We start from the raw sequence: 56399 nt of genomic DNA on the forward strand, positions 1-56399 counted from the left end.
GCCCAGCGGGCAGCTCCCCTTCACCGAACAGGCTGGGCTGGCCTTGTTCACTCCCTGCTGCGGACGGCGCTTGACTCATGCGCCCATTGTCCCGGCGGCCGGGAGATTCATTCACACCTTCTGAGCGGTTGAGGCCTCACCGGCCTTGCACCGGTGATGTTTGCCGAAGGAGGCGGCCGGTGGCCGCCTCTTATTGCCGGCCTTGCCGTTGCGGGAAAGCTCTGTCCAGCAAGAAGTGGGGACAGCGCTGCGCGTATCGGATGTATCGATCGCTCGCGTGTTTACCGGGCGATGAAACGACCGGTTGCCTGGTGCTCATCGATCAAGCAACTCGCAACAAGCGCGGTCCGGTTCAGCGGGCCTACTGCGCCGCTTGTTCCACGATGCCGAAGGATCGATGCAAGCCGTGCTGAGCCATCCCCTGGTCCTTGCCGCCGACCGTTATGCCGAACAGGTGCAGCCAGCCCGCCGCGCGCGGCGGGCCCATGCCGTGTCGAAGCTGGTGGCCGCCTATGTGACCCGGCCCGAGGTGGTGGCCGCGGCTGCGCTTCAGGAAGTCGCCCCGTATTGCGCCTTTGACGAGCTGCGTGCCCGCTTCGGCGAGCCGACGGCCCGGCTGGTGGCGGAAATCCAGCCCGGTGGCTGCGGTAGCCGGAAGGGCGAGGGAAATTCCACCCGCGCGGCGCTGAAGACTCGGCGCCTGCAGCGCCTGAGCCCGGAGGCGCAATCCATCCGCCTGGCCACGCTGATCCAGCGCACCATGCGGCTGCTGGAGCGGCCCCTGACCCTGGCGCGCGTGGGGCTGGCGCAGACCTGCGCGGAGCTGGCGGCGCTGGAGCGCGCGCACCCGGTGCTGCAGAGCATCGCCCGCAAGTTGTGCGGCGCGGCGTCGCGGCGCCTGGGGGCCGTGCAGGGCGCCTGACTTACATCCGGCCGCCGCGCAGCCGCAAGGCATTGCCGACCACCGATGCCGAGCTCAGGCTCATCGCCAGCGCGGCGATCATGGGCGACAGCAGCCAGCCCGTGAACGGGTACAGCAGCCCTGCGGCCAGCGGTACGCCCAGCGCGTTGTAGACGAACGCGAAGCCGAGGTTCTGCTTCATGTTGGCAATCGTCGCCTGCGAGATCGCGCGCGCCTGCGCGATGCCGCGCAGGTCGCCCTTGACCAGCGTGACGGCGGCGCTGTTCATGGCCACGTCGGTACCGGTGCCCATGGCCAGTCCGACGTCGGCCTTGGCCAGCGCCGGGGCGTCGTTGATGCCGTCACCGGCCATGGCCACCACCTTGCCCTGACGCTGCAGCTCGTCCACCAGCGCCAGCTTGTCGGCGGGCTTGACCTCGCCGTGCACCTCGTCGATGCCCAGCCGCGTGCCCACGGCGCGCGCGGTGGTTTCCCCGTCGCCGGTGGCCATCACCACGCGCAAGCCCGCCTCGCGCAGCGTCTTCAGGGCTTCGGGGGTGCTGGCCTTGACCGGGTCGGCCACGGCCAGCAGCCCGGCGAGCTTTCCGTCCACGGCCAGCTGCATGACGCTGGCGCCTTCGGCGCGCAGCGCCTCGGCCTGCGGCACCAGCGCGTCCACCGCCACGCCCAGTTGCGACATCAACGCGGTATTGCCCAGCGCGAGCTCCCGCCCGGCCGCGCGGCCCCGCACGCCGATGCCGCTGCTCGATTCGAAGTCTTCGGGCTTGTCCAACGCCAGGCTGCGTTCGCGCGCGGCGCGCACGATGGCGTCGGCCAGCGGGTGCTCGCTGCCCTGGTCCAGGCTGGCGGCCAGACGCAGCACCTCGTCGGAGTGCCATCCCGGCGCCGGCACGGCGCTGTGGAAGGCGGGATGCCCTTCGGTGAGCGTGCCGGTCTTGTCCACGATCAGCGTGTTCACGTCGCGCAGCCGCTCGATGGCCGCGGCGTCCCGGAACAGCACGCCGTGCGTGGCGGCCTTGCCGGTGGCGACCATGATCGACATCGGCGTGGCCAGCCCCAGCGCGCAGGGGCAGGCGATGATCAGCACCGCCACCGCGTTGATGAACCCGAAGACCCAGCCCGGCTCGGGGCCGAACAGGCCCCAGGCGAAGAAGGTCAGCAGCGCGATGCCCACGACCACCACGACGAACCAGCCCGCCACCTGGTCGGCCATGCGCTGCATCGGCGCCTTGGAGCGCTGCGCCTGCGCCACCATCTGCACGATCTGCGACAGCATGGTCTGCGCGCCCACGCGCTCGGAGCGCATCACGAGGGCCCCGCTGGTGTTGAGCGTGGCGCCGATGAGCTTGTCGCCTTCGCGCTTGCTCACGGGCAAGGGTTCGCCGGTGAGCATGGACTCGTCCACCGCGCTGGCGCCTTCCACCACCACGCCGTCCACCGGCACCTTCTCGCCCGGGCGCACGCGCAGCAGGTCGCCCACGTGCACGTGCGTGAGCGGCACGTCCTCCTCGCCGCCGTCGGCTCGGATGCGCCGCGCCATCTTGGGCGCCAGGCCAAGCAGCGACTTGATGGCCGCCGAGGTCTGCGAGCGCGCCCGCAGCTCCAGCATCTGGCCCAGCAGCGTGAGCGAGATGATCACGGCGGCGGCTTCGTAGTACACCGCCACGCGGCCCACGGCGAAGAAGGACTCGGGAAAGACCTGCGGCGCCACAGTCGCCACCACGCTGTAGAGGAACGCGGCGCCGGTGCCCGTGCCGATGAGCGTCCACATGTTGGGGCTGCGGTTCACCAAGGACTGCGCCCAGCGCACGAAGAAGGGCCAACCCGCCCAGAGCACCACCGGAGCGGCCAGCACCAGCTCGACCCAGCTCTGCGTGGCCATGTCGAACCGGCCCAGCCGGTGCCCGGCCATGGCCAGCACGGCGACGGCCAGGGTCAGTGGCAGCGACCACCAGAAGCGGCGGGTGAAGTCCTGCAACTCGGGATTGCGCTCCTCGGCATCGAGGTCGGGCAGCAGCGGCTCCAGCGCCATGCCGCACTTGGGACAGTTGCCCGGATGGTCCTGCCGAATCTCCGGGTGCATGGGGCAGGTGTAGATCGTGCCTTCGGGCGGCGGGGCAGTCGTCCCGGCATCGGGTTCGGACGCATCGATGGCGTAGCGCGCCGGGGCCGCCGCGAATTTCGCCTGGCAGCGCGCGCTGCAGAACCAGTAGGGCCGGCCGGCATGCTCCAGGCGGTGCGGCGACTGCTCGGTGACCGCCATGCCGCACACCGGATCTTTCAACGGTGCCTGGGCCTCGTGGTGATGCCCATGGTGATGCCCATGGTGATGCCCATGCCCATGACCATGACCATGCTCGTGCCCATGGCCCTGCCTGGCCTGGGCCGGCTGCGGGGCGTGCCTGTCCATGGCCTTAGCCCCTCGTGTCCGATGTGGAGTCATTCCCGCCGTGCGGCCTGCCGTGATGGCGATGGCCATGCCCATGTCCGCCATGGCCATGGAACAGGTGCATCAGCGGGCAGGCCAGCAGCAGCAGGTAGGGCCAGAAGCCCAGGACATGGCCCCAGTGCTCGCGCAGCAGGTAGAAGCCGCCGATCAGCCCCAGCATGACGAGGACCGCGGTCCAGGGGCTGCGCCGCGTGCCGCCTTCCGGGCCGGCGACCGGCGTCTCGTGATGGTGAGAACTGTCCATGCCAGGGTCCTCCTTCAAGGCGCCGCCTCGTGACTGGCCGCATCGGAAGCATTGGGTTTCCCATCATGGGAAGGTCAAGCCCGCGCAGGCGACGGGGTGGCTGCGCGGGAGCCGGGCTCAGGGCTTGGCGGGAGACGGGGCAGGCGTGGCCGGCAGGCGGTCCATCATCATCTGCATCATGGACTGCATCATGTCCATGCGCTGCTCCAGCATCTGCATGCGCGCAGCGGGCGTGGCGGGTGCCGAAGCCGCACCGCGCGGGGCGTTCATGCCGCCCATGCCGCCGCTCGGCCCCATGCCGCCCATCATGGCCATGCCGTCCTGCATCAGCTTCATGTGCTCGGCCATCAGCGCCTCGCGCTCCTGTGGCGTGCGCGCCCGCGCCATCTTCTCGTGCATCTCGCGCATGGCTTTCATGTGCTGTTCCATGTTGCCCATTGGGACCGCGCTGGCCGCGGGTGGCGGCATGGGTGTGGCGGCCGGTGTGGTGGCTGCCGGCGCTGAAGCACCCTCGGGATGGTGCTCGGCGTGCTCATCCGGCTTGAGCTGCGCGCAGGCGCCGAGGGACAAGGCGGCCATGATGGTCGTGAAGGCAAGGGGGCGAAGTGCCATGGTGCAGGTCCTCCAGAAGTATCGAGGTGTGGAAGCAGGCGCCCCCGCGGCGGCGGATGCCACGCGGGGATGGGACGCGCAGCCCGCCCGGCACGGGCCATGACGGCGTGCCGGGCGAGGCTGGCCAGGGCGGCTCTAGATCGTGAGCCTCAGGAACGCGATGGCGATGGGGGGCGGTGCCGGCAGGGTGGCGGCATCGGGACGCAGCACGCGCACCGGCGCGAGAGCGGGAAGAACCAGGCAGGACGCGGCCGTGGCCGACGCGATGCAGTCCAGCCAGGGCAGTTCACCGGTGCCGGCCTTGACCACGGCGTGCCGCTCGCCGTCGCACAGGTGCTTGCACGCCTGCTGGCCGGGTAAGCCGTCATGGCTATGGCCGTCATCGGTGGCGGCCAGGCCCGCTTCGCCATGCTCATGCGAGTGCGCCAACACGCCGGGCTCATGCTCATGCTCATGCGTCGCCATGAGTTGAGGCGCTTGCTGCCCCCGCTCCAGCAGCACGCAGGCATTGGCGGCGCCCGCGAACCACCCGAGCAGCAGCACCCAGGCCATCAGCCGGGCGATGCAGCGGGTGAAAGCGCGGTGGAACAGGAAGCGCATGGACGGCGAATGCCTGACAACGGCTCTCAGCTTAGGCCCCCGGCCTGTTCCTGGATTGATCCGCATCAACACAGGCAGGAGGGCCTTGACCTTGCTACCGTGGGAAGCTTGAGACTGCGTCCGTCATCCACTCGCCAGGACGCGCCATGATCGAATTCACGCTCCCCACCATGACCTGCGGCCACTGCGTCCGCGCCGTCACGCAGGCCGTCAAGGACGCCGCGCCGCAGGCCCGTGTCGAGATCGACCTGCCCAGCCACAAGCTGCAGGTGGAGAACGCGCCGGACCGCGAGGCACTGGTGAAAGCCTTGGCCGAGGCGGGCTACGACCCGGCCTGAGGCTCGATGGCGGCAACGGCCTGACACGCCTCGGGCTGGCGCCGCCGTCACAGCGCCTAGAATTTCGCCTGTTCACCCCGCTCGCAGTCTTTCCCCCGTGCGCCGCCTCATCGCCATCGTCCTGATGCTCCTGCTGCCGATCCAGTCGGCGTGGGCGCTCGTGGCCATGCCGTGCCGAGGCCATGTGAGCCCGGTGCAGCCGCTGCAGGCGGCGGCCGGGATGGTCCATGGCGGCCATGCGGCCCAGCAGGGTGGCATGGCGGGCGTCGAGGATGCGCTCCACGACCACGCGCATCACGACGCGGCGACGGCGGGGCACCAGCACCATGGCGATCACGCTGCCGCGCCGGGTGAACAGCTTTCCGACCATGACGGCCTGGCCCCTGGCGACGATCCCTGCAGCGGCTCGGCCGCGTGCATGAGCCTGCACTCGCCGCCGCTGGCGCAGGCCACCGCCGGCCTGCCCGTGCTCAAGCTGCCCAACCTGCAGCCTCCCGGTAAAGGGGCGGACTTCAGCTCCGTGCCGTCCGCGCGCCTGCAGCGTCCGCCCATAGGCCTGCCCGCCTGAAGCGGCGGGCTGGTCCTCCATCCCTGGCTCGTTGACGAGGCAGCTGCCCATGCGGGCAGCCCGGCCGCGTCGCCCGCCGCTTCCGCAAGCCATGCATTCGCATCGTTGCCGAGGAAGCCTTGATGAAACGACTCATCGTGTCGGCGGGACTCGCGGTTGCCCTGACCGCGCTCGCCGCCGACGCGCCACCGCCGCCCGGGCCGCTGCCCGGGGACACCACGCTGCCGGCCGCCGCGCGGCAGACACCGCAGACGCTGCAGGCCGCGCTGGAGCTGGCTTGGTCGCGCTCGCCCGCCGGCCGGGCGCTGGGCGCCCGTGGCGAGCAGGCCCTGGCCGCTGCCGAGGTGGCGCGCTCGCCCGTGGCCGGGCCGCCCACGCTCAGCCTGAGCGCGCTCGATGACCGGCTGAACCGCCGCGCCGGGCGCCGCGAGTGGGAGGCCGAGATCGGCGTGCCGCTGTGGCTGCCGGGCCAGCGCGGCGCGCAGCAGGCGCTGGCGCAGGCGCAGCTCCAGGGCCTGGCCGATGACGCGCTGGCGCGCCGGCTGCAGCTCGCCGGCGAGCTGCGCGAAGCCTGGTGGGCGCTGGCCGCCGCGCGCGAGGAAGCGGCGCTGCAGCGTGCCCGGCTCGACGCGGCCCGCGTGCTGCAGGCCGACGTGGAGCGCCGCCTGCGCGCGGGCGACCTGGCACGCACCGATGCCAACGCCGCCGCCATCGAGACACAGGCGGCTGAAGCCGCGTGGGCCGACGCCCTGCTGCAGGAGCGCGTGGCCGCGGACCGGCTGCGCGCGCTCACCGGCGGGCCCGTGCCGGACGCGCTGCCGGCCGAGCGGGCCGTGGCGGCGGAGGGCGACGCGGCCACGCATCCCCGGCTGGCCGCCGCGACGGCCGCCGTGCGCCTGGCGCAGGCGCGGCTGGCGTTGGCCGCTCGCAGCACGCGCGAGGCGCCCGAGGTGTCGCTGCGGCTGCTGCGCGAACGCTCGGACGTGAACGAGGCTTACGCCAACGCCGTCGGCGTGCGCCTGTCCGTGCCGCTGGGCTCCAGCGCGCGGCAGTTGCGCGACACGGCCGAGGTGCGCGCCGAACTGCTCGAAGCCCAGGCCGAGGAGGCTCGGTTGCAGGAGCAACTGGCGCTGGAGCTGGAGACCGCGCAGCGCGAGCGCGATGCCGTCGAAACGAAGGCGTCCCTGGCCGCCAAGCGCGCCGCGCTGGCCGGGGACACGCTGCAACTCATCCACAAATCCTTTTCCCTGGGCGAGAGCGACCTGCCCACGCTGCTGCGCGCCCGTGCCGCCGCCTTCGAGGCGCAGGCCGAGCTGCGCCGGCTGGAGGTGGCTCGCGCCGCGGCCGTCTCGCGCCAGCGCCAAGCCCTGGGAGTGCTGCCATGAACCGATTCCTCATCTTCATCCTGGGCCTGCTGCTGGGCCTGTTCACGCAGGCCCTGTGGGCCCATGAGGGCGAAGACCACGGCCCGCCGGCGCTGGTCAACGCCCGGCCGCTGCTGCCGCGCGTCACGGCGCATTCGGAGCTGTTCGAGCTGGTGGGCGTGCTGGAGCCGGGACGCTTGCTGATCTGGCTGGATGCCACGCCCAGCAATGCGCCGGTCACCGGCGCGAGCGTGGAGGTCGAGGGCGCCGGCGCCAACGGCAAGGCCGCCGAGGTCGCGCCGGGCGTGTACGAGCTGAAGCTGCCCAAGGCCCCCGCGCCGGGCCAGCACCCGCTGACCTTCACCGTGCAGAGCGCCGATGACGCCGACCTGTTGGGCGCGCCGCTGGTGGTGCCGCAGGCCGATGCCGCCGCCGCGGCGACCGCCGACGCCCTGCCCCGCGCCGCGTGGACCGGCCCGGCCGTCTGGGCCGGGGCTGGCGCGGCCGCAGCGGCGGTCGTCATGGCTGCCCTTGGTGCGCTGCGTCGGCGCCGCCCCGCGGCAACCGGCCATTGAACGACGAGGACAGGTGCCATGACATCGACTTTTTCCGTATCCCTCGTTGCCCGATGCGGCCTGGCGCTGTGGCTGAGCCTGCCGCTGCTCGCCCTGGCCCACGGCGGCGAGGACCATTCCCACGACGAGCCCAAGACGGCCGCCCCCGCGGCCAAGGCCGCGCCAGCCGCCCCGGCCGGCGCCGCCAGCCTGGAGGCCTCGGCGCGCCTGCCCGACGGCAGCCTGTTCGTGCCCAAGCATGTGCAGCGGCTGCTGGCGCTGCGCACGCAGCCCGCCAGCCTGGCCGCGCTGGGCGCCAGCGCCGAGCTCAACGGCCGCGTCGTGGTCGAGCCCGGCAGTGGCGGGCGCATCCAGGCCACGCAGCCGGGCACGGTCGTGCCGGCGGGCAAGGCCTTCCCCGTGCTGGGCCAGAAGGTGCGCAAGGGCGAGGTGGTGGCCTGGCTGCGGCCCAGCGCCGGCGCGCTGGAGCGCGGCGACCGGTTGGCGCAGCAGGCCGAGGTCGGCGCCCAGGTGGCGCTGGCCGAGCGCCGCGCCGCGCGGCTGGAACAGCTCGAAGGGTCCATCCCGGCCAAGGAGATCGAGGCGGCGCGGCTGGAGCTGCAGGCGCTCAGGAAGCGCCAGGCCGTGCTCGCGGCCAGCCTGGACGCGCCCCAGGCGCTCGCCGCGCCGGTGGACGGCGTGATCAGCGCCGTCGAGGTCGTCGCCGGCCAGGTGGTGGACGCGCAGGCGCTGCTGTTCGAGGTGGTCGATCCCACGCGGCTGGCGGTGGAGGCGCCGGTCTATGACCTGACGCTGCCCGCCCGCATGGTTTCTGCCGAGGGCTCCGCCGGCGGGGCCACGCTGAAGCTGCAGCCCGCCGGCGCGGGCCGGCTGCTGCGCGAGCAGGCGCTGCCCATGCGCTTCCGGGTGCTGGACGCCACGGCGCCGCTGGCCGTGGGCCAGCCCGTGAAAGTCGTGCTGCGCACGCGCGGCGAGGCGCCGGGCGCGGCGCTGCCCGCGGCGGCGCTGGTGCGCGACGGCAATGGTCAACCCATCGTCTGGGTGCACAGCGATCCCGAGCGCTTCGAACCGCGCCGCGTGCGCCACGAGGCGCTGGGCGCGGACAGCGTGGCGGTGCGCGAGGGCCTGAAGGCGGGCGAGCGCGTGGTGACCTCGGGCGCGGCGCTGCTGTCGCAGGTGCGCTGAAGGGACGGCCGCGATGTTCGATCGCCTGATTCACTTCAGCCTGCGCCAGCGCCTGTTCGTGCTGGGCGCGGCGCTGGCCCTGGCCGCCTACGGGCTGCTGAGCCTGCAGCGCATGCCGGTGGACGTGTTCCCCGACCTCAACAAGCCCACCGTCACGCTGATGACCGAGGCCGGCGGCATGGCGCCGGAGGAGGTGGAGCAGCTCGTCACCTTCCCCATCGAGGCCAGCCTCAACGGCATGCCCGGTGTCACGCGCGTGCGCTCGACCTCGGGCATCGGCCTGTCCGTGGTCTACGTCGAGTTCGAGTGGGGCAGCGACATCCACCGCAACCGGCAGCAGGTCAACGAGCGGCTGAACCTGGTGCGCGAGCAGCTGCCGCCGGGCATCGTGCCGCAGCTCGGGCCCATCGCCTCGATCATGGGCGAGGTGCTGCTGCTGGCGCTGCCGGCCGACCCCGACAAGGTCAGCCCGATGGCGGTGCGCGACTACGCCGACGCCGTGGTGCGCCCGCGGCTGCTGACGCTGCCCGGCGTGGCGCAGGTGGTGACCATCGGCGGCCAGGTGCGGCAGTTCCGCGTCGAGGTCGATCCGGCCCAGCTGCGCGCGCTCGGCGTGGAGCGCGAGCAGCTGGCGCGCTCGCTGCAGGACTTCGGCGCCAACACCAGCGGCGGCTTCCTGGAGGCGCAGGGCCGCGAGCTGCTGATCCGCCAGCTCGGCCGCAGCACCGACGTGGAGGACCTGCGCAACCTGGTGGTGACGGTCAGGGACGGCCAGCCCGTGCTGCTGCGCCAGCTCGCCGACGTGCAGGTCGCGCCGGCCGTGAAGCGCGGCGACGGCAGCTACGGCGCCAAGCCGGCGGTGATCCTGTCGGTGCAGAAGCAGCCCAGCGCCGACAGCGTGCAGCTCACGCGCGCGGTGGAAAGCGCGATGGACGAGCTCGCGCGCAGCCGCCCGGCGGGCGTGGCGGCGCCGGAGTTCCTGTTCCGGCAGGCGGATTTCATCGAGCGCTCCATAGCCAACGTGGCCGAGGCGCTGCGCGACGGCGCGCTGATGGTGGCGATCGTGCTGTTCGTGTTCCTGCTCAATGTGCGCACCACGCTGATCTCGCTCACCGCCATCCCGCTGTCGCTGCTGATCACGGCGGTGGTGTTCCGCTGGTTCGGGCTGTCGATCAACACCATGACGCTGGGCGGCCTGGCCATCGCCATCGGCGAGCTGGTCGATGACGCGGTGGTGGACGTGGAGAACGTGCTGCGCCGCCTGCGCGAGAACCGCGCGCTGGCGCAGCCGCGCCCGGTGCTGGAGGTGGTCGCCTCCGCCTCCAAGGAGGTGCGCTCCGGCGTGGTCTACGCCACCGCCATCGTGGTGCTGGTGTTCCTGCCGCTGTTCGCGTTGCCGGGCATCGAAGGAAGGCTGTTCGCGCCGCTGGGCGTGGCCTACATCGTCTCGATCCTGGGCAGCATGCTGGTGGCCACCACCGTCACGCCGGTGCTGTGTTCTTACCTGCTGCCGCGCATGAAGCGGCTCGACCATGGTGACAGCCCGCTGGTGCGCAAATTGAAAGCCTGGGACGCGCGGCTGCTGGCCTGGTCTTTCGATCGCGACAAGGCCTTGCTGGGCGCCGCGGTGCTGGCGGTGGTGCTGGCCGCGGCGGCGGCAACGAAATTCCCGCGCACCTTCCTGCCGCCCTTCAACGAGGGCACGCTGACCGTGAACGTGCTGCTCAATCCCGGCACCTCGCTGGCGGCGTCGAATCGCATCGGCACGCTGGCGGAGCAGGCGGCGCTGCAGGTGCCCGAGGTGGTGCGCGTGGGCCGGCGCACCGGGCGCGCCGAGCTGGACGAGCATGCCGAGGGCGTGCACTACACCGAGATGGACGTGGACCTGCACGCCTCGGCGCGCCCGCGCGAGGCGGTGGTGGAGGAGCTGCGTGCGCGGCTGGCGGTGCTGCCGGCGGCGGTGAGCATCGGGCAGCCGATCTCGCACCGGCTGGACCACCTGCTCTCCGGCGTGCGCGCGCAGATCGCGCTCAAGGTCTACGGCGACGACCTTGACACGCTGCGCGGCCTGGCCGAGGGCCTGCGCACGCGCTTGGCCGCCATCCCCGGCGTGGCCGACCTGCAGGTCGAGAAGCAGGTGCTCATCCCGCAGCTGAAGATCCGGCTCGACTACGACGCCGCGGCGCGCCACGGCGTGGCGCCGGGCGCGGTGCTGCGCGAGCTGGAGCAGCTCATCGAGGGCGAGCGCATCACGCAGCTCATCGAGGGACCGCGCCGCATCGACCTGGTGGTGCGCCTGCCGGAACACCTGCGCGGGCCGCAGGCGCTGCGGGATCTGCCCATCGCCACGCCCACGGGCCACGTGCCGCTGGCCAGCATCGCGCAGGTCGAGGAGGGCGAAGGCCCCAACCAGATCGGGCGCGAGAACGCGCGGCGGCGCATCGTGGTCTCGGCCAACAGCGAGGGCCGCGAGCTCTCCGAGGTAATCGCCGATATCCGCACCGCGGTGGCGGCCACGCCCTTGCCGGCGGGCTACTTCACGGCGCTGGAAGGCCAGTTCCAGGCGCAGGAGGAGGCCTCGCGGCTGATCGCGGTGCTGGCGCTGGTGTCGCTGACGCTGGTGTTCGGCGTGCTGTACGCGCGCTACCGCTCGGCCGTGCTGGCGCTGATCGTGATGGGCAACATCCCGCTGGCGCTGGTGGGCAGCGTGATCGCGCTGTGGCTGTCGGGCCAGCCGCTGTCGGTGGCGGCGCTGGTGGGCTTCATCACGCTGGCGGGCATCGCCACGCGCAACGGCATCCTCAAGATCAGCCACTACATCAACCTGTGCGCCTTCGAGGGCGAGCGTTTTGGTGATGCGCTGATCGTGCGCGGCTCGCTGGAGCGCCTGACGCCGGTGCTGATGACGGCACTGGTGGCCGCCTTCGCGCTGATTCCCTTGCTGCTGGCCGCAGACGCGCCGGGCAAGGAGGTGCTGCACCCGGTGGCGGTGGTCATCTTCGGCGGCCTGGTCAGCTCCACGCTGCTGGACACGCTGCTCACGCCTCTCATGTACCGACGGTGGGGTGAAGGCCCCACCCGGCGCCTGCTCCAAACCCGGGCCACCCAGAGCTTCTGATTTCTTCCTTCCTGAAAGGACTCTTGCCATGAAGACCATTTCCACCCTGTTCGCCGTCCTGATGCTGTCCCTGGGCGGCGCCGCTGTCGCGCACGACGATGCGATGCTGGACGCGATGAAGACGGCCAACGGCGGGCAACTGCGCGCCGCCGGCATCCACCACTACGAGCTGGTGGTGGCCAAGCCGGGTACCAAGGGCGACGCGCTGCCGGTGGTGGTCTACGTGACCGACCATGCCGGCACCAAGGTGCCCACGCAGGGCGCCACCGGCACGGTGACGCTGCTGGCCGGCGGCCAGAAGAGCACCGTGCAGCTCCAGCCCGCGGGCGAGAACGTGCTCAAGGGCAGTGGTGTCTACATGCCGCAGGCGGGGCTCAAGGCCATCGTGTCGGTAAGCTTGAACGGGCAGCCGGCGGCGCAGGCGCGGTTCGAGCCGTTTGCGGCGGTGGGGGGGCATAACCACTGAGCGAGATGGAAAGCGGGCCTTGACGGCCCGCGCTTTGGTCTTTTGTTACGGACCCGCGAAACGCTCCCAAATACCCGGGCCGCCTCCATCCCCTCGCCCGCGAAGCGGGAGAGGGGCAGGGGTGAGGGTTGGGGCGGAAAGTGCGGCTGCTTTTGCGCTGAGAATATTTGGACCTGATAGAAGCCCAGTGTGAGCCGAATCCGCCGTGAATGAAGAATATGGTGTAGTCAGGCCAGTGGTGGATTGCGTGGGATGCGCGGTATTGCATCGCTCATCTGCAGCCAGGGTTGTGCGGAGTCGCACCAGATGTTGACTTGCGGCTGCAGCCACGAGGTGTCGTCCAGCGTCCCGGCCTTGATCCAGTCCATCGTCGGCGTCGCGGCGAGTTCAGAAAGTATTGGAGACCCGCACTTGGAACAAAATCTGCGCAATACGGGCAGGCCGCTTTCCCCAATGTCTTGATATGTGTTCGGCTGCGCACCCTCCATGACGAGTGCGCCCTTTGGTATTGCGACGAGGATTGAGAACGCAGTGCCGGTTTGGCGCTGGCAATGCTTGCAATTGCAGATTGCGGTCATCAGCGGCGCGGCATCCGCTCTGTAGCGGACGGCCCCGCAAAGGCACCCACCTTGAATGGTTGGCATGGCAGTCTCCATAGAGAAAGGTCAATAGCGCCGAAAAAGCCTCCTTTCCCGTGGCGTGAGCGGCTTCGGCGGGCACGCTTCACGGCCGCAGGTAAAAGCTCAGTTTTGTGTGCGCTTGAAGATGGCGGCCTTTGGGTTTGCTGCTGTGGGCAATATAAGCGTCGAACTTTCGCATTGCCAGGTTAATGATCGCGCCAGTATCCGAAACTGGAGCTGCATGAGCGGCTAAATTCATCGGCTCTCCAGACAGGGAAGTCCGTATTTATCTGGCGGCTGCCGAACCATTAACCCACAGCCCCAGCCCCGTGCATTCCTCCCGCCTCCGCCCCCACCTTACCGCCCCCAGTACCGCCAGCCCCGCCAGCATCCCCACCACCACCGGCGCCTCCGGCACCGGCGTGGCAAGGAACGCCCGCCCGCTGCCATCGGAAAGCGTCCCTCCGCCCAGGATCTGGCCGCGGTCGTTGAGGGCGTTGGCGAAGTCCAGCCGGTCCCAGCGCGCGTCGGAGCCGGGCGTCATCAGTCGGTTCAGCTCGAACGCCTGGCCGTCGCGGAACAGCAGGGCCGTGAACTGCCGCCGGTCCTCGTCCACCAGCGTCAGGCGGTAGCCGGTGGCCCAGTCGCGGTCGTTGAGGTCCTGCGCAAAGGTCTCGGCGCCCAGGTTGAGGTAGCCGCCATCGAGGTAGAGCGCCGTGCCGAGCAAGTCCTGGCCGGCGTCGCGCCAGAGCGTGATGGCGTGGCCGGCGTTGTTCAGCGCCGTGGCCCGGTACGAGCCGCCGTGCGCCATGTCGACCGGCTCGGGCAGCGTCCGCACCGTGCCATCGCGCAGCAGGTAGGCGCGCAGGTGCACCTCGTCGCCGGGGCGGCCGAGGCCGCCGGCAATCACGCCCGCGTCGTTGAGGGCGGCGACGGTGAAGAAGTCGGTGCCCGGAATGTCGAGGTAGCGCGCCCGCCGGCCGTCCCACACGAAGGCGCGGCCGTCGGCCTGGCCCAGCACCTGGCCCGACTCGTTGATGTCGTAGGCCTCGCCGGTGTCGGCGCCCAGCGCGCTGGCCAGGTTGATGGAGCGGCCGTTGCGCCACAGGAAGGGCACGCGGCTGCCGTCGCCCAGGCGCCGCGTGCCGACCACGGCGCCGCGCTCGTTGAGCGCCAGCCTGCCGCCGCCCCAGGCGCCCAGGTCGTGCAGCCGGCCGCCGCGCCACAGGAAGGCCTGCTGCGAGTGGTTCTCGATGAGGGTGACGTCGCCCCGGTTGTTGAGCGAGGACACCGAGATGCTGTCCAGCCCGGTGAGGGCGTTGAGGTCCCGCACGCGGTAGCGCGGTGCTTCCTGGGCGAATGCGCCGCTTGCGGCACAGGCGGCCAGCACCGCCAGCGCCGCGCGATGAATGAATCGCGCCATTCACAGCCTCCATCCACACCGGACCCCACGGCCCGCGAAGGCGTCATTGGCGCAAACGTCGCCGCCCCGGAGGCTTGTGCGAAGGTAGGGAGTGCAACCGGAGGTTCCAGCTTCGGGGCCAGTGTTGCGGGTGATGAAGCACCCTCACCCCTGCTCCTCTCGCGCGAGCGGGCGAGGGGAGGGCGGCGCCCGTGCTTCGGCCGGTAGACCTGCCTGTATTCAGGCCGCCCGCTGCGCCCGCCCCCCGTGCAGTTCCTGCACCGGCGCCAGCGCCGCCTCGGCCAGCGAGGAAGACGTGGTCACCAGCGGCTTGGAGATGTGCCAGGCCTCGGCGATGGCTTCCATCACGGCGGGCGTCGCGGTGTGATGGACCATGTGGCCTTCGCCGGGCACCACGTGCAGCCGGCTCTGTGGCAGCCGGTCGGCCAGGCGCTGCGATTGCCAGCGCGTGATGACCAGCAGGTCCGCCTCGCCGGCGACGATGACGGTGGGCACGCTCAGCTTGCTCTCGTGGCGGCGCTGCTTGATGCCTTCCCAGATCATCATTCCCGACTCGGCCGCGCTCGCCTGCAGCGTGCCCGGGCGCAGCGACATCCAGGTCGGATAGCGCTTCTTGAAGTTCTCCGTGACCGGCCTGGGCGCGAAGATGCGCCGCGTCATCAGTGGCCAGATCGCGCGGCTGAGCAGCGGCGAGATGGTGTGGCGCAGCAGCGGGCCCAGCACTGGCAGCGCGGGCAGGCCCATCAGTGGCGAGTCCAGGCGCAGGCTCGGCGTGTAGTAGCCCGACACCAGCACCAGCGCGCGCAGCGCCTCGGGCTCGGCCAGCCCCATGGCGAAGGCCACCATCGAGCCCCAGGAATGACCCAGCACGATGGGCCGCTCCACGCCCAGCGTGCGCAGTGCCTCCAGGAACAGCCGCGCCTGCGCCTCGGGCGTGTAGCTGTGGCCATGGGTCGGCCGCTCGCTGTGGCCGTAGCCGGGACGGTCGAACGCGTAGACGCGGAAATGGCGCGCGGCCAGGTCCACCAGGCCGCTGATCTCCATCTCGGTGGCCGAGGCGCCGTTGCCGTGCAGCAGCACCAGCGGCGGGTGGGCCGCGTCGCCGTGCACCGTGTAGTGCAGGCGCACGCCCCCGGCCGTGACGAACTGGCCCTGCGGCGGGTTTTCCGCCTCGGCCTTGCGCGTCATGGCGCGGGTCACGAGGAACGAGGTGCCGAGCACCGTGGCGGCGGCGATCAGGCCGGGCACCAGCTTCGAGGTCGAGCGGGCGGTCATGCCGATGGTCATGGGGTGGGTCCTTTTCATGGTCGTTCCCGGCCCTCGGGGCAACCGTCGTTCCCGTCTTGCTGCGGCGCACCAAAAGACGACTACCGGCCCGGGCCAGCCTCAGGCAACGGGTGTTGTCAAGCCGGCCGCGCCGCGGGCTGCGCCATTGCGCGGTGCCGGCGGGTACCGGTCTACAGTGGCCGCGGACCCGGCCCGATTGGCGCGGCACGCTCATGCGCGCGCCGCGGGCCGGGGCGTTCGGCGGCTGCGGGCGTTCCCCGCGAGCTGGCCGCTCACCGCATTGCATGCCATCTGGAGGGGACGCCATGCACCGCCATTCCCGTTACGCCCCAGGAGCCGGCACAGCCTGCGCCGCTGTGCTTTCCCTGTCCGTCCTGGTACTGAGCGCCTGCGGTGGCGGCAGCGGCGACAGCGCCGACGCCCCGCCAGCCCAGGCCACGGCCGCCGCCGGCGAGCGACCCGCCGCGGCCACGAGTTGCCCGCCGCTGCAGGGCACGCCCGTGTTCCAGGGGCGCGTTCCCAAGCCCGAGACCGTGCTCGGTTTCGCCCTGGGCAGCCAGGAAGTGAGCAGCGAGCAGGCGTACCAGTACATGCAGGCCGTGGACCAGGCCAGCGCGCGCGTGGTCACCGGGGAGGCGGCCAGGTCCGCCGAGGGCCGGCCGCTCAACTACGCCATCGTTGGCCGCGAAGCCAACGTTTCCGCCATGGGCCTGCAGCGCGTGCGCGACGCGGTGCGCAAGCTGCGCGACCCTGCCACTTCGGTCGCAGAGGCGGCATCCCTGGCCGCCAGCACGCCGGGCATCCTGTGGGTCAGCGCCAACGTGCACGGCAACGAGGAAAGCGGCACCGACGCGGCGCTGCGCGTGCTCTACGAGCTGGCCGACCGCGAGGACTGCGACGCCGCGCGCATCCTGGACAACAGCATCGTCGTCATCCTGCCGATCCAGAACCCCGACGGGCGCGAGGCCGACACCCGGCGCAACGCTTACGGCTTCGACATGAACCGCGACTGGTTCGCGCGCACGCAGTCCGAAACCGACGGCAAGCTGGAGCTGCTGCGCCAGTACCCGCCGTTGCTGTTCATCGACTCGCACGAGATGGGCCAGAAGAAATTCTTCTTTCCACCCAACGCCGACCCGGTCTACCACGAGGTGCCGGACCGGGCGCTCTCCTGGATCAACAACCTGTACGGGCCGGCCATGGCCGCGGAGTTCAACCGCCTGAAGATTGCGTTCTTCACCGGCGCGACCTACGACCTCTACGCCGCCGAGTATGGCGACAGCGTGCCCACCATCGGCTTCCACGCCGCGGGCATGACCTTCGAGAAGCACAACGGCGACCCCATCGCCACCCGGCTGCGCGAGCAGTACGTGGCGATGTGGGCTTCGCTCTCCGCCGGCGCCGGCGAGCGCCAGCGCCTGCTGGGCGAATGGCGGGCGTCGCAGTTGGAGGCCCAGGACCAGGGCCAGCGCGGTTTCCTGGAGCCCAACGCCATCCAGTTCGACCCCAAGACGCCGCTGTACCAGGAGGTGCCGGCGCTGCAGGTGCGGCATTACTTCTTCCCCGACGATCCGGCGCGCCAGCGCGAGCTGGCGCAGCTGGTGCGGCGGCTGCAGCGCATGGACGTGCAGGTCTACCGGCTGACTGCGCCGCTGCAGGTGCCCGGCTACCGGCCCTACGGCGGCTCGCCCGATACGGCCATGCTGCCTGCGGGCACCTACTGGGTGCCGATGGCGCAGCGCCAGAAGCACTGGGTCCAGGCCCTGCTGCACGAGGACCCCTACATCCCGACCTCGTACAGCTACGACGTGTCGGGCTGGAGCAACCCGCTGCTGCTCAACCTCCCGGGTGGCTCCTCGGGCGCCGTGCTGAGCCCGCAGGCCAGCCTGGTGGGCGCCCAGGCCGTGCCGGCCTGGCCGGCACCGGCCGCCACGCCGCGCATCGGCCTGCTGGAGCTGCCCGGCACGGCCGGCTTCGAGTCCGCCGGCTCGATGCGCTACGTGTTCGAGAAGGTCTGGAAGCTGCCCTACACCTTCCTCACGCCCGACAAGCTGCAGGCCAGCCTGGGCCGCATCGACGTGCTGCTGGTGCCTGACGGCAGCGCCAAGGAGGCGCTGCAGACGCTGGGCTCGCGCGGGCAGCAGGCGCTGGCGGACTGGGTCAAGGCCGGGGGACGCTACGTCGGCTACCAGCGCGGCGCCGAGCTGGCCGTGGGCGTGGGCATCTCCACCGTGGTGCTCAAGGCCTCCGGCACGGCCACGTCCGGGGCGCTGGTGCGGGTGCGGCTGCAGAACGGCAGCCCGTTGGCCGCCGGCGTGGCGACCACGGGCTCCAGCGTCTCCAGGGCCTGGGTCATGTACGACGACGATGCCCGGATGAGCCCGGGCCTGGGTGTGGCGGTTGCCACCTTCCCCCCCGTCGGCACGCCGGACTTCCACGCCTCCGGCCTGCAGACCGGCCTGGAGGAGCTGGACGGCTCGGCCGCCATCGCCGACGAAACGGTGGGCAGCGGACGCAGCATCGTGTTCTCCTTCGACCCCAACTTCCGCGCCTGGACCGAGGGCACGCAGCGCATTCTCTGGAACGCGCTGCTGGGCCCGAACCCGGCGTTGGCCTCCGCGGCAGCGGCCGCCGCGCCGGAGTCCGCGCGCCAGGGCGCCGTGCAGGGGGCCCAGCGCGCCGCCCAGGCCCTGCCCGAGCTGGACAAGCCCATCCGCATCGTGGTGCGGGCGGCCGATGCGGACGCCACCCGTGCGCTGCTGCAGCGCTACGGCACCGAGTTCCAGGAGTCGCGCCGAGGCGAGCGCGTGGTGTTCCTGATCGCCAACCGCGAGGAGCTGTCCGGCGAGGAGCATCCCTTCGCGCAAGACCTCGCCGCGGAGCTGCGGCGGCTGGTCACGCCGCTGTCGGTGCGCATGCCGTGACGCCGGGTTGAAGTGACGGAAGCCGGCCGCCCACGGGCGGCCGGCTTCGCTTCGGGGCGACGAGCCCGCGCACCAGGCCACGCGCCGCGCGCAGCCTGAAGGCGGGCCGGGCTGTCAAGCGCGACCCGCGCCGCCGGCAGCGCCATTGCGCGCCGGCCGCCGGGCCAGGCTTACAGTGCTCGCCCCGGTCCGGACCCCGTCGCACGCCCTGGTGCGACGCGCCGGCCGGTGCCGTCGGCAGCCTTTGCCGGGAGCCTGTCCCGCCAGCGCGCTGCGCCCTGCATGCCTCGAAGGAGACGCCATGCACCCTCACCCCCGCCACAAGAGAGCCGGCACTGCCTTGCAGGCCGGTCTGTTCTCGCTGTCCGCCCTGGTGCTGAGCGCCTGCGGCGGCGGCGACAGCCCCGGGCCCGCGGCGGCTCCGATGGCCGCGACCTCGGCCGCGGTCGAGCGCCCGGCGGCGGTGGACGCGAGCTGTCCGCCGCTGCAGGTGACCCCCGTGTTCGAGGCGCGCGTGCCCACCCCCAAGGACGTGCTGGGCTTTGCCCTGGGCACCCGGGAAGTGACGAGTGCGGAGTCGGACGCCTACCTGCAGGCCGTGGACCGGGCCAGCGCGCGCGTGGTCACGGGTATCGCCGGCCGCTCGGTGGAGGGCCGGCCGCTGCGCTATGCCATCGTGGGCCGCGAGAACAACGTGTCGCCCATGGGCCTGCACCGCGTGCGCGACGCGGTGCGCAAGCTGCGCGATCCCGCCACCTCGGCCATCGAGGCGGCGGCGCTGGCGGCCACCACGCCGGCCATCCTGTGGGTCGCCGGCAATGTGCACGGCAACGAGGAAAGCGGCGCCGACGCCGCGCTGCGCGTGCTCTACCACCTGGCCGACCGCAAGGACTGCGACGCCGCACGCATCCTGGACAACAGCATCGTCGTCATCCTGCCGATCCAGAACCCCGACGGCCGCGAGGCCGACACGCGGCGCAACGCCTACGGCTTCGACATGAACCGCGACTGGTTCGCGCGCACCCAGCCCGAGACCGACGGCAAGCTGGAGCTGCTGCGCCAGTACCCGCCGCTGCTGTTCATCGACGCCCACGAGATGGGCTCCGAGGACTTCTTCTTCCCGCCCAACTCCGATCCCGTCTACCACGAGGTGCCGGACCGGGCGCTCTCCTGGATCAACTACCTGTACGGGACGGCGATCTCCGCCGAGTTCAACCGCCAGAAGATTCCCTACTTCAACGGCCCGCCCTACGACCTCTACGCCGCCGAGTACGGCGACACCGTGCCCACCATCGGCTTCCACGCCGCGGGCATGACCTTCGAAAAGCACAGCGACGACCCCCTCAACCGGCGGCTGCGCGAGCACTACGTGGCGATGTGGACCTCGCTGTCCGTGGCCACCAGCGAGCGCGTGCGGCTGCTGGGCGACTGGCGGCTGTCGCACCTGGAAGCCGTGGACGAGGGCCGGCGCGGCCTGCTGGAGCCCAACGTCATCCAGTACGACGCCCCGTCGCTGTACCAGCCGGTGCCGAACCTGCGGGTGCGGCACTACTTCTTCCCCGACGACCCGGCGCGCCAGCGCGAGCTGGCGCAGCTGGTGCGGCGGCTGCAGCGCATGGACGTGCAGGTCTACCGGCTGCAGGCGCCGCTGCAGGTGCCGGACTTCCGCCCCTACGGCGCGGCCACGCGCAGCGTCACGCTGCCCGCGGGCACCTACTGGGTGCCGATGGCGCAGCGCCAGAAGCACTGGGTCCAGGCCATGCTGCACGAGGACCCGTACATTCCCACCGACTACAGCTACGACATCACGGCCTGGAGCAACCCGCTGCTGCTCAACCTCCCGGGCGGGTCCTCGGGCGCCGTGCTGCGCCCGCAGGCCAGCCGCCTGGACCTGCAGACCGTGCCGGCCTGGCCGAAGCCGGCCGTCACGCCGCGCATCGGGTTGCTGGAACTGCCCGGCACGCTCGGCTTCGTGTGCGCCGGCTCGATGCGCTACGTGTTCGACCGCGTCTGGCGCCTGCCCTACACCCCTCTCACGCCCGACACCCTGCAGGCCAGCCTCGCCAAGCTCGACGTGCTGCTGGTGCCCGACGGCGACGCCGAGGAGGGGCTGAAGGCGCTGGGCACCCGTGGGCAGCGCGCCCTGGCGGACTGGGTCAAGGCCGGCGGGCGCTTCGTAGGCTACGTGGGTGGTGCCGAGTTCGCCGTGGGCGCGGGCGTTTCGACCGTGGTGCTGGAGCCTTCCGACACCGCCACCTCCGGCGCGCTGGTGCGGGTGCGGCTGGATCGCGGCAGCCCGCTGGCGGAAGGCATCGCCACCTCCGGCACGGGCCGGCCCACCGCCTGGGTCATGTACTACGATGATGCCAAGATGAGCCAGGGCCTGGGACAGGCGGCCGCCACCTTCCCCGGCCTCAACGAGCCGGACTTCCATGCCTCCGGGCTGAAGACCGGGCTGGAGGAGCTGTCCGGCTCGACGGCCATTGCCGACGAGGCGGTGGGCCGCGGGCGCAGCGTGGTCTTCTCCATCGACCCGAACTTCCGCGCCTGGACCGAGGGCACGCAGCGCATCCTGTGGAACGCGCTGGTTGGCCCGAACCCATCGCTGGCTTCCGCGGCGGCGGCGGCCCAGCCCGAGGCCGAGCGCCAGGCGGCCGTGGAGGCGGCGCAGCGCGCCGCCCAGGCCCTGCCCAAGCTGGACATGCCCATCCGCATCGTGGTGCGCGCGGGCGACGCCGACGCCACGCGCGCGCTGGTGCAGCGCCACGGCGCCGAGTTCCAGGAGCTGCGCCGGGGCGAGCGCGTGGTGTTCCTGATCGCCAATCCCGAAGGCCTGTCCGGTGAGGAGCATCCCTTCGCGCACCAGCTCGCACGCGAGCTGCGGCAGCAGGTCACGCCGCTGTCGGTGCGCATGCCGTGACGATGGCTTGAGTTGAGCGCGAAACCGGCTGCCTGCGGGCGGCCGGTGTGGTTGCGGCGGGCAATGGGCCTCGGGGGGACTTCACGGTTTTCTCAGGCTGCCTGCCCGCCGGCCCCGGCCTTGTCCTCCAGCAGCTTCACCAGCGCATGCAGCGCCCGGTTCACCGGCGTGGCGAGGCCCAGGGTCTGGCCGCGGCGCAGCACGTAGCCGTTGAGGTGGTCGATCTCGCTGCGCTTGCCGCGCGCCACGTCCTGCGCGGTGGAGGACAGCTGCGTCGGCATGGTCTGGGCGATGAGCCGTACCGCGGCGTGCGGGTCGCCGGTCACTTCGACGCCGTCGGCCCGGGCCACGGCCAGGCACTCGTCCACCACGTCGTCCAGCATGTCGGGCACACCCTCGCCCTGGGCCAGGCGGCCGTAGGGCAGCTGGGTGATGGCCGACAGCGCGTTGTAGGCGCAGTTGACGATGAGCTTGGCCCACAGCGCGCCGCGCACGTTGCCGGAGATCGTGGTGGGCACGCCGGCGGCGTTGAGCAGCCGCGCCACGGCCTCGCCGTTGTGCGAGGGCTCCATGACCAGCTCGTTGCGGCCGTGGTGGCGCACATGGCCCGGGCCGGCCATGCCGGTGGCGACGTACACCACGGTGGCCGCCACCTCGTGATCCGGCAGCACGGCGCGCAGCCGCTCGGCGTTGTCCACGCCGTTCTGCATGGACAGCAGCAGCGCGCCCGGGGCCAGGTGCGCTCGCAACTGCGCCGCAGCCGTCTCGGTGTCGGTGGACTTGACGCAGAAGAGCACCAGGTTCGCGCCCTGGGCGGCGGACGCCTCGGTGCTGGCGGCCAGGCGCAGCCGCTGGTCGAAGCCCTGCATCTCCAGCCGCAGCCCGTCGCGCTCGATGGCCTGCACGTGCAGCGGGCGGCCGATCAGCACCACCTCGTGCCCGGCGCGCGCCAGCAGCGCGCCGTAGAAGCAGCCCACGGCACCGGCGCCCATGACGGCGACCTTCATGCGGGCAACGGGCTGCGCCGGCGCGGCGTCGGGCTGGGATGGAGCGGAGGCGGGGGGCGGCGTGGGCATGGCGTCGGAGCAAGGTGAAAGTTGCGGGCGGACGCCGATGGTACGGGGCGGCCGGCGGGCCTCCCGGCTCTGCGGGGAGACGGGGCCCGGGCCTACGTCCGGTTGCACCGCGTACGTTCGTGCAAGAACCATGAGGCCGGCGGCCTGCGTCAATGCGCTCTGGCGGGCCGCTTCGGGCCCGCGGTGCGCAGGAGGTCGGCGTGATGAGGCGTTTCTTCCATGGCATGGCGGCGCTCGTCCTGAGCGTCGGCCCCCTCGGCATGGCCTGGGCGGCGGACCCGCAGTACCGCGTGCGCGACCTCAGCGCCCTGACCGGCCTGAGCGACGCCACGGTGTTCTCGATGAACAACCGCGGCGACGTTGCGCTGTACGACCACGACAGCGGCCACGGCTTCCTGTGGCGCGACGGCACGCTGCACGACCTGGGGACCGCCGTCAGCGGCTTGGCGCTCAACGACCGCGGCGCCGTGGCGGGCACGCGCCGCGGCGCGGACGGCAGCGCGCGGGCCTTCCTGTGGCGCGACGGCCGCTTCACCGACCTCAACGACGCGCTGGGCGCCGGCAGCGCCGAGGCCAACGGCATCAACGCGTCCGGGCAGATCACCGGCACCGCGGACGGCCGCGCCTACGTCTGGGACGGCCGGCGCGTGCGCTACCTCGACCTCCCCGGCGCCACGGGCAGCACGGGCGCGGACATCAGCGACCGGGGGGTGGTCGGCGGTGCCTTCGAGCGCGCGAACGACGGGCTCGACGCGCGGGCCTTCGTGGCGCGCGACGGGCGGGTCGAAGTGCTGCCCGAACCCATCGTGTTCGAGTTCGGCGGCCGCTACGAGGCCCTGGCCGTCAACGACAAGGGCAGCGCCGTCGTGCGCTACTGGGACTACAACTGGGGCGACATCGGCTCCAGCCTGTACCTCGATGGGCGCCTCATCGACCTGGGCGTCAACCGCCTGGCCATGGACATCAACGCGCGCGACTGGGCCGTGGGCACGAACTTCTGGGAGGTCAACGAGGACGAGTTCGTCCGAACCGCGATGCTGTACCGCGCGGACGGCAGCCGGGATCTCAACGGGCTGCTGGTGGCCGCATCGGCCGCGCGCTGGGACCTGCAGATCGCCAACGCGATCAACGACCGCGGCCAGATCGCCGGCTACGGCGTCCTGGGCGACGGCTCCGAGCGCATCTTTCTCGCCACGCCCGTGCCCGAGGCCTCCGGCATCGCGATGCTGCTGGCCGGGCTGGGGGTCGTCGGCGCGGCGGCGCGGGTGCGGCGGCGGACGGCGGGCGGGACCGCGGCGCCCTGAAGCGGGCTACACCTGCTGCCAGGCGCCCAGGCTGGACAACCGTCTCGGCCCTGTGCCGGCCAGGGCCCGGCGGCCTGGGTTAGAAACCGGGCATGGTCGGCAAGAGACACCTGCGCACCGGACAACCCTTCGTCACCGCGGCCCCCGAGGCGCCGCCGTCCTGCCCGCTGTGCGGGCGGCCCATCGTGCCCGGACCCACGTCCGACGAGCACCACCTGGTGCCGCGCAGCCAGGGCGGCAAGGACACGCAGCTGGTGCACCGCATCTGCCACCGCAAGATCCACGCGACCTTCAGCGAGAAGGAGCTGGCGCGGCGCTTCCACAGCTGGGCGGCGTTGCGCGCGCATCCGGAGATCGCCGACTTCGTGGCCTGGGTGGCGACCAAGCCGCCCGAGTACTGGGACCGCACCATCCGCCCGCGGCGCCGGCGCTGAGCCCGCCATGGCGTCCCGCGCGTTCCCGGGAAGGCTCGTGACCACGCTGCTGCTGCTCGCCGTCGTCGCGCTGCTGTTCCTGGCGGCCATCTACCGCTGGCAGGACCGGCTGCTCTACATCCCGGACCGCGCGCCGGTGGAGCGCCTGGCCGTGGACGGGCTGCGGGCCTGGCCCTCGGCGCAGGATTTCAGAGGCCTCGTCGCCGAGCCGGCCGGCACGGTGCGCGGCACGGTGGTGGTGTTCCACGGCAACGCCGGGCATGCCGGGCACCGCGCCTTCTTCGCGCAGGCGCTGGTGCCGCAGGGCTGGCGCGTGATCCTGGCCGAGCATCCCGGCTATGGCCCGCGCGGCGGCGCGCCGGGCGAGGCCAGCCTGGTGGCGGATGCGCAGGCAACGCTGGCGCGGGCGCATGAGGCCTTCGCGGGCCCGCTGCTGGTGGTCGGCGAGTCCCTGGGCGCCGCCGTCGCCGCCGGGGCGGCGGCCGGCCGGCGCGACATCGTCGCCGGGCTGCTGCTGATCACGCCCTGGGACCGGCTGGCGCACGTGGCTTCGCTGCATTACCCCTGGCTGCCGGTGCGCTGGCTGCTGCGCGACGGCTACGACAGCGTGGCCTACCTGGCGGGTTTCGGCCGCCCGGTGGTGGTGGCCGTGGCCGAGCACGACCGCATCGTGCCGGCGCGCCTGGGCCGGGCGCTGTACGCCGCGCTGGAAGGGCCGAAGCGGCTGCTGGTCATCGAAGGCGGCGGCCACAACGACTGGCCGGAGCGCCTCGATGCGGCCTGGTGGCGCGAGGCCCTCGGCGCGGCGCTGGACGAGGCGGCGCGTTGAGCCGCCGTCCCGGAGCCGGCTCAGCAGCAGCGCATCCCGCCCCCGCCGCCGTAGCGCCGGTCGATGGCGCGCTTGCTGTACTCCTCGCGCGTGAGCACCGGCGCGCCGGGGTGGCGCGCGGCGGCATGGGCCAGGTAGCGCTCGTAGTCGGGCATGCCCAACACCTGGCGGCAGGCCGAGCACACGCTGCGCCAGCGCGTGGCCAGGCTGGTGAAGGCGTCGCCGTCGGCGCTATCGCGTGCCGGCGCGGGGTTCTGCGCTTCGGGCCGCGCGCTCATACCGGCGCTCCACGCGTCGCCACCGGCGGGATCTCGTGCGCGGTGGGCTTGGACTGCCGCAGCGCCTGGGTGCAGATGCGCAGCGCGAACACGCACATCGCCAGCACCAGCAGCACGAAGAAGCCGCACACCACGGCGTCGAGGTAGTTGTTGAAGGCCACGCGCTGCATCTCCTCGATGCTCTTGGCCGGCGCCAGCACCGTGCCCTGCGCGGCGGCGTCGCTGAACTTGCGGGCCAGTGCCACGAAGCCGATGGTGGGCGAGGGGTGGAAGATCTTCTGCACGCCCGCGGTGAGCGTGGTCACCAGCAGCCACGCCGTGGGCACCAGCGTGATCCACACGTAGCGCTCGCGCTTCATCTTCACCAGCACGCTGGTGCACAGCAGCAGCGCGATGCCGGCCAGCATCTGGTTGCCCACGCCGAAGAGCTGCCACAGCGTGTTGATGCCGCCCAGCGGGTCCACCACGCCCTGGTACAGGAAGTAGCCCCACAGCGCCACGCAGGCCGCGGTGGCGACGAGGTTGGCCGGCAGGTTGTTGGTGTTGCCGAAGGGCTTGTACACGTGGCCCAGCATGTCCTGGATCATGAAGCGGCCCACGCGCGTGCCGGCGTCCACGGCGGTGAGGATGAACAGCGCCTCGAACAGGATGGCGAAGTGGTACCAGAAGGCCTCCATGGCCTTGCCGCCGAAGGCCTGGCCCAGGATCTGCGCCATGCCCACGGCCAGCGTGGGCGCGCCGCCGGCACGCGAGAGAATGGTGCTCTCGCCGATGTCTTTCGCCGTCTGCGTCAGCACCTCCGGCGTGATGGTGAAGCCCCAGCCGGAGATGACCTGCGCGGCGTTGGCGGCGGTGGTGCCGATCACGGCCGCGGGCGCGTTCATCGCGAAGTAGATGCCCGGGTCCAGCACGCAGGCGGCGGTGAGCGCCATCAGCGCCACGAAGCTCTCGGTGAGCATCCCGCCGAAGCCGATGAGCCGCATGTGCGACTCCTTCTCGACCATCTTGGGCGTGGTGCCCGAGGAGATCAGCGAGTGGAAGCCCGACACCGCGCCGCAGGCGATGGTGATGAACAGGAAGGGGAACAGCTTGCCACTGAACACCGGGCCGCTGCCGTCGATGAAGCGGGTGGTGCTGGGCATGGACAGCAGCGGCGCGACGAAGTAGATGCCCAGCGCCAGCGCCACGATGGTGCCGATCTTGAGGAAGGTGCTGAGGTAGTCGCGCGGCGCCAGCATCAGCCACACCGGCAGGCTGGCGGCGACGGCGCCGTAGATGATCAGCGCCCAGGCCAGCTGCGTGCCGGTGAGCGTGAACAGCGGGCCCCAGGTCGGGCTCTCGGCCACCACGCGGCCCAGGAAGATGGAGGCCAGCAGCAGCACCACGCCGAAGGCCGAGGCCTCGCCCACGCGCCCGGGGCGGATGATGCGCATGTACACGCCCATGAGCAGCGCGATGGGGATGGTGGCGGCAATGGTGAAAAGTCCCCAGGGGCTGCCCGTGAGCGCCTTGACCACCACCAGCGCCAGCACCGCCAGGATGATGATCATGATCGCCAGCACGCCGATGGAGGCCAGCGTCCCGGCCAGCGGGCCCAGCTCCATCTTGATCATCTCGCCCAGCGACTTGCCGTCGCGGCGCACCGAGGCGAAGAGCACGATGAAATCCTGCACCGCGCCGGCGATGACCACGCCGCTGAGAATCCACAGCGTGCCGGGCAGATAGCCCATCTGCGCCGCCAGCACCGGACCGACCAGCGGGCCCGCGCCGGCGATGGCGGCGAAGTGGTGGCCGTAGAGCACCCACTTGTTGGTGGGCACGTAGTCCATCCCGTCGTTGTGGCGCAGGGCCGGCGTGGGACGGGTGTCGTCCAGGCGCAGCGCCTTGTCGGCGATGAACTTGGAATAGAAGCGGTAGGCGATGAAGTAGACGCTCAGGCCCGCCGTCACCAGCCACACGGCGTTGACCGACTCACCGCGGTGCAGCGCCAGCGTGGCGAACGAAAAGGCGCCCAGGATGGCCACCACCGGCCACAGGAGCAGGGATGCAAGCTTGTTCACGACGCTTCTCCTCCAAGAACTGCGCGGAGGCCGGGCGCGGGGCGTGCGGCCAGGGCGGGGCACGGGCCCGCGGCGGGTCAGGCGCGGGTCGCTGGAGGAGCGGGGCAAACGGCGTGCACGGGAAACCGAGAACGAAGATGTAGGCACCAAGCAAGCACAGGCACAGGAACTGACAGCCGGCACTGCGCTCGTCGGCGTTTCCTGGTCGCAGCTGCACCTGCCACGGCCGGCGGCTGCTGTCGTGGCTCAGCCGTGGGCAGCGCCCTGGGCCGCAGCCTGAACCGCGCTCAGGAAGGTGAGATAGCTGCGGGAGCGGTTCTTCATCGACAAATGGCGTGCCATGCGGCGAGCGCCGTTTTGCTTGCTGAACTCGGGAATCAATTGCTCCACTTGCACCGAAGGTTTTTGCCAACTGTCCGGGTCCGTGTAGCGCTTGCGCATGGCGGCCGTATCGCATTTGGCGCCATCGTAGGCCCTGGATAACGCACCGAGATCACCCAGATACCAGCTCTCCAGTTCCTGACAAACCAGCCGCACGATGGCTTCGGAACGCCCCGCATCCCGGCACATGGTCACCAGACGCTGTTTCAGTGCCACGCAGTCCTGGTTGTCGTTGTCGCGGACGATCACGAATCTGACGCCCGGCTCCTTCCAAGCTCTGAGCTTTATGGGGATGCTTCTGTCCAGATCGCTCTTGCCTTCATGCTTCACACATTGAAAGTGCTGATTGACGACCCAGCCGGGAATGAGCCGCGGGAGCAGCTCGTCCAGAAGTATTTTCATTGAAGGCTCTTCAACCAGGAAAATAATTCTTCCCATCATTGATTCAGCCCTTCAAACAGCCCTTGCTTCCAGAGATAACCTGGTAGATCGCCTGCCTCGTACAAGGAACGTAAATTTTCGGAGTCGACTGCGCGGCTGATGGTGGTGAATCCAGAGATTTTCTTGAGGCAATAAACTTCCTCAAGCTTCAGCGCATTCAAGAAATCAGGAGAGTGCGTTGATATGAAAACCTGGCCGCCGCGGCGGGCATAGGCTCGAAACTCCTCGGCAAGCTCTGGCAGAAGTTCCGGGTACAACTGGTTCTCAGGTTCCTCAACGGCGAGCAATGGGAAAGGCTTGGGATCGTGCAGGAGCACGAGATAGGCAAATATTTTGATCGTGCCGTCTGACACGTAACGGGCGATGAACGGGTCTTTGAAGCTGCCGTCCTGAAAGCGCAGTACTAGACGCCCGTCTTCAGTTGGCTTGGCCTCGACCTTTTCCACGCCAGGCACCCGGCTCGCCATGACCTCCAGAATATGGTCGAATTGCTTTCGGTGGTAGGTGTAGAGATACTGTGCCACCTGAGCCACATTGTCGCCGCGCGTGGAAAGGTGTTCGGAGTATCCATCCTCGTTGCTCGGACGTGCTTCTGCAATATGAAAGTCAGAGATTTGCCAGCTTTCAATCAGCGAGCGAAACTCGGAAACAACTCGGAACTCTTTGAATTGTCCCAAACCTTTGATGGCTAGGATATCCGGTTCGTCCAATGCATATTCTGCGCGCTCCTCACTGGCGCCCAGATCCCCGTAAGCGGATTCATTGGTGATGGCCGTGCCTTTGCCGCAGGAAAAGTCAACAAAATGCCAAGGCTTTCCGCGCTGGCCCCGGCGGAATTTGAGCACTTCGCGCTCGACGACAATGCGCCCATCGCGATCGCCAACGGCAATCTCGTAGGTGGCCAGCCGCCCGCCGGACTCCCTGAACTTGAGGCTGATTTGCAGCGGCCCTGTCGATCCACGGCTGATGAGCTCTTTCAGCCCGCCGCGCCGCATCACGGCCCGACCGACGTTCTGAGACAGGGATTCCTTCAGGAAGGAAAAGACATCGAACAGCGTTGATTTTCCGGTGCCGTTGGCGCCAACCAGCGTCACCAATCGCGGCAGGTTCTCCAACTTGGCGCGGCGAAATACGCGGTAATTTTCAATCTCTATGGATTCGATTTGCACGGCATCATCCTTGGCAGCCCATTGAGCCCTGCCGTCCGGCAAACACTGGCAGCCTATTTACACCAACGTATGCCTGCTTGGCAGTTATTCATTGACCAATGGCGGCAAGGATGATACCCGTGCAAATGTCCGTTTCTTGGTGCAGGCGCCTTCCCATTGGATCAAAACCGCGCCTTTCGCCCGCTTGGCGCGTGCGCCCCGCCTCACATGCTGAAGCGCCCGCCCTCCACCGCCTGCTGGGCAATGAGAAACGCCGCCGCGTTCCAGCTCTGCCCCGCCATGCCGCAGGGCTGCAGCGTGCGGCCGTGGAACCACTCGCTGAAGCGCCAGCCGGCCGCGGCGTTGGCGGCGGCAAGCTTCACCAGCTCCCCGCGCGCGAACTCGCGCTGGCCCAGCAGCGCCAGCGCCATCACCCAGAAGCCGCCGATGAAGGGCCAGATGCCGCCGTTGTGGTACTGGTGCGGGTGGTTCTGCTGGTGCCGCGCCATGTACTGGCGCCACAGCTCGTGCTCCTCGTGGATGGGCTGCAGCACCGCGCGGCCGGGGTAGGGCGCGCCCGCGCCGCCGGCCTGCAGCGTCTTGAGCACCTGCTGCGCCATCGAGTCGCCCGCCAGGCCGTACAGCACCGCCAGCACGTTGCCGAACACGTCGCCCTCGTCGCCGGCGAAGGAGAGGTTCACGAAGCTCAGGTACAGCCCCGGGCTGCCCTTGCCGCGCCGCGCGTAGTGGCCCATCAGCCGGCTGCGCCGGTACTCGGGCAACTCGCGGTGGAAGGGGTGGAACAGGTGGTTGAAGTGGTAACGGGTCTCCTCCCACTGCGGCAGCTCGTACAGCGACTTGACGCGGAACCACAGCGCGTTCGTGTAGAGCACGTAGCCCGAGCGGGGCATGATGTCCGCCCAGTCGCTGGCCTCGTTCTGCTGCAGCAGGAAGAAGCGCTGGTGCTCCTGGGCCTGCAGCCAGCGGATCGCCTTCTCGACCTCGGGCTGCCAGCGCGCCTTCAGCGCCGGATCGCTGGAATGGCGGCGCACGTGGTCCACCGCGATCAGCCACCACAGCGTGGCGTCGATGCAGCCCAAGTACCAGAAGTCGGCCTCGCTGCCGGCCGGATCGACGTACTTGGGAATCTGCCCGTTGGGCGCCTGGCCGCGCGCCAGCGCCTCCAGGCTGGCGACGGCGCCGGCCTCCAGCTCGGCATCGCCGCTGCCGGCCATGGCCAGCACGCAGATGGCGGCGTCGCGGCCGAAGACGCGGGTGTAGCTGCGCGACTCGGCCATCGCCCCGGGCGTGGCGGCCAGCACGCCGCCGGCGGTGCAGTTGCGCCTGAGCAGGGCCAGCGATTCCTGGCGGCAGCGCTCCAGCAGCTCGGCGGCGCCGGTGTCATGGGAGCTCGGCAGCTCGGGATGGAGGGCGTCCTTCAGGGTCAACATGGCTTTCTCTGGCTCTGCGGGCAGCATGGTGGAGCGGGATGGTCGCGCGGCCGGTGCGGGGCCATGCGCTCAATTGGCGGGCGATCACCCGCCAGTTCGCAGCGGCCCGCACCCCCTCGTGACAAACGCACGCCCCGGCGCGGCGGCTCCGGATGCTGTCTCCGTTGCCTGGCGCCATGCTGGGGTTCAAGCCGCCGGCACGCTTCCCCCTTCGGAACGAGGCCGCGGCCCCCGTGCGGCGGCGGCCATGCGGCCGAGGCGCCGCAGGCCCCACTGCGCGGCCACGCTCAGCACCACCAGCAGCGCCAAACCCAGCGCCCAGGCCACCCACAGCGCCGGCACCAGGAAGGGCAGCGCCGCCTGGAAGGCCGCTGCCGGGTGCTGCAGCTGCTCCAGGGCCCACAGCGCGAACTCGCGCGCGGCCTGCAGCTCCTGCGGGTCCAGCTCCATCCAGAAGGCCAGCCAGGGCGGCGCGCTCCAGTCGCTGACCCACTGCGCCAGCGCCGGCGCCGTGCCCGCGGCCGGCAGCGACGCGGCCCACTCCACCGCCCAGGCCAGGCCCCAGGCGCCCGCGGTCCAGGCCAGGGCCAGGACCAGCGTTGTCAACCAGAGGATCGATTTCATGGCGTGGGCTCTCATCAGCGCTTCACCTTGATTTGCTGCGCCAGCAGCTCGCCGCTGCGGCCGTCAACCTTCAGCTCGACCCGCTGTCCCTGGCCGTCACGGGCCTCGACCTCGTAATGGCCATCGTCCTCCAGCTCGATCTCGGTGATGTCGCGGTAGCCGCGCGCGGCCAGGCGCTCGACGACCTGCGGGATGCTCAGGGCCGGCACCGGGGCGGCAGGGGCCGGCGTGGACGCCGCGGTCTGTGCCTGCGCGCCGATGGCGGCGGTGGCGAGGAGGGCGGCGGCCAGGGGGCGAAAGCTCTTCAGGATGTTCATGGTCGTTTCCATGTCGGGAGAGGGTTGGACATGGCGTGAGGCTGCCGGGCACCGCATGAACGGCGCATGAATTGGCCGTTCACCGGGCATTCATGCCGCCGGCGCTACGCTTGCCCGGTCTATGCCGCTCCAAGTCCCACCTCCACTTCCGCTCCCTGGTCCACGGCTGCGCACGCCGAAGGCCCGCGCGCGCCGCCTCGTCCTGGCGCTGTTGTGCATGCTGATGACGGGCTGTCTCACGCCGGCGCGGGGCGACGGCCAGGACCGCGCCGCGGCCGAGCGCAGCCGCGGGCGCATCCTGGCCCTGGAGCGGCTGGTGCAGCAGGTGTCGGCCCTGCTGCCCGGGCGGATGCTGGAGGTTGAATTCGAGGAGGACGACGGCGTCCCGGTCTACGAGCTGACCTGGCTGCTGCCTGACGGCCGGCGCCTGGAGATCGAGCTGGATGCGCGCGACGGCCGCTGGCTGTCGCTGCAGGGGCCGCGGCTGGAAACCGCGTTCCGCCGTGCGCCGGTCAGCAGCCCCGCCGCGCCCGGAGCCGGACGATGAGGCTGCTGGTGGCGGAAGACGAGCCCGCGCTGGCGCGGCAACTGCAGCAGGCGCTGCAGGCGGCGGGCTTCACGGTGGACGTGGCGGCCGACGGCATCGACGCCGAGCATCTGGGCCGCGAGCTGCCCCTGGCGGCCGTGGTGCTGGACCTGGGGCTGCCCGGCAAGGACGGCTTGGCGGTGCTGCGCGCGTGGCGTGCCGCCGGGCTGGCGGTGCCGGTGCTGGTGCTCACCGCGCGCGGCAGCTGGCAGGAAAAGGTGCTGGGCATCGACGCCGGCGCCGACGACTACCTGGGCAAACCCTTCCAGATGGAAGAGCTCATTGCGCGGCTGCGGGCGCTGATCCGGCGCAGCAGCGGCCTGGCCAGCCCGGTGCTGGGCATCGGCGCGGTGCGGCTGGACACGCGCGGCTGCGCGCTGGAGGTGGAGGGCCAGCCGGTGGCGCTGACCGCGCACGAGTACCGCGTGCTGGCCTACCTGATGCACCAGCGCGGGCGCGTGGTGGCGCGCGCCGAGCTGTACGAGCAGCTGTACGCGCAGGACGCCGACCGCGACAGCAACACGCTGGACGTGTTCATCGCCCGGCTGCGGCGCAAGCTGCCGCCGGGCTTCATCGCCACGGTGCGCGGGCTGGGCTGGCGCATCGACGCGGGCGCCGCGTGAGCCGCGTCTCGCTGCGCCGCCGGCTGCTGTGGGCCGCCGCGCTGTGGATCGCCCTGGGGCTGGCCGCGGTGGGCGTGCTGCTGGTGCTGCTGTTCCGGCATCACGTGGAGCAGGAGCTGGCCGAGCGCGCGCGCGGCCAGCTCGATGCGCTGATCGCCGGCCTGGTGGTGGAGCCGGGCGCGGCCGGTGCCGCGCGGTTGGGCTTGCGGCGCGAACCGCCCGATCCGGCCTTCCACCAGCCGCTGGGCGGGATGTACTGGCTGGTGCAGGGCGCGGCCGGCCCGCCGCTGCGCTCGCGTTCCTGGTGGGACGCGCTGCCTGCCCCGGCGCTGGCGGCGCAATGGCCGAAGCTGGTGCCGGGCGAGACCGGGCGCTTCACCGGTACCGGCCCGGGCGCGCAGCCGCTGCTGCTGTGGGCGCGGCGCGTGGAGCTGGCCGGGCTGGACGCGCCGGTGGTGGTGGCCGTGGGCGCCGACGTCACGCGGCTGCAGGGCCTGACGCGCAGCTACGCCCTCACGGTCGGCGCCGCGCTGGGCGTGCTGGCGCTGGCGCTGTGGGCGGCGGCGGGGCTGCAGGTGCGCTCCGGCCTGGCGCCGTTGGGACGGTTGCAGGTGGCGCTGCAGCGCCTGCGCGGCGGCGAGGCGAGCCGCATCGAGGGCCGCTATCCGGCCGAGGTGCAGCCGCTGGTGGCCGACCTCAATGCCGTGCTGGACCACAACGAGCGGCTGGTGCGGCAGGCGCGCGAGCAGTCCGGCAACCTGGCGCATGGGCTCAAGACGCCGCTGGCCGTGATCGGCAATGCCGCTGTGCACTGGCCGGGCGAGGAGGGCGAGCTGGTTCGGGCCCAGCTGGCGCTGCTGCAGCGGCAGGTGGACCTGCACCTGGTGCGCGCGCGGGCCGCGGCGCAGTCCCTGGACGCCTCGCGCGGCGCCGGTCCGGGCACGCCGGTGGCAGCCGTGCTGGACGACCTGCTGCGCGTGATGGAGCGGCTGTACGCGGCGCGGGCGCTGCGCTTGGAGCGCGAGCTGCCGCCGCAGCCGCCGCGGGTGGCGGTGCCCACCGAGACGCTGCACGAGCTGCTGGGCAACCTGCTGGACAACGCGTGCCAGTGGGCGCGGTGGCGCGTACGGGTGCGCGTGGCGCCGCAGCCCGGCGCGCCGGAGAGGGTGGTCATCGAGATCCACGACGACGGGCCGGGCATCGCGCCAGAGCAGCGCGAGCGGGCGCTGCAGCGCGGCCAGCGCCTGGACGAGCGCCAGCCCGGTAGCGGGCTCGGCCTCGCCATCGCGGACGAGCTGGCGCAGCTGCATGGCGGGAGGCTGGAACTGGAGAAGTCGCCCCTGGGCGGGCTGCTGGCGCGGGTGGGCTTGCCGCGGCGGTGAGGCGGAGGTGTCGCCGGCGCAGAATCGGCCTGCTGCCGGGCGGCACACCATCCGGCGCCGAAGCGCCCGGACCCGCCGCAAGGCTTTCAGGCCGGGCGCCGCGACTGGCGGCGATACAGGACCATGCCCAGGAAACCCGTGCCGCACAGCAGCAGCGCCTGGGTCGAGGGCTCGGGCACCGGCGTGGCCAGAAAGGCATGCACCGATCCGTCCGTCAGGCGGCCCATGCCCACGATCTGGCCTTTGTCGTTGATGGCGTTGCCGCCGAAAAGCATTTGCCACTGCGGCTCGTTCGTGACCACGAGGTCCTGCAGGTCATGACCTTCGCCGTCGCGATAGACCACCGCCAAACTGCCCCGGCGGCGGCCGGCAGAAGCAGCATGGCAATCCAGCGCAGCACCTGTTTCATGTCGATCTCCTCATGAACCCTTGGAGTGAGACGGGACGCCGGAAATATCCGTGCCGGCGTGAGCCGCTGAAAATGTCAGGTTCTTGGTTGCGGAAACGGCGGCAGAATTGAATGGGGCACAGGATTTATTTTTGTTTATCAAGGATGTTCTGATCCTTGGTTTGTATGGAGGCCTGCGAGCGCAGGATTTCTCCTGTCCTGGTGATGCCTTTTAGGATCGCTTTGTCATCGTTGGCGCTCAAGCCCGTGGCGGCTGTATTGAACATGCAAAGCAGGTCGGGCAGCTTGTCGTGGTTGAGGTCCACCGCCGTCGGGCAAGCGGAAAGGCTGATTTCTTCGCCAGTCTTGCCGAATCGCAGGGTGGCGGGTTGTACCATTTTGGGCGCATCGAAATCGGGCGAAGACAATAGGGCTACCGGGAGCTTGCCGTTGCTCGCAAGATTCACCTTGTTGTGCGGATTTCCGGGCCTGATGTCGATATTCACATCGATGAGCGGAATGCCCTCGATCTCGATTTCGCCGATTTCGAACTCGCGCAGCGTGTACCTGTGCATGAGCGCCAGGAAATCGCGTAGAACGATGCGGTCCGTCGGGATGGTGCCCAGCGATGTATTGGCCAGCATGAACTCCCTGTTCACGAACCATCCCAAGGAGTTTGTCGGTCCGAATCCCCGCCCCAAGGGTATTGTTTCCGAAGTCGTGCCTATTTCGAAGGTTGCGCTGATGAAGGCGCCCGCATAGAAATCCGGTCCTGAGGGCAGCGGCCCTTGATAGGCTTTCAAGCTGGTGATCAACACCTTGCGGCCGAGATACATGGTGATGAGGGGGGCGACCGGGAGGCCATCGTCGGCCGTGCCGATCTTGAGCATGTGCGCGGCAGTGACGCTGAATGGATAAATCCCATCGTTCAACGTGCCGCTGCCGCCGGCATAGTCGAGCAGCCTGTACGTGCCCGCGAGAATGCTTCTTCCGGTCGGCGTTTTTGTGCCTGTATAGACGTGCTCAAAACCGAAAAGCCCTGACTCCGGCGTGCGCTTGATGTCGTAACCCGTGATCGGTATGGGGCGGGGTATGGCTTCGACCGGTGTTTCGGCGGTTGAAGCAGCAGCCATGGCCTGCATCGGAAATTCCCTTCCGGAAATCGGAAGTTCACTGCCGCCGCCGCAGCCGCCAAGCAGGAGAGCGAGGGCCGGCACGGCAAGAAAATGCCTTTCGAGCCCCATCAGGCCCGAGCTGGCAAAACCGGTTTTCTGCTCTCCAGGCCATGAGCGACAGCGTGCCATTTCAACCTCCGGTCATTGGTAGAGTCGCGCACCGTGAAGCGTGGACGCGCCGCAAAAAGATAGGCGCCTGGCAGGAGCCTGGTCTGATTCAGCGCAAGCGCGAGGGCGGTGCAAAACCTGTTTTGTGCCAACCGGTAAAGTGCCGTTGCGAGATTTGTTCACGGGGCGCAATCCGCGTGCTGCCTCGCTGGCACGGATGGGCATATTGGATTGCGTGCATTCCTGCCTGTCGGGCCCGGTTTCACCGGGTCAGCCAGGGGCAGGGGCTGGACTTCAGGAAGCCCAAGAGTTCCATCCGTGTCTTGGTTTTGTCGAGGCACGCCCCCACACTGCCGTTTACCCCATCCCCAGCCGTGACTTTCGTCACCTCCAGTTCGTGAAGGACGACACAGCGCCGGCATGACGTTTCGCAGCGTGGCCGGGCGCGGCGGGTGCCTAGAGTTGCCTGCATGAAACGCCTCCTCCTCACCCACCCGCTGCGCAACACCATCAGCCTTCAGCTGAAGTTCCACCCGCTGCTGGCGGGCCTGGACGACGCTGCCCATGCCGAGCTGGCCAGCCTGGTCACCGTGCACGAGGTGCACCGTGGCGAGCGCCTGCTGGAGCAGGGCAGCCGGGAGCTGAGCCAGTTCCTGGTGATCGAAGGGCTGCTCAAGCGCGTGGTGACCGGCGCCAACGGGCGCGAGATGACGCTGCGCTTCGCCGGCGAGCACGACATGGAAACCTGCTACGAGGCCTGGCGCGATGGCGCCGGCGCGGGCTTCTCGGTCGTCGGCGCCAGCGGCGCGCTGGTCGTCTCGCTGAGCATGAGCGACTGGTGCGACTTCCTGGACCGCCATCACGCCGTGCGGCAGGCGTTCCAGGAGCGGCTGGTGCAGATCGGCACGGCCATCGTGGAGCATGCGGTCGGGCTGCTGCTGCTCGACGCGCCGAGCCGCGTGCACCAGTTCTCCTCCAAGCACCGCGAGCTGGTCGACCGCCTGCCGCACAAGGACCTGGCCTCGTACCTGAACCTGTCGGCAGAAACCTTCTGCCGCGTGACGCGGCGCCAACGGCCGGCTCTGCAGGCTGCCTGAGGCGCGGCGCGTGATGGCCATGTCCCCAGCCTTGTCACAGCCCGACCCGGGAGGGCCGGAGCCGGGCCGTATATTGAGCTGCATGAACGCGGAACGAGCCCCTGCCCAGCGCATCCGGTTGCTGATCGTCGATGACCAGGCCCTGGTGCGGCGCGGCCTGGCGCTGATGCTGTCGATGGAGCCCGACATGGAGGTCGTGGGCGAGGCCAGCGACGGCCTGGAGGCGGTGGAACAGGCCAAGCGGCTGAGGCCCGACGTCGTGCTGATGGACCTGCACATGCCGCGCAAGGGCGGCGTGGGCGCCACGCGCGAGATCACCGCCTCGCTGCCCCAGACGCGCGTGCTGGTGCTCACGACCATGGAGGCCGAGCAGTCGGTGTTCGACGCGGTACGCGCCGGCGCGATGGCCTACCTGCTCAAGGACGCCACCGAGCAGGAGGTGGTCGAGACGGTGCGCGGCGTGCACCGCGGCGAGTCGCACATGACGCCGCAAATCGCGCGGAAGATGCTCGACCAGTTCCGCCGCATGGCCGAGGCGGCACCGCCGCCGGAGTACCGGCACGAGGAGCCGCAGGAGGAGGCGGCGCCGCTGTCCGAGAAGGAAAGCAAGGTGCTGCAGCTCATCGCCGAGGGCAAGAGCAACAAGCAGATCGGCACCATGCTGTTCCTGGCCGAGGGCACGGTGAAGAACTACGTGAGCCGCATCATGGAGAAACTGCACGCCGGCAGCCGCACCGAGCTGGCCGTGATCGCGCTGCGGCAGCGGCGCGTCGAATAGCTCAGGGCACCGCTTCGAGCAGCCGTTGCCGCATCGGCCGCAGCACGAACCACGCCAGCAGCGCCCCCACCCCGTTCATCGCGCAGGCGATCAGGAACACGGCGTGCCAATCGCGCGTCATCAGCACCAGCGTGCTCGACAGCGGCACCGCGAGCGAGGCCACGCCCTTGGCGGTGTAGAGCAGGCCGGCGTTCGCCGCCGCGTACTTCGAGCCGAAGGTGTCCGCGCAGGTCGAAGGGAACAGGCTGTAGATCTCGCCCCAGGCCAGGAACAGCGCGCCGGTAAGCAGCACGAAGCCCAGCGGGTGGCCGCCGAACTCGTACAGCGCCAGGATGGCGACCGCCTCCAGGCTGAAGGCCAGCACCATGGTCTGCTCGCGCCCGATGCGGTCGGACACCCAGCCGAAGAACAGGCGCGACAGGCCGTTGAGCACGCGGTCCAGCGCCAGCGCGAAGGTCAATGCCGGCAGCACCAGCCCGGCGATGTTCACCGGGAGGTCGTCGATTTTGAAGTCGCGGGCGATGAGCGCGAGCTGCGCCGTGGCCATCAGGCCGCCGGCCGCCGTCAGCACGAAGATCGCGTACATCACCCAGAACACCGGCTGGCGCAGGGTTTCGCCGGGCGTGTAGTCGCGCTGCGACTGGCGCAGGTGTAGCGGCGGCGGCGGGGTTTCAACCTGCCTGAGCAGCTTGTTTGGGTCCTCCAGGCCCAGCGCCATCAGCATCACGAGCAGGCCCTGGCCGAGGCCGAAGTACAGGAAGGCGGCCTCGTGGCCGCGCGAGGCGATCACCATCGAGATTGGCACGACGGTGAGCGCCGAGCCGGCGCCGAAGCTCGCCACCACCAGGCCCACCGCGAGACCGCGCCGCTCGGGAAACCACTTCAGGGCGCTGCCCACGCAGGTGCCGTAGACCGCGCCCGCGCCGATGCCGGTGATTGCGGAGGCCGCGTACAGCAGCGCCAAGGAGTCCACGAAGGCGTTCATCACCCAGCCGATCGCGCACAGCAGGCCCGCGCCGAGCACCACCGGGCGCGGGCCGAAGCGGTCGACAAGGTAGCCCGCCAGCGGCACGAACCAGGTCTGGGTGAGCACGAAGATGGCGAAGGCGACCTGGATCGCCGCGTGGCTCCAGCCGAAGCGCTCGGCGAACGGGTTGACGAACAGCGTCCAGCCGTACTGCAGGTTGGCGATGGTGGCCATGCACACCATCGCCATCGCCAGCTGCCCCCAGCGGAAGCGCGGGTCCGGCGGCGCGTCGTCGCTGAGGTCGTCCAGCCAGGGGGCGGCAGCCCGCCGCGGGGTGATGTCGTCGTCCACGGTGTTGGCCGGCCCGCCGCGGGCCGCAGCGCAACATTCGACAAGGGATGGCATGCGGGTGCTTCCTTCCACGCTCATGGCGTGTGGGCGGCGTGGCCCAGGCGGTCGTTCGATGGGCTCATCTCGGGGCCGACGCGCAGCCGCAGGCGCACGGCGGTGCCGGCCCCCGGTGCGCTGCGCAACTCCAGCTCGGCGTCGATCAGCTGCGCCTGCTCGCTGATGCCGACCAGGCCGTAGTGCCCGGGATGCGGTTCGGCGAGGTCGAAACCGACCCCGTCGTCGGCAATGGCCAGCTCGATGGTGCCGTTGTCCAGGTCCTTCAAGGCGACCTGGACATGCGAGGCCTGCGCGTGCCGGTCGATGTTGCGCAGCACCTCCTCGGCGATGCGGAACAGCGTTTCCGCACGCGGGTCGGCGAAGGTGGCTGCCTGTGGGTCGGTGCTGAAGCGCACATCCAGCCCCGTGCGCTCGGCAAACCGGTTCACCGCGCCGCCCAGCGCGGCGCCCAGGCCGAGGTCGCGCACGGCGTTGAGCCGCATCTGGCTCACCGCCTCGCGCGCCTCCTTGATGCCCTGGCGCGCCACTTCCTCGGCACGTTCGAGCTCGGCGCCCAGCTTCTGCGGGTCGTGCGCATGCAGCATGCGCAGCGTGCGCACCTCGACCAGCATCTCCATCATCGAGTGGGCCAGGGTGTCGTGCAGGTCGCGGGCCAGCCGCAGCCGCTCGCGCACCACCGCCGCATAGCGGCTGTCGGCCGCCAGGCGCTCGACCTCGCGCGTGCGCGCCTGCACGCGCTGCTCCAGCTCCTGCGTCAGCCGGTCGAGCTCGTCGTGCTCCTGGCGTTGCGCCTGCAGCAGCCGGCTGAAGGCGCGCCCCAGCACCGCCACCTCGTCGCGGCCCTTGGGCTCGACGATGCCGTCGGCCTCCTGCCGGGCGACGCGCCGCACCTGGGCCGTCAGCTCGCCCAGCCGCCGCGTGAGGCGGCGCGCGAACATCGCGCCCACGAGGGCGGCCGTGATGCTGAGCAGGATCGAGATGGCGGTCAGCTTCTCCTGCAGGCTGCCGCCGCCGCCATGGCCGCGCTCCTCGGCCGGCTGCACCACCGCCACGTGCATGCCCAGGGCGCTCAGCGCGGGCGCGGCATCGCGGGGCGCGCTCACGACGAGGGTGCGCTGGCCGTCGTCGGCCGGCAGCACCGCCACGCCGGGCAGCACCGGCGCGAGCGGCGGCAGCGGCGAACCGGACGGGCGCTCGAACACGATGCCGTGACGCTCGTTCAGCAGCAGGACGCGGGCAAGCGGGTCGGGCTTCACGCGCTCGCGCACGTCATCGATGAGGGCGGCCAGCCGCTCCTGGGACGGCAGGTGCGGCGCGGACCCGCTCTCGCCAGGCTGGTTCACGAGGGCCCGCTCCAGCTCGGCGGCCACCTGGCTGGCGAAGCGCTTCAACAGCGCATCGCGCTGCGCCAGCATGCTGTTGGCGGCATAGTCGCCCACCGCCACCAGGGCGAGCGCGATCGTGAGCGAGAGGGCGACGGCAAGCCAGGCGACTGCCGTCGCGAGGCTGCGTCTGGGATCAAGGGCACTGAAACTGCGGAACATCTTTGGGCGCCGATGTTCGCCACTCCAGGCCCCTTGTCCATTGGTGTATCGACTGAACAACCTTCAGCCGGCAGCCGTGTAGGCACCACGGCGCCGCGCAGGCGGATCAGGGCGACCGGGCGCAAGAAGATGACGAAGGTCACTGTGTTGTCGTGCCTTGCGTCACTGCCTCGCGGTGCCGTTTCGCAGGGGACAACGGGCGGTGCTCTGCCTAGATTTCCCTCATGCGTCGTACAGGAGTGCCCATGGACACGGCCACCGCTTCAGCCTTGTTGTCGCGCGACGACATGTTCGTCGACCTGGTCAGCTTCAAGTGGCTGATGGCCGACATGGGCTGCTGGATCGACCTGCCCCGCATGCGGTACGACACCGCCTATGCCTGCGAATGCGCGTCCCGGGGCCTGTCGGCGCGCTGTTCCGTGCTGCAGCAACGCAGCCGGGAGCTGCTGTCCCTGCTGGCGGCGCCGGTGGCGATGGAGCCCACGCTCAACGATCTCGGCGCGCGCATGCAGCGATGACGCCGACATGGAGCTCGTTCCGCACGCAACGGCATGGCGAAGGTCCCGGCTGCCGGCTCGCGCCAGCCACCGGGGCCCCTGTCTGCTCACGGGTACTGCTCAGCCTTCGACCGCCAGGCCGCCCGCCGGCAGCGTCTCGAACACCTCCGCCACCCGCAGCCGGCCGTTGCGCGCCACGTGTTTCTCTCCGGTGAGCACGTTGCGCAGCGTCAGCCCTTCGGCCCAGGCCGGCAGCTCGACCACGGTGTCGCCCCAGGCTTCTTCTCCCAGCGGCCAGCCGGGCTGGAAGCCCAGCAGCCGCGCGAAGAAGCGCCCGGCCACCGTGACCAGCCGCTGCCCGTCCGCCGTCTCGCGCGCGAAGGCGACGACGTGGTCGGCCCGCTCGCCGGCGGCGCTTAGCGGCTGGTAGTTGCCGTCGCGGAAGAGAGCCGGCTGCCGCGCCCGCCACTGCAGCAGCTGCCAGGTCAGCCACAGCTTCAAGCGGCCGTCGTGCGGGGAGGGCGTGAGCTCCTGCACGTTCACCAGGCCATCGGGCGAGTCGCGCAGCCGCTCGAACTCGTCCAGCAGCGCCGTGCGCTGGCCGTAATCGACCGCGCGGCGGTTGTCCGGGTCCACCAGGCTGAAATCCAGCAGCTCGTTGCCCTGGTACAGGTCCGGCACGCCGGGCAGCGTGTACTTCAGCAGTGTCAGCGTCAGCGAGTTCAGCGCGCCGAACCAGGCCAGGATCTCGGCCTGGGACTGGATCTCGGTCAGCAGCGGGTTGGGCTTCACGCGCGGCAGCGCGCTGCGGATGAAGGCCAGCAGCGCCTCCTCGTACTCGGCGTCCGGGTTCACCCAGCTGCTGTGCCGCTTGGCCTCGCGCACCGCCTTGAGCGCGTAGCGCTCGATGCGCTCGCGGTACTCGGGCAGCGCCTCTTCCGTCAGCCCGCCCGCGGGCAGCGTGCCCAGCAGCGTCTGCAGCAGCAGGTACTCGTCGGCGCGCGAGGGCATGAGGTGGCCCTCCTGCGCCTCCACGCGCGCGCGCTGCAGCTGCGGCGCCTTGTAGAAGCGCCGCAGCGACAACCGCCAGGCCGCGGGGAACTCGCTGAGCACGTCCAGGCGGCAGCGCACGTCCTCGCTGCGCTTGTTGTCGTGCGTGGAGGTGGCCAGCATGGTGTGCGGCCAGCGCGCGGCGCGGTCGCCGTTGGCGCCGTGGAAGGCGCGCAGCGTCATGCCGAAGGTGCCCGGCTCGCCGCCCACCTCGTTCACCGGCAGGAAGCGGTTGTAGCGGTAGAAGGCGGTGTCCTCCACGCCCTTGGCCGTCACCGGCGCGGTGAACTGCTGGAAGCGCATCGCGAAGCGCCGCACGCGCTCCTGCAGCGCCTCGTCCGCGCCGTCCACGGCTTCGGCCAGCAGCGTGCTGCGCACGAAGTCGAACACCGTGGTGTCGGCGGCGCGGCTGCGCCGGCGCGCGGCCGACACCGCCCAGTCGATGAAGCGCCGGTCCTGCGCCGACGGGCTGCGCACGATGTAGGTGCGGTACACCGGCATGCACGCCGCCACCTCGGCCAGCGCGCGGCGCAGGCTGTTGAGGCTGTGGTCGCGCGTGCGCCGGTGCGAGCGCGCGATGCGCAGCAGCTCGGTCGCCAGCACGGTCAGCTCCGAGGACAGCGACACGCGCATGATCAGCTGCTTGCCCTGGTAGGCCATCTCCTCGAAGGGCTCGTCGTCGCCGCTGACGGCCTGCCAGATGCGGTCGAAGCGCTCGCGCGCGGCGCAGTCGATGAGCACGCCGTTGAGCACGTTCATCGCGCGGTAGCCGGTGGTGCCGTGCACCGCCCAGCTCTCGGGCACGTCCTCATGCCCGGCGGCGATCTTCTCGGCCACCACGTACAGCGGCCGGGGCGGGCGGCCCTGCTCGTCCTTCTCCGGCAGCAGCAGGCCCACGCGCCGCGCGTAGCCCTGCTGCAGCCAGTCGAAATACTGCGTGGGGTCGTGCAGGCCGTCGGGGTGGTCGATGCGCAGCCCGTCCACCACGCCGGCGGCGCACAGCTCCAGCGCCAGGCCGTGCGTGGCCTCGAACACGGCCGGCTCCTCCATGCGCAGCGCCGCCAGCTCGTTGACGTCGAAGAAGCGCCGGTAGTTGATCTCGTCCGAGGCCACGCGCCAGAAGGCCAGGCGCCAGGCCTGCGCGGCATGCAGCGCGTCCAGCGCGTCGGGCGTCTGCCACTCGGCCATCGCGCCCTCGATGGCGCCCTGCACGCGGCCGTCCTCGCGCAGCAGCGCCACCAGCCGTTCCTTGAGCAGCGCCTGGTCGCGCTGGCGCTCGAAGCGCGCCTGCGGCGCCGCGTCCTCGCGCGCGGGCAGGTGCCGGCAGGCGGTGGCGAGACTCTGCAGCGCCAGCGAGGCGGCGCCGTCCAGGTGCTCCGAGGCCCGCTCCAGCAGCGGCGCCACGGTGCGCGGGTCCAGCGGGAAACGGTGCTCCCAGTACTGCAGCGCGAAGGTGCCTTGTTCCGGCTCGAAGACGAGCTGCAGCTCGCCCGCCTCCAGCACCTGGCCGTAGTGCTGGCCCAGCACCGGCAGCAGCACCTTGCCGTGCAGCGCCGGATCGACCGGCTGCCAGTCGATGTCGAAGTAGCGCGCATAGGCCGAGGCCTCGCCATGCTCCAGCACGTCCGCCCACCACGCGTTGTGCCCGCCGATCACGCCCATGTGGTTGGGCACGATGTCGAGGATGAGGCCGAGTCCCAGCTCCTTCGCCGCGGCGGCGAAGCGCTCGAAGCCCTCGCGCCCGCCCAGCTCCGGGTTGAACTCGTCATGCGCCACCACGTCGTAGCCGTGCATGCTGCCGGCGCGCGCGCGCATCAGCGGCGAGCAGTACACGTGGCTCACGCCCAGCCGTTGCAGGTAGGGCAGCACGGCGATGCCGTGCTCGAAGTTGAAATCCTTGTGGAACTGCAGCCGGTAGGTGGCGCGCGGCACGGCGGCTTGCGCGCGCGGCAGCTGCGCGGCCTTCAGCGGCGCATGCGGGCGTTCGCGCGCCAGCACGGCCGTGAGCGACTGCACCCGCGCGTCCGCGCGCAGCGCGTCCAGCGCCAGCGGCAGCTTCTGGCGCCAGTTGGGGTGCTCGTTGACGGTGCCGGGCAGGTTGGGCTGGTCCAGCACGCCCAGCACGTCTTCCAGCTGCACCATCTGCACGTAGGAGGGCGTGCGCGCCACGTAGGTGTGCACCGCCTCCACCAGCGCCTGCGTCAGCGGCGGCTGGTGTGCCAGGTCGATGCTCACGCCCTCGGGCAGCAGGTCCTCGTGCTGCAGCGCCAGCAGCAGCCGGTACTTCTCCTGCGCGCGGGCCACGAGCTGCTCCTCGTACACCTTCTCGTCGGGGTACAGGCCCAGGCCCTTGCGCACCTGCAGGTCATGCCCGTTCCACCAGCCCGCCAGCGTCGGCAGGTCGTGGGTGCTGATCGCCACCAGCGCCAAGCGCGGGTACTCGCGCGGCGGTTTGAAACTGCCGCCCTCGCCGCGCTCGAAGTACAGCAGCCGGTACGACAGCACCTCGGCCTCGGCCAGGGCGGCGCGCATCTCGTCGGCCACGGTGCCGAGGTCTTCGCCGATGACCATGCAGCGGTTGCGCTGGCTCTCCAGCGCCACCACCGCCATCAGCTCCTGGAGCGGGTAGTGCACGTAGGCGCCCTTGGTGGCGCCGCCCTGCGGCGGAATCCAGTACAGCCGCATCAGGCCCATCACGTGGTCGATGCGCAGCGCCCCGGCGTGGCGCATGTTGGCGCGCAGGGTGTCGATGAAGAAGCGCAGCCTCGTCTGCAGCAGCCGGTCCGGGCGCAGCGGCGGCAGGCCCCAGTCCTGGCCCTGGACGTTGATCTCGTCCGGCGGCGCGCCCACCGTGGCGCCGGTGGCGTAGAGCGAGGACTGCCCCCAGCTGTCGGCGCCGGCACGGTCCACCGACACCGCCAGGTCCAGGTACAGCCCCACCGCCAGCCCGCGCGAGCGGCAGCGGTGCGACACGCGCGCGAGCTGCTGGTCGGCCTGCCACTGCAGGTACTCGTGGTACTCCACGGCCTCGCGCTGCTCGCGCTGGAAGCGGCGCACCGCCTCGCCGCGCGGGTCGCGGTATTCCTCCGGCCACACCGGCCAGCCCCACACGCCGGCGTCGCGGGCGTGGAACTGCGCCTGCAGCGCCTCGAAGGTGGCAAACAGGCGCAGCGGCTCGCCCCGGTCGGCCTGGAAGGCGCGGAAGGCCCGGCCGCGCGCGCTGGCGGTGTCCAGGTGCCGCTCGCGGAAATGCGCGTACAGGCGGCGCAGCACCTCGGTCTTGGCGCTGGCCACGCCGGCGTAGTCCACCTGCGGCGCCTCGCGCAATTGCTGCAGCCGGTTCTGGAAGGCGGCCGAGCGCACCAGCGCCTGCGCCGTCTCGCATTCGCGGAAGTCCTCGATGACTTCCACGTCCAGGTAGATCAGGTTGAGCTGCGAGCGCGAGGACGGGCTGTAGGGGCTGATGTGGTAGGGGTTGTGGCTGAAGAGCGCGTGCAGCGGATTGAGGCCCACGATGCCCGCGCCGCGCTCGCCGAAATCCGCCACCAGCTCGGCGAGGTCGCTGAAGTCGCCGATGCCCCAGTTGCGCTGCGAGCGCAGTGCGTAGAGCTGCAGCGCCGGGCCCCAGACGCGGCCCTCACCCTGCAGCTCCTGCGGGCGCCAGCAGCGCGCCGGCGCGGCAATGAGCAGCGTCTCGCCCAGCGCGATGCCCTCGGTCTCCAGCACCAGGCGGTGGTAGCCCGCGGGCAGCCGCGTGCCGATGGTGAGAAGCAGCGCGCGCATGGCGCGGCCGTGCACGCTGGCCTGCTCCAGCTGCGGCAGCGTGTCGGCATTGGCGTCGTAGGCGTGGACCGCACCGTCCTCCTGGTGCAGGGTCCAGCGCAGCAGCCGCACCTCGCGCGGCAGCCGGATCGGCAGCTCGAAGTGCGCCGCCTCGGCGTTCACGGCCAGCACCTGCGGCAGCGGGCGGTGCCAGTCCGCGGCCTCGGCGGCGTCGAAGGCTTCCTCGTCCAGCGCCGTCACGCCCAGCTCGGCCAGGATGGCCTTCAGCCCCTCGTCGGGCACCGCGTGGTGGTTGCCCCAGACGTCATGCCATTCGGTGCCCACTTTCAGCCGCTCGCACCAGCGGCGCAGCATCCCTTCAGCCATCGACGTTCTCCAGGGTCACGATCACGCCGTCGGGCTGCAGCTCGCCTTCGGCGCGCAGCTCGAACACCACCTGGCCCGCCAGCGGCGGCCTGGCTGCCGGTTCCGCGCCGAAATGCGCCGCCAGCCGCAGCGTGGCGCCGTCGCCCAGCCGCCACACCACCTGCAGCAGCCCGTCCTCGACGCGGTGCTTGCCGCCGCTGCCCATGCCGGCCAGGCGCGGCGTGATCCACTGCCGCCGCAGGGCCAGCAGCTGCCGGATCAGCGCCAGGCGCCGCGCATGCGGCTCGCGCGTGCGCTCCTCCCAGTCCGGGCGGCTCACGGTGAAAGTGGCCTCGGCGTTGGGGTCGGGGATGCTGGCGCGCGCCTCCTCGCTCTTGAAGGCTTCGAAGCCGCCGAACTCCTCGCGCCGGCCCTTGGACACCGCCGCAGCCAGCTCGGGGCCGAAGTCGCAGAAGTAGAGGAAGGGCGCCGCGGCCGCGTACTCCTCGCCCATGTAGAGCATGGGGATGTGCGGCGACAGCAGCAGGCAGGCGTAGAGCGCGTCCAGCCGCTGCGACGGGCCCAGGTCGCTGATGCGCTCGCCGAAGGCGCGGTTGCCGATCTGGTCGTGGTTCTGCAGGAAGGACACGAAGGCCATGGAGGGCAGCTGCGCGCTGGGCTCGCCGCGCGGCTCGCCCTTGCGGAAGGGCGAGGGGTCGCCCTGGTAAGCGAAGCCCTCGGCCAGGCAGCGGCCCAGCGTCGCCACCGGGTCCTCGGCGTAGTCGGCGTAGTAGCCGTCGCGCTGCCCGGTGGCCAGCACGTGGGCGGCGTGGTGGAAGTCGTCGTTCCACTGCGCATCGGCGCCGGTGGGCTGGCCCTGCTCGTCGCGCTCCAGGAAGCGCGCGGTGTTGGCGTCGTTCTCCAGCACCAGGTGCACCTGGCGGAAGCGCCCCGGGCCCGCGCGCAGCCGGCGCCCGACCTCCATGGCGATGTGCGTGGCCGAGTCGTCGGCGATGGCGTGCACCGCGTCCATGCGCAGCCCGTCGAAGTGGTACTCCTCGACCCAGTACAGCGCGTTGGACACGAAGAACTCGCGCACCGTGGCGCTGTGCTCGCCGTCGAAGTTGATGGCCGCGCCCCAGGGCGTCTGGTGCGCGGGGTTGAAGAAAGGCTTGCAGTAGGCGTGCAGGTAGTTGCCTTCGGGGCCGAAGTGGTTGTAGACCACATCGACCAGCACCATCAGCCCCAGCCGGTGCGCCTCGTCCACGAAGCGCTTGAGGTCCTCGGGACGGCCGTAGCCGGCTTCCGGGGCGAAGTGCAGCACGCCGTCGTAGCCCCAGCCGCGCCGGCCCGGGAATTCGGCCAGCGGCATCAGCTCCACGGCCGTGATGCCCAGCTCCGCCAGCTCCGGCAGGCGCTGCATGGCCGCGGCGTAGCTGCCTTCGGGCGTGAAGGTGCCCAGGTGCAGCTCGTACACCACCGCCTCGTGCCAGGGCCGGCCGCGCCAGCCGCTGTCGGCCCAGGCGTAGCCATGCGGGTCGATCACCTCGCTGGGGCCGTGCACGTCCTCGGGGTTGAAGCGCGAGGCCGGGTCGGGTACCGCCAGCCCGTCGGGCAGCAGGAAGCGGTAGCGCGTGCCGGCGCGGGCCTCGGGCACGGCCAGCTCGTGCCAGCCGCCGTCGCGGGCTTCCATGGGCAGCCGGCGCGGCCCGCCGGATTCTTCGAGCTGCAGCTGCAGCGACGGGACATCGGGCGCCCACAGGCGAAAGCGCACGCCGCCGCCGTCATCGAGCAGCGTGGCGCCGAAAGGCATGGAGTGCATGGGGAAGTCTCTCGGGAAGGGTGGGTTGAAGGGGCGGGCAGCCGCGTGCGCCGGCTGCCGCGAGGACGGGTCAGACCGTCACCATCGGGCGCACCAGCACCACCAGCGAGCGAGCGCGCAGGACGTAGCGCTCGCCGGGCTGCAGCAGGCCGTCGCCGATGCCTTCGGGCTCGAAGGTGTCGATCTGCACGCGCCAGGCCTCGCCGGGGATGGCCGGGAGGGTGAAAGGCACCTCCTCGGCATGGGCGTTGAAGGCCACGAGCATGTCGTCGTCGTAGACGGGCCGGCCGCGCCGGCCCACGTCGTTGATGGCCGCGCCGGCGAGGTAGATGCCCAGGCAGCGCGCGTGCTCGTGCTCCCATTCCTGGGGCGTCATCTCGCTGCCGTCGGGCTTGAGCCAGACGATGTCCTTGAGCTGGCCGCCGAGCAGCGGGCGGCCGTCGAAGAAGTCGCGACGGCGGAAGGTGGGGTGGTTGCGGCGCAGGTTGATCAGCGCCTGCGTGAAGCGCTGCAGCGCCTCCTGCGCGGGCGTGAGATCCCAGTCCAGCCAGCTGATCTCGTTGTCCTGGCAGTAGGCGTTGTTGTTGCCGCCCTGGCTGCGGCCGAACTCGTCGCCGGCCAGCAGCATGGGCACGCCCTGCGACAGCATCAGCGTGGCCATGAAGTTGCGCTGCTGGCGCTCGCGCAGCGCGTTGACCTCGGGGTCGTCGGTGGGCCCCTCGACACCGCAGTTCCAGGAGCGGTTGTTGTCGCTGCCGTCGCGGTTGTCCTCGCCGTTGGCCTCGTTGTGCTTGCCGTTGTAGGAAACCAGGTCGCGCAGCGTGAAGCCGTCGTGCGCGGTGATGAAGTTGATGCTGGCCAGCGGCTTCTTGCCCGAGCGGCCGTAGAGGTCGGAGGAGCCGGTGAGGCGCCGCGCGAACTCGCCGATGAGCCCGCCGTCGCCCTTCCAGTAGGCGCGCATGCCGTCGCGGTAGCGGTCGTTCCACTCGGCCCAGCCCGGCGGGAAGTTGCCCACCTGGTAGCCGCCCGCGCCCAGGTCCCAGGGCTCGGCGATCAGCTTGACGCGGTTGAGCACCGGGTCCTGGCGGATGACGTCGAAGAAGCCGCCCAGGTGCTGCACCACGCCGCCCTCGCGCGCCAGCGCCGAGGCCAGGTCGAAGCGGAAGCCATCGACGTGCATCTCCTCGACCCAGTAGCGCAGCGAGTCCATGACCAGCTGCAGCGCGCGCGGGTGCTCCAGGTTCACCGTGTTGCCGCAGCCGGTGTAGTCGGCGTAGTAGCGCCTTTCCTGGCCGAGCATGTAGTAGGCGGCGTTGTCGATGCCGCGCATCGACAGCGTCGGGCCCATGTGGTTGCCCTCGCAGGTGTGGTTGTAGACCACGTCCAGGATCACCTCGATGCCGGCCGAGTGCAGCGTCTTGACCATGGTCTTGAACTCCTTCACTTTCTCCGAGGCGCTGTAGCGCATCTCGGGCGCGAAGAAGCCCAGGGTGTTGTAGCCCCAGTAGTTCTGCAGCCCCTTCTGGACCAGGTAGTGATCGTTGATGTAGCTGTGCACGGGCAGCAGCTCCAGCGTGGTGATGCCCAGCTGCTTGAAGTACTGGACAACGGGCGCGGTGGCCAGCGCCGCGTAGGTGCCGCGCAGCGCGTCGGGCACCTCGGGGTGGCGCATGGTGAAGCCGCGCACGTGCATCTCGTAGATCACCATGTCGGTCCAGGGAATGTCCGGGCGCCGGTCCTCGCCCCAGGTGAAGGCCGGCTCCAGCACGCGGCACTTGGGCATGAAGCTGGCGCTGTCGCGCCGGTCCAGCGAGAGGTCGCCCTTGCGGTGGCCCAGGGTGTAGCCGAAGAGGGCGTCGTTCCAGCGCAGCTTGCCGATGAAGTCCTTGGCGTAGGGGTCCAGCAGCAGCTTGTGGTGGTTGAAGCGGTGCCCTTCCTCGGGCTTGAAGGGGCCGCGCACGTAGTAGCCGTAGGCCAGCCCGGGCCGGGCTTCGGGCAGGTAGCAGTGCCAGATGTCGTCGGTGCGCTCGCGCAGCGGGATGCGCTGGCGCTCGCGCCGGCCGCTGGGGTCGTAGACGGCGAGGTGCACCTCCTGCGCATGCTCGGAGAACAGCGCGAAGTTCACGCCTTCGCCGTCCCAGGTCGCGCCCAGCGGATAGTTCCGTCCCGGCCAGACGGTGGTGATGTGGGTTTCGCGGCTCATTGCGGCTGCGCCTGAGCAATTCCGGCGCCTGCGCGGCACCGGATGTCCGGACATGCGGGGCACAGGCGGCAGCCGCGCCGGGGCGGCGCACCAAGTCCGGCACTGGGCGGGGCGCGGCAGCCGTGCGCCGGCGCCCGGGAAATGCTGCCGCTGTCCATTTGCGGGCGCGCCTGCCGGCAATCCGAAACAGGACGCGGCTGCCCCGGCCGCAGGTCTCGTGCGGCGGGGTTGTCTTGATTTCCAGGCGCCCGGCAGGCTGCCTGGTCTGGAAGTCAGGGCGGCACGGCGGAGAAGGCCCGTGCCGCCCGCGCCGGGGGGCGCGCTTGCTCCAAGCCTCCCGGCGGAGCCCGGCCGTCAGGCCGCGCCCAGCCTGATCGCTGCCGCGTCAGCCGTTGGCCGGCAGCACCACCAGGCGGGCTGCGTCCTGGGCCGCGACGCGGCCCTCGTCGGTGGGCACCACCCAGAGCTGCACCGCGCTGTCGCTCGCGTGGATGGCCATGGCCTCGGTGCCGGTGGCGCGCGCGTTGGCCTGCGCGTCGATGCGCACGCCCAGCCAGGCCAGGCGCGCGGCCACGTCGGCGCGCAGCTGCACGTCGTGCTCGCCGATGCCGCCGCTGAAAGCCAGCGCGTCCAGCCCGCCCAGGCAGGCCGTGAGCGCGCCGGTCTCGCGCACCACGCGGTGCGTGTACAGGTCGATGGCGAGCTGGGCCTCGGGGCTGTCGCTGCCGCGCAGGCGGCGCATGTCGGCCGTCAGGCCCGAGACGCCCAGCAGGCCGCTTTCCTTGTAGAGCAGCTTCTGGATGCGGTCGTGCGTCCAGCCGTGCTCCATCAGGTACAGCAGCACGCCGGCGTCCAGCGCGCCGCAGCGCGAGCCCATCATCAGCCCCTCCACCGCGGAGAAGCCCATGGTGGTGGCGACGCTGCGGCCCTCGCTCACGGCGCACAGGCTGGAGCCGTTGCCCAGGTGCGCCATCACCAGCCGGCCCTCGCTGTGCGCGCCCAAGCGGCGCAGCTCGCCCTGGATGAACTGGTACGACAGCCCGTGGAAGCCGTAGCGGCGCACGCCCTCGTCGCGCAGCGACTTGGGCAGCGCGAAGCTGTATTCCACCTCCGGCAGCGAGGCGTGGAAGGCGGTGTCGAAGCAGGCCACCTGCGGCAGCCCGGGCAGCACGCGCATGAAGGCGCGGATGCCGTCCAGGTTGTGCGGCTGGTGCAGCGGCGCCAGCGGGCACAGCGGCTGCAGGTCCTTGAGCACCTGCGGCGTGACCAGCACGCTCTGGCGGTATTGCGCGCCGCCGTGCACCACGCGGTGCGCCACGGCCTCGATGCGCAGCGCCGCGCCCTCGGTCTCCAGCAGCTCGCTCAAGCTCACCAGCGCCTGCGCGAACGGATCGGCCCCGGCGGCGAGCTCGCGCTGCTGGGCGCGCCCGCCGGCCTTGGCCCAGCCCAGGCGCAGTTGGCCCTGGGGCTCCAGCCCCTCGAAGCTGCCGCTGAGCAGCGCGGACTGCACCACGCCGTCACGCAGGGGGTAGACGGCAAACTTCAACGTCGACGAGCCGGCATTGACGGCAAGGATGCCCATGGCGTCAGCCCTCCTGGTGCCAGTTCTTGCGCGCGTGGTCGCGGCGCGCGTTGTGCGCCACGAGCTTGGCCAGCAGCGCGGAGGCCACGCGGGCGTCCGGGCCGTCGGCGCGGCTGGTCAGGGCGATGGGCACGCGCGCGCCCAGCACCACGCCCGCGCCGGTGGCGCCGGCCAGGTACTCCAGCTGCTTGGCCAGCATGTTGCCGGCCTCCAGGTCGGGCACGGCCAGGATGTCCACGTCGCCGGCCACGGGCGACTCGATGTGCTTGATCGAGGCCGCCTGCGCCGAGATGGCGTTGTCGAAGGCCAGCGGGCCGTCGAGCACACCGCCGTTGATCTGGCCGCGGTCGGCCATCTTGCACAGCGCCGCCGCGTCCAGCGTGGAGGGCATGGAGGGGTTGACCGTCTCCACCGCCGCCAGGATCGCGACCTTGGGCTGGTCGATGCCCGTCATGCGCGCGAAGTCGATGGCGTTCTGGATGATGTCCTTCTTCTCCAGCAGCGTGGGCTGGATGTTGAGCGCGGCATCGGTGATGAGGATGGGCTTGCGGTACAGCGGCACGTCGAAGCGGAACACGTGCGACATGCGCCGGCCCGTGCGCAGCGGCTTTTGCGCCAGCACCGCGTGGATGAGCTCGTCGGTGTGCAGGCTGCCCTTCATCAGCATCTCGACCTCGCCCTTGGCGGCCATCTCGGCGGCCTTCTCGGCCGCGGCATGGGAGTAGGGCACGTCGATGATGCGCACGCTGCCCAGGTCGATGCCGGCCTGCTCGGCCACGCGGCGGATGCGCTCCTCGGGGCCGATGAGCACCGGGTCGATCAAGTCCAACTGCGCGGCGTCGATGGCACCGGACAGCGACTCGGCGTCGCAGGGATGCACCACCGCGCACTTGGCCGCCGGGATGTCGGCGCCCAGCGCCAGCAGCGCGCGCAGCCGCGCCTGGGCGTCGAAGAGGTGGATCTGCGGCGCCTTGTCGCGCGGCAGCTTGACCTTGGTGGTGGGCGCGAGCACGCGGGCCTTGCCGTAGAGCACGCAGGCGCCTTTCTGGTTGACAACCTCGCAGTCCAGCTCCACGCGCTTCTTGGCGTCGTCCTTGGCCGCCACCTTCACCGTGACCGTCAGCGTGTCGGCGATGCGCACGGGCTTGGTGAAGTGCAGGTCCTGCTCCAGGTAGATGGTGCCCGGGCCGGGGAAGACCGTGCCCAGCAGCGCCGAGATCAGCGAGCCGCCCCACATGCCGTGTGCGATGACGCCGTGGAACAGCGTGTCGGCGGCGTACTCGGCGTTGAGGTGCGCGGGGTTGGTGTCGCCGGAGACGGCAGCGAAGGCCTGGATATCGGCGCCGGTGATGGTGCGCGTCAGGCTCGCGCTCTGGCCGACGCTGATCTCGTCGTAGGTGGTGTTCTCTATGTAGTCGGTTTCAAGCAGGGCGTTCATGGGGTTCGTGACGGTTGTTCTGTTGGAGCCAAGAGTCCCGTTCGGGCTGAGCCTGTCGAAGCCCTGCGGCCCGGTCGAGCGGCAGACCTTTCGACAAGCTCAGGGCGAACGGAAAACAAATTTCAGGTCACGCCACCGCGTGGCAGCCGGCGTCCACGTAGATGGTCTGACCGGTCATGCCCGAGGCGGCGTCGCTGCACAGGAAGCTGGTGAGCTGGGCGATCTCGTCGAGCGTGACGGCGCGCTGCAGCGGCGACTTGGCCACCGCGCCGGCCATGAGCTCGTCGAAGCCGGCGATGCCCGAGGCGGCGCGGGTGTGGATCGGGCCGGGCGAGACCGCGTGCACGCGGATGCCCTGCGGGCCCAGCTCCAGCGCCATGTAGCGCACCAGCGACTCCAGCGCGGCCTTGACCGGGCCCATCAGCCCGTAGTGCGGCACGGCCTCGTCGGCGCCCAGGTAGCTCATGGTGATGATGGCGCCGCCCTGCGTCATGTGCGGCGCGCACAGCTTGGCCAGCGTGGCCAGCGAGTGGCACGACACCTCCATGGCACGGGCGAAGCCGGTGGAGGAGCTGTCGATGACGCGGCCGTGCAGGTCCTCCAGCGGAGCCCAGGCGATGGAGTGGATGACGAAGTCCAGGCGGCCGAGCTTCTCCACCGCGAAGTCCACCAGCGCCTGCAGCTCGCCGGGGTTCTCGACGTTGCAGGGCTTGAGCGGGATGCCCGCGGGCTCGGTCAGCGGCTGCACGAAGCGCAGCGCCTTGTCGTTGAGGCAGGACACGACCACGTCGGCGCCCTGCGCCTTGGCCAGCTCGGCGCAGCCCCAGGCGATGCTGTGCTCGTTGGCCACGCCCACGACGAGGCCCTTCTTGCCGGCCAGGCCCATGCGCGCCAGGCGCTCGGCGAGGTTCCGGGTGGAGGTGCTGATGGCTTGATCCATGATGTTCTCAACCAGTTCGGTGACGTGCTTCGCTGGCGAAGCGGATGTCGGGTGGAATGTCAGCCGCCTGGGCGCCGCCGCTCGGCAGGCCGGCGGCGCCCGGTTGGCCGGGATTGTTCAGAGGACGTGTGACAGCCCGAGGTCGGGCATGGCGGGGCCGAAGCCCTCGCGCTGCAGCTGCGCGTTGGCCGCGTCCAGCAGCTCCTGCGTGGCCTTGGCGCCCACCGCGCCGGCCAGGCGGCTGCACAGCTGGTAGCGCAGCACCAGCAGCGCGCGCAGCTCGTCCCACAGGTGCGCGCTGCGGCGCTCGGGCCCGCGGTAGTCGGGGCTGCCGCCGCCGCGGTTGCGCCGCTCCACGGCCACGGGCGGGGCGGGCGGGCGCTGCAGCACGCGCTCCACGTCGGCCGCCGTCTCCAGCGGCACGCGCAGCGCGATCGAGAGCTGCGCGATGCGCGCCTGCAGCGCCTGCAGCTCGCCGTCCAGGCGGTGCAGCAGGTCGGTGTCGGGGCGCTCGCCCAGCAGTGCGCTGCGCTCAGTCCGCATAGCGCACATGCACGTACTCGCCGGGCGCGTCGCACAGCGCCGCGTCGGCCGGAATGGGCGGCGCCGGCACGCGGGCCGAGGAGTGATCGACCAGCCACGCGCTCCAGGCCTCCCACCACGAGCCCTCGTGCACCGGGGCGCCGGCGGCGTAGTCCTCGGGCGTGACGTAGCCCTGGCCGCGCGTGCGCCGCGTGAGCTGGTAGCTGCGCCGCGCATGCCCGGGCTCGGAGACGACGCCCGCGTTGTGCCCGCCGCTGGCCAGCACGAAGGTGGTGTCGGTGTCGGTGAGCAGGTGGATCTTGTAGACCGACTTCCACGGCGCGACATGGTCGCGCGAGGTGCCCACCACGAACATCGGCGCGTGGATGTCCGACAGCGCCACCGCCGCGTCGCCCACGCGGTAGCGGCCCGCCGCCAGCGCGTTGTTGAGGTAGAGCGACTGCAGGTACTCGGAGTGCATGCGCTCGGGCAGCCGCGTCACGTCGGCGTTCCAGCTCATCAGGTCGTTGGGCTGGTCTTGCTTGCCCAGCAGGTAGCGGCGCACGTTGCGCGCCCAGATCAGGTCGCGCGAGCCCAGGAACTGGAACGAGCCCGCCATCTGCTTGCCGCTGAGGAAGCCCGTGCGCGCCATCTCCTCGCGCAGCGTGCGCAGCTGGTCGTCGTCGATGAACACGCCCAGCTGGCCCGGCTCGGAAAAGTCGGTGAGCGTGGTCAGCAGCGTGACGCTGGCCAGCTCGGGCAGGTCGGCGGCGGTGTCGGAATGGCGGCGGTGCGGCTGGGCATCGCCGGCCTTGAGGCCCGCCAGCGCCGCCGCCACGATGGCCAGGAAGGTGCCGCCCAGGCAGTAGCCCGCGGCGTGGATGCGCCGCGCGCCGCTGAGGCGCCCGACCGCCGCCATGGCGTCCATCACGCCGCTGTGCAGGTAGTCGCGCATGCCCAGGTCGCGGTCGGGCTCGTCGGGGTTGCGCCAGGAGACGATGTAGACCGTGTGCCCCTGGCCCACGAGGTAGCGCACCATGGAGTTCTGCGGCGACAGGTCCAGGATGTAGTACTTCATGATGCACGAGGGCACGACCAGCACCGGCTCCGGATGCACCGTCGCGGTCGTGGGCTCGTAGCGGATGAGCTCGATGAGGCGGTTGCGGTACACCACCTTGCCCGGCGTGACACCCACGTCGATGC

47 protein-coding genes (1 of these 47 running past the window's edge) are annotated in these 56399 nt (G+C 70.9%); 19 read left to right on the forward strand and 28 right to left on the reverse strand.

What is annotated here, in order from left to right; translation table 11 throughout:
* Positions 1-397: 397 nt before the first annotated feature.
* Positions 398-922 (forward strand): hypothetical protein, encoded by a 525-nt coding sequence (locus HHL10_RS25590; RefSeq protein ID WP_169163247.1) that lies wholly within the window; start codon positions 398-400, stop codon positions 920-922.
* A gap of 1 nt (position 923) precedes the next feature.
* Here HHL10_RS25590 and HHL10_RS25595 read toward each other — a convergent pair whose 3' ends face one another.
* The 4 genes from HHL10_RS25595 to HHL10_RS25610 all read right to left on the reverse strand — a co-directional run bounded on the left by HHL10_RS25595 (position 924) and on the right by HHL10_RS25610 (position 4827).
* On the reverse strand, positions 924-3332 hold the full coding sequence (locus tag HHL10_RS25595) for a heavy metal translocating P-type ATPase (RefSeq protein WP_169163248.1): 2409 nt from the start codon (positions 3330-3332) through the stop codon (positions 924-926).
* 4 nt (positions 3333-3336) lie between these two features.
* A complete protein-coding gene (locus tag HHL10_RS25600) occupies positions 3337-3615 on the reverse strand; it encodes a DUF2933 domain-containing protein (RefSeq protein WP_205833217.1) in 279 nt (92 codons plus the stop codon).
* Positions 3616-3732: 117 nt separating this feature from the next.
* Positions 3733-4227 (reverse strand): hypothetical protein, encoded by a 495-nt coding sequence (locus HHL10_RS25605; RefSeq protein ID WP_169163249.1) that lies wholly within the window; start codon positions 4225-4227, stop codon positions 3733-3735.
* A 135-nt stretch (positions 4228-4362) separates the two neighbouring features.
* Positions 4363-4827, reverse strand: a complete 465-nt coding sequence (locus tag HHL10_RS25610; protein WP_169163250.1) for a hypothetical protein — start codon at positions 4825-4827, stop codon at positions 4363-4365.
* 146 nt (positions 4828-4973) lie between these two features.
* Between HHL10_RS25610 and HHL10_RS25615 the strand changes: the two genes are divergently transcribed.
* The 7 genes from HHL10_RS25615 to HHL10_RS25645 all read left to right on the forward strand — a co-directional run bounded on the left by HHL10_RS25615 (position 4974) and on the right by HHL10_RS25645 (position 12441).
* Entirely contained in the window at positions 4974-5165 is a 192-nt protein-coding gene (locus tag HHL10_RS25615; protein ID WP_169163251.1) for a heavy-metal-associated domain-containing protein, read from the forward strand.
* Between the two features lie 97 nt (positions 5166-5262).
* Positions 5263-5733 (forward strand): hypothetical protein, encoded by a 471-nt coding sequence (locus HHL10_RS25620; RefSeq protein ID WP_169163252.1) that lies wholly within the window; start codon positions 5263-5265, stop codon positions 5731-5733.
* A 122-nt stretch (positions 5734-5855) separates the two neighbouring features.
* On the forward strand, positions 5856-7118 hold the full coding sequence (locus HHL10_RS25625; RefSeq protein WP_169163253.1) for a TolC family protein: 1263 nt from the start codon (positions 5856-5858) through the stop codon (positions 7116-7118).
* Entirely contained in the window at positions 7115-7672 is a 558-nt protein-coding gene (locus tag HHL10_RS25630) for a hypothetical protein (protein ID WP_169163254.1), read from the forward strand. The genes HHL10_RS25625 and HHL10_RS25630 overlap by 4 nt, the downstream gene beginning before the upstream one ends.
* Before the next feature lie 18 nt (positions 7673-7690).
* Positions 7691-8857: an efflux RND transporter periplasmic adaptor subunit gene (locus HHL10_RS25635; RefSeq protein ID WP_169163255.1), complete on the forward strand. Its 1167-nt coding sequence runs from the start codon at positions 7691-7693 to the stop codon at positions 8855-8857.
* Between the two features lie 13 nt (positions 8858-8870).
* Positions 8871-11975, forward strand: a complete 3105-nt coding sequence (locus tag HHL10_RS25640; RefSeq protein WP_169163256.1) for an efflux RND transporter permease subunit — start codon at positions 8871-8873, stop codon at positions 11973-11975.
* A gap of 28 nt (positions 11976-12003) precedes the next feature.
* Positions 12004-12441: a hypothetical protein gene (locus HHL10_RS25645; RefSeq protein ID WP_169163257.1), complete on the forward strand. Its 438-nt coding sequence runs from the start codon at positions 12004-12006 to the stop codon at positions 12439-12441.
* A gap of 227 nt (positions 12442-12668) precedes the next feature.
* On the opposite strand, the gene HHL10_RS25650 is transcribed toward HHL10_RS25645, so the two are convergent.
* The 4 genes from HHL10_RS25650 to HHL10_RS25665 form a co-directional block, all read right to left on the reverse strand.
* A complete protein-coding gene (locus HHL10_RS25650; RefSeq protein WP_169163258.1) occupies positions 12669-13085 on the reverse strand; it encodes a GFA family protein in 417 nt (138 codons plus the stop codon).
* A gap of 79 nt (positions 13086-13164) precedes the next feature.
* The gene (locus tag HHL10_RS25655; RefSeq protein WP_169163259.1) at positions 13165-13320 is read right to left on the reverse strand and encodes a hypothetical protein; all 156 of its coding nucleotides are present in this window, start codon (positions 13318-13320) and stop codon (positions 13165-13167) included.
* A 27-nt stretch (positions 13321-13347) separates the two neighbouring features.
* Positions 13348-14484: a hypothetical protein gene (locus tag HHL10_RS25660; RefSeq protein ID WP_169163260.1), complete on the reverse strand. Its 1137-nt coding sequence runs from the start codon at positions 14482-14484 to the stop codon at positions 13348-13350.
* A gap of 219 nt (positions 14485-14703) precedes the next feature.
* Positions 14704-15789 (reverse strand): alpha/beta fold hydrolase, encoded by a 1086-nt coding sequence (locus HHL10_RS25665; protein WP_169163261.1) that lies wholly within the window; start codon positions 15787-15789, stop codon positions 14704-14706.
* 287 nt (positions 15790-16076) lie between these two features.
* Between HHL10_RS25665 and HHL10_RS25670 the strand changes: the two genes are divergently transcribed.
* Positions 16077-18695, forward strand: a complete 2619-nt coding sequence (locus tag HHL10_RS25670; protein WP_169163262.1) for a M14 family zinc carboxypeptidase — start codon at positions 16077-16079, stop codon at positions 18693-18695.
* A gap of 301 nt (positions 18696-18996) precedes the next feature.
* A complete protein-coding gene (locus tag HHL10_RS25675) occupies positions 18997-21615 on the forward strand; it encodes a M14 family zinc carboxypeptidase (protein WP_169163263.1) in 2619 nt (872 codons plus the stop codon).
* Between the two features lie 92 nt (positions 21616-21707).
* Here the strand turns inward: HHL10_RS25675 and HHL10_RS25680 are convergent, their stop codons facing one another.
* Positions 21708-22622, reverse strand: a complete 915-nt coding sequence (locus tag HHL10_RS25680) for a ketopantoate reductase family protein (protein WP_169163297.1) — start codon at positions 22620-22622, stop codon at positions 21708-21710.
* A gap of 272 nt (positions 22623-22894) precedes the next feature.
* Here HHL10_RS25680 and HHL10_RS25685 point away from each other — a divergent pair, with 272 nt between their 5' ends.
* The 3 genes from HHL10_RS25685 (at position 22895) to HHL10_RS25695 (ending at position 25258) form a co-directional block, all read left to right on the forward strand.
* A complete protein-coding gene (locus tag HHL10_RS25685) occupies positions 22895-23995 on the forward strand; it encodes a PEP-CTERM sorting domain-containing protein (protein ID WP_169163264.1) in 1101 nt (366 codons plus the stop codon).
* A gap of 92 nt (positions 23996-24087) precedes the next feature.
* Positions 24088-24429, forward strand: coding sequence for an HNH endonuclease signature motif containing protein (locus HHL10_RS25690; protein WP_169163265.1), 342 nt, complete (start codon positions 24088-24090; stop codon positions 24427-24429).
* 7 nt (positions 24430-24436) lie between these two features.
* The gene (locus tag HHL10_RS25695) at positions 24437-25258 is read left to right on the forward strand and encodes an alpha/beta hydrolase (protein WP_169163266.1); all 822 of its coding nucleotides are present in this window, start codon (positions 24437-24439) and stop codon (positions 25256-25258) included.
* A 20-nt stretch (positions 25259-25278) separates the two neighbouring features.
* Here HHL10_RS25695 and HHL10_RS25700 read toward each other — a convergent pair whose 3' ends face one another.
* The 7 genes from HHL10_RS25700 to HHL10_RS25730 all read right to left on the reverse strand — a co-directional run bounded on the left by HHL10_RS25700 (position 25279) and on the right by HHL10_RS25730 (position 31958).
* A complete protein-coding gene (locus HHL10_RS25700) occupies positions 25279-25536 on the reverse strand; it encodes a YbdD/YjiX family protein (RefSeq protein WP_169163267.1) in 258 nt (85 codons plus the stop codon).
* On the reverse strand, positions 25533-27596 hold the full coding sequence (locus HHL10_RS25705) for a carbon starvation CstA family protein (RefSeq protein WP_169163268.1): 2064 nt from the start codon (positions 27594-27596) through the stop codon (positions 25533-25535). The genes HHL10_RS25700 and HHL10_RS25705 overlap by 4 nt, the downstream gene beginning before the upstream one ends.
* Positions 27597-27842: 246 nt before the next feature.
* On the reverse strand, positions 27843-28418 hold the full coding sequence (locus HHL10_RS25710) for a DUF4276 family protein (protein WP_169163269.1): 576 nt from the start codon (positions 28416-28418) through the stop codon (positions 27843-27845).
* Complete coding sequence (locus tag HHL10_RS25715; protein WP_169163270.1) at positions 28415-29587, reverse strand: AAA family ATPase; 1173 nt, start codon at positions 29585-29587, stop codon at positions 28415-28417. Before HHL10_RS25715 ends, HHL10_RS25710 begins: the two co-directional genes overlap by 4 nt.
* A 203-nt stretch (positions 29588-29790) precedes the next feature.
* Entirely contained in the window at positions 29791-31017 is a 1227-nt protein-coding gene (locus HHL10_RS25720; RefSeq protein ID WP_169163271.1) for an amylo-alpha-1,6-glucosidase, read from the reverse strand.
* A 186-nt stretch (positions 31018-31203) separates the two neighbouring features.
* Positions 31204-31641, reverse strand: a complete 438-nt coding sequence (locus HHL10_RS25725) for a hypothetical protein (protein WP_169163272.1) — start codon at positions 31639-31641, stop codon at positions 31204-31206.
* Positions 31642-31655: 14 nt separating this feature from the next.
* Positions 31656-31958 carry a PepSY domain-containing protein gene (locus HHL10_RS25730; RefSeq protein WP_235971795.1) on the reverse strand — a complete coding sequence of 101 codons (303 nt, stop codon included), beginning with the start codon at positions 31956-31958 and terminating at the stop codon, positions 31656-31658.
* A 217-nt stretch (positions 31959-32175) separates the two neighbouring features.
* Between HHL10_RS25730 and HHL10_RS25735 the strand changes: the two genes are divergently transcribed.
* Genes HHL10_RS25735 through HHL10_RS31260 form a run of 3 tightly spaced genes read left to right on the forward strand, consistent with a single transcriptional unit; the run spans position 32176 to position 34549 of the window.
* Complete coding sequence (locus tag HHL10_RS25735; protein WP_169163274.1) at positions 32176-32505, forward strand: PepSY domain-containing protein; 330 nt, start codon at positions 32176-32178, stop codon at positions 32503-32505.
* Complete coding sequence (locus HHL10_RS25740) at positions 32502-33167, forward strand: response regulator transcription factor (protein WP_169163275.1); 666 nt, start codon at positions 32502-32504, stop codon at positions 33165-33167. Before HHL10_RS25735 ends, HHL10_RS25740 begins: the two co-directional genes overlap by 4 nt.
* The gene (locus tag HHL10_RS31260; RefSeq protein ID WP_169163276.1) at positions 33164-34549 is read left to right on the forward strand and encodes a sensor histidine kinase; all 1386 of its coding nucleotides are present in this window, start codon (positions 33164-33166) and stop codon (positions 34547-34549) included. Before HHL10_RS25740 ends, HHL10_RS31260 begins: the two co-directional genes overlap by 4 nt.
* A gap of 86 nt (positions 34550-34635) precedes the next feature.
* Here the strand turns inward: HHL10_RS31260 and HHL10_RS30775 are convergent, their stop codons facing one another.
* Positions 34636-34893, reverse strand: a complete 258-nt coding sequence (locus tag HHL10_RS30775) for a PEP-CTERM sorting domain-containing protein (RefSeq protein WP_169163277.1) — start codon at positions 34891-34893, stop codon at positions 34636-34638.
* A 190-nt stretch (positions 34894-35083) separates the two neighbouring features.
* Positions 35084-36241 carry a hypothetical protein gene (locus HHL10_RS25755; RefSeq protein ID WP_169163278.1) on the reverse strand — a complete coding sequence of 386 codons (1158 nt, stop codon included), beginning with the start codon at positions 36239-36241 and terminating at the stop codon, positions 35084-35086.
* Between the two features lie 449 nt (positions 36242-36690).
* Here HHL10_RS25755 and HHL10_RS25760 point away from each other — a divergent pair, with 449 nt between their 5' ends.
* Positions 36691-37317 (forward strand): Crp/Fnr family transcriptional regulator, encoded by a 627-nt coding sequence (locus HHL10_RS25760; protein WP_169163279.1) that lies wholly within the window; start codon positions 36691-36693, stop codon positions 37315-37317.
* A gap of 82 nt (positions 37318-37399) precedes the next feature.
* Positions 37400-38095: a response regulator transcription factor gene (locus HHL10_RS25765; RefSeq protein WP_169163280.1), complete on the forward strand. Its 696-nt coding sequence runs from the start codon at positions 37400-37402 to the stop codon at positions 38093-38095.
* 1 nt (position 38096) lies between these two features.
* Here the strand turns inward: HHL10_RS25765 and oxlT are convergent, their stop codons facing one another.
* Together oxlT and HHL10_RS25775 are read right to left on the reverse strand one after the other, a co-directional pair.
* Entirely contained in the window at positions 38097-39311 is a 1215-nt protein-coding gene (gene oxlT, locus HHL10_RS25770; protein ID WP_235971800.1) for an oxalate/formate MFS antiporter, read from the reverse strand.
* A 176-nt stretch (positions 39312-39487) separates the two neighbouring features.
* Positions 39488-41014 carry a sensor histidine kinase gene (locus tag HHL10_RS25775; RefSeq protein WP_169163282.1) on the reverse strand — a complete coding sequence of 509 codons (1527 nt, stop codon included), beginning with the start codon at positions 41012-41014 and terminating at the stop codon, positions 39488-39490.
* Between the two features lie 245 nt (positions 41015-41259).
* Here HHL10_RS25775 and HHL10_RS25780 point away from each other — a divergent pair, with 245 nt between their 5' ends.
* Positions 41260-41532, forward strand: a complete 273-nt coding sequence (locus HHL10_RS25780; RefSeq protein ID WP_169163283.1) for a hypothetical protein — start codon at positions 41260-41262, stop codon at positions 41530-41532.
* A 99-nt stretch (positions 41533-41631) separates the two neighbouring features.
* Here HHL10_RS25780 and HHL10_RS25785 read toward each other — a convergent pair whose 3' ends face one another.
* The 8 genes from HHL10_RS25785 to HHL10_RS25820 all read right to left on the reverse strand — a co-directional run.
* Entirely contained in the window at positions 41632-46710 is a 5079-nt protein-coding gene (locus tag HHL10_RS25785; protein ID WP_169163284.1) for a malto-oligosyltrehalose synthase, read from the reverse strand.
* Entirely contained in the window at positions 46703-48511 is a 1809-nt protein-coding gene (gene treZ, locus HHL10_RS25790; RefSeq protein ID WP_169163285.1) for a malto-oligosyltrehalose trehalohydrolase, read from the reverse strand. Before treZ ends, HHL10_RS25785 begins: the two co-directional genes overlap by 8 nt.
* Positions 48512-48581: 70 nt before the next feature.
* On the reverse strand, positions 48582-50714 hold the full coding sequence (gene glgX, locus HHL10_RS25795; RefSeq protein ID WP_169163286.1) for a glycogen debranching protein GlgX: 2133 nt from the start codon (positions 50712-50714) through the stop codon (positions 48582-48584).
* 385 nt (positions 50715-51099) lie between these two features.
* Positions 51100-52296, reverse strand: a complete 1197-nt coding sequence (locus HHL10_RS25800; protein WP_169163287.1) for an acetate/propionate family kinase — start codon at positions 52294-52296, stop codon at positions 51100-51102.
* A gap of 4 nt (positions 52297-52300) precedes the next feature.
* Complete coding sequence (locus tag HHL10_RS25805; protein ID WP_169163288.1) at positions 52301-53734, reverse strand: bifunctional enoyl-CoA hydratase/phosphate acetyltransferase; 1434 nt, start codon at positions 53732-53734, stop codon at positions 52301-52303.
* A 127-nt stretch (positions 53735-53861) separates the two neighbouring features.
* The gene (gene fabI, locus HHL10_RS25810; RefSeq protein WP_205833219.1) at positions 53862-54674 is read right to left on the reverse strand and encodes an enoyl-ACP reductase FabI; all 813 of its coding nucleotides are present in this window, start codon (positions 54672-54674) and stop codon (positions 53862-53864) included.
* A 117-nt stretch (positions 54675-54791) separates the two neighbouring features.
* Entirely contained in the window at positions 54792-55217 is a 426-nt protein-coding gene (locus HHL10_RS25815; RefSeq protein WP_169163289.1) for a hypothetical protein, read from the reverse strand.
* Positions 55207-56399 carry the 3' portion of a PHA/PHB synthase family protein gene (locus HHL10_RS25820; RefSeq protein WP_235971796.1) on the reverse strand. Its footprint extends 796 nt past the window's final position, so only the last 1193 of its 1989 coding nucleotides appear in the window; the start codon falls outside the window, past its right edge — the gene reads right to left on this strand; its stop codon occupies positions 55207-55209. The genes HHL10_RS25815 and HHL10_RS25820 overlap by 11 nt, the downstream gene beginning before the upstream one ends.

This window comes from Azohydromonas caseinilytica (assembly GCF_012927045.1).
In the GTDB taxonomy this organism is placed as follows: domain Bacteria; phylum Pseudomonadota; class Gammaproteobacteria; order Burkholderiales; family Burkholderiaceae_C; genus Azohydromonas; species Azohydromonas caseinilytica.

What these genes read in the sequence shown, in the direction of transcription:
- HHL10_RS25590 (WP_169163247.1), top strand. Translation starts at nt 398, where the DNA reads ATGCAAGCCGTGCTGAGCCATCCCCTGGTCCTTGCCGCCGACCGTTAT.
- HHL10_RS25595 (WP_169163248.1), bottom strand. Translation starts at nt 3,332, where the DNA reads ATGGACAGGCACGCCCCGCAGCCGGCCCAGGCCAGGCAGGGCCATGGG.
- HHL10_RS25600 (WP_205833217.1), bottom strand. Translation starts at nt 3,615, where the DNA reads ATGGACAGTTCTCACCATCACGAGACGCCGGTCGCCGGCCCGGAAGGC.
- HHL10_RS25605 (WP_169163249.1), bottom strand. Translation starts at nt 4,227, where the DNA reads ATGGCACTTCGCCCCCTTGCCTTCACGACCATCATGGCCGCCTTGTCC.
- HHL10_RS25610 (WP_169163250.1), bottom strand. Translation starts at nt 4,827, where the DNA reads ATGCGCTTCCTGTTCCACCGCGCTTTCACCCGCTGCATCGCCCGGCTG.
- HHL10_RS25615 (WP_169163251.1), top strand. Translation starts at nt 4,974, where the DNA reads ATGATCGAATTCACGCTCCCCACCATGACCTGCGGCCACTGCGTCCGC.
- HHL10_RS25625 (WP_169163253.1), top strand. Translation starts at nt 5,856, where the DNA reads ATGAAACGACTCATCGTGTCGGCGGGACTCGCGGTTGCCCTGACCGCG.
- HHL10_RS25630 (WP_169163254.1), top strand. Translation starts at nt 7,115, where the DNA reads ATGAACCGATTCCTCATCTTCATCCTGGGCCTGCTGCTGGGCCTGTTC.
- HHL10_RS25635 (WP_169163255.1), top strand. Translation starts at nt 7,691, where the DNA reads ATGACATCGACTTTTTCCGTATCCCTCGTTGCCCGATGCGGCCTGGCG.
- HHL10_RS25640 (WP_169163256.1), top strand. Translation starts at nt 8,871, where the DNA reads ATGTTCGATCGCCTGATTCACTTCAGCCTGCGCCAGCGCCTGTTCGTG.
- HHL10_RS25645 (WP_169163257.1), top strand. Translation starts at nt 12,004, where the DNA reads ATGAAGACCATTTCCACCCTGTTCGCCGTCCTGATGCTGTCCCTGGGC.
- HHL10_RS25650 (WP_169163258.1), bottom strand. Translation starts at nt 13,085, where the DNA reads ATGCCAACCATTCAAGGTGGGTGCCTTTGCGGGGCCGTCCGCTACAGA.
- HHL10_RS25655 (WP_169163259.1), bottom strand. Translation starts at nt 13,320, where the DNA reads ATGAATTTAGCCGCTCATGCAGCTCCAGTTTCGGATACTGGCGCGATC.
- HHL10_RS25660 (WP_169163260.1), bottom strand. Translation starts at nt 14,484, where the DNA reads ATGGCGCGATTCATTCATCGCGCGGCGCTGGCGGTGCTGGCCGCCTGT.
- HHL10_RS25665 (WP_169163261.1), bottom strand. Translation starts at nt 15,789, where the DNA reads ATGAAAAGGACCCACCCCATGACCATCGGCATGACCGCCCGCTCGACC.
- HHL10_RS25670 (WP_169163262.1), top strand. Translation starts at nt 16,077, where the DNA reads ATGCACCGCCATTCCCGTTACGCCCCAGGAGCCGGCACAGCCTGCGCC.
- HHL10_RS25675 (WP_169163263.1), top strand. Translation starts at nt 18,997, where the DNA reads ATGCACCCTCACCCCCGCCACAAGAGAGCCGGCACTGCCTTGCAGGCC.
- HHL10_RS25680 (WP_169163297.1), bottom strand. Translation starts at nt 22,622, where the DNA reads ATGAAGGTCGCCGTCATGGGCGCCGGTGCCGTGGGCTGCTTCTACGGC.
- HHL10_RS25685 (WP_169163264.1), top strand. Translation starts at nt 22,895, where the DNA reads ATGAGGCGTTTCTTCCATGGCATGGCGGCGCTCGTCCTGAGCGTCGGC.
- HHL10_RS25690 (WP_169163265.1), top strand. Translation starts at nt 24,088, where the DNA reads ATGGTCGGCAAGAGACACCTGCGCACCGGACAACCCTTCGTCACCGCG.
- HHL10_RS25695 (WP_169163266.1), top strand. Translation starts at nt 24,437, where the DNA reads ATGGCGTCCCGCGCGTTCCCGGGAAGGCTCGTGACCACGCTGCTGCTG.
- HHL10_RS25700 (WP_169163267.1), bottom strand. Translation starts at nt 25,536, where the DNA reads ATGAGCGCGCGGCCCGAAGCGCAGAACCCCGCGCCGGCACGCGATAGC.
- HHL10_RS25710 (WP_169163269.1), bottom strand. Translation starts at nt 28,418, where the DNA reads ATGATGGGAAGAATTATTTTCCTGGTTGAAGAGCCTTCAATGAAAATA.
- HHL10_RS25720 (WP_169163271.1), bottom strand. Translation starts at nt 31,017, where the DNA reads ATGTTGACCCTGAAGGACGCCCTCCATCCCGAGCTGCCGAGCTCCCAT.
- HHL10_RS25725 (WP_169163272.1), bottom strand. Translation starts at nt 31,641, where the DNA reads ATGAAATCGATCCTCTGGTTGACAACGCTGGTCCTGGCCCTGGCCTGG.
- HHL10_RS25730 (WP_235971795.1), bottom strand. Translation starts at nt 31,958, where the DNA reads ATGAACATCCTGAAGAGCTTTCGCCCCCTGGCCGCCGCCCTCCTCGCC.
- HHL10_RS25735 (WP_169163274.1), top strand. Translation starts at nt 32,176, where the DNA reads ATGCTGATGACGGGCTGTCTCACGCCGGCGCGGGGCGACGGCCAGGAC.
- HHL10_RS25740 (WP_169163275.1), top strand. Translation starts at nt 32,502, where the DNA reads ATGAGGCTGCTGGTGGCGGAAGACGAGCCCGCGCTGGCGCGGCAACTG.
- HHL10_RS25755 (WP_169163278.1), bottom strand. Translation starts at nt 36,241, where the DNA reads ATGGCACGCTGTCGCTCATGGCCTGGAGAGCAGAAAACCGGTTTTGCC.
- HHL10_RS25760 (WP_169163279.1), top strand. Translation starts at nt 36,691, where the DNA reads ATGAAACGCCTCCTCCTCACCCACCCGCTGCGCAACACCATCAGCCTT.
- HHL10_RS25765 (WP_169163280.1), top strand. Translation starts at nt 37,400, where the DNA reads ATGAACGCGGAACGAGCCCCTGCCCAGCGCATCCGGTTGCTGATCGTC.
- oxlT (WP_235971800.1), bottom strand. Translation starts at nt 39,311, where the DNA reads ATGGCGATGGTGTGCATGGCCACCATCGCCAACCTGCAGTACGGCTGG.
- HHL10_RS25775 (WP_169163282.1), bottom strand. Translation starts at nt 41,014, where the DNA reads ATGTTCCGCAGTTTCAGTGCCCTTGATCCCAGACGCAGCCTCGCGACG.
- HHL10_RS25780 (WP_169163283.1), top strand. Translation starts at nt 41,260, where the DNA reads ATGGACACGGCCACCGCTTCAGCCTTGTTGTCGCGCGACGACATGTTC.
- HHL10_RS25785 (WP_169163284.1), bottom strand. Translation starts at nt 46,710, where the DNA reads ATGGCTGAAGGGATGCTGCGCCGCTGGTGCGAGCGGCTGAAAGTGGGC.
- treZ (WP_169163285.1), bottom strand. Translation starts at nt 48,511, where the DNA reads ATGCACTCCATGCCTTTCGGCGCCACGCTGCTCGATGACGGCGGCGGC.
- glgX (WP_169163286.1), bottom strand. Translation starts at nt 50,714, where the DNA reads ATGAGCCGCGAAACCCACATCACCACCGTCTGGCCGGGACGGAACTAT.
- HHL10_RS25800 (WP_169163287.1), bottom strand. Translation starts at nt 52,296, where the DNA reads ATGGGCATCCTTGCCGTCAATGCCGGCTCGTCGACGTTGAAGTTTGCC.
- HHL10_RS25805 (WP_169163288.1), bottom strand. Translation starts at nt 53,734, where the DNA reads ATGAACGCCCTGCTTGAAACCGACTACATAGAGAACACCACCTACGAC.
- fabI (WP_205833219.1), bottom strand. Translation starts at nt 54,674, where the DNA reads ATGGATCAAGCCATCAGCACCTCCACCCGGAACCTCGCCGAGCGCCTG.
- HHL10_RS25815 (WP_169163289.1), bottom strand. Translation starts at nt 55,217, where the DNA reads ATGCGGACTGAGCGCAGCGCACTGCTGGGCGAGCGCCCCGACACCGAC.